A 57,671-nucleotide genomic window follows, 5' to 3' on the forward strand; every position below is an offset into this window, starting at 1 on the left:
ATTGGGCAATGAATGGTTCACGCAATTTACCCAATATCATCAGCATTATGGAACGACCAGGTGAAAGTAAGCCTTGGTATCAATACAAAACTAATTTTTTAGCTGAAGGCACCATCCAACGTGGTGTGCGTTTTAAACAACAATATGCAGATACACTAAATCGCGCAGAACAGCAGTTTGGGGTGCCTCAAGCAATCATCCTAGGCATTCTAGGGGTGGAAACAGGTTATGGCTCAAATAAGGGCTCCTTTATCACCCGTGATGCACTTGCAACCCTCGGTTTTGGTTATCCTCGCCGTGCGCAATATTTCCAAGATGAGTTGGGTGCTTTAATTGCATGGTCATATAAAGATGGCGTTCCAACCAATTCGATTGTTGGGTCTTATGCAGGTGCAGTAGGTTATCCGCAATTTATGCCAAGTAATGTGTCTAAATTTGGCGTGGATTACGACGGAAATGGTCATGTTGACTTACGTAACTCTGCGGTCGATGCGATTGGTTCGATTGCCAACTATCTGGCTCAACATGGCTGGCAACGCGATCGCCCTATTGCATTTTTAGCGCGTTATACAGGGAACAATCCTGAAGCAGTTATTGCAAAAGATTTAACTCAGCCTGTTCCCTATGGATCACTTAAAAATTTAGGGATTTCTCCATTAAATCCAATCGTCAAAATTGATGACTTAGATTTGGTTAATGTGATTCAATTACAGGACAGCAATGGCCCTATTTATTATATTACTTATCCTAATTTTCAAGTGATTACGACATATAATAGAAGCCGTATGTATGCCACCGCTTTATGGCTTTTAGGCACCGAAATTGTAAGTCGTTAAGACTTGCAATTTCCCAAATAATAAATAAGTCAAGATTTTTTTATGTTAATTTGATCACATTTAATACTTTTTCCACATCTTGTTACAATATTGATTATTTTTTAATCAAAACCTGTAAGAATTTGTCCTTTTTGTAACTGTTTCTTAAATAATGCTAGACACATTTATTCCAGCTTGAATATTATCCTTTCCGTTAAATGCAGTTGCACAAGTGAATTTACAGACCTCTATGGTTAATTTTCAGCGACTTAGAAAGTTAAAATTGAGGTTCCAAGGAGTTAAACGATGCATGCTTCACTAAAATATATGATGGCCCTGACCATGGGTCTGAGCATGACGCAGGTCAACTCAGAAATGGTTCAGTCATCATACTTAAACAATGATTCGGATAGTTCGAGTCTAGCCTCTCGTGTGATTAGCAAAGATTCAACAAATTTCAACTCTCATTTTTCAAACCTAAACAGTTTGTCAATTACTGAACGTTCTGGCGATCAAGTCCGTCGTCAAACTATTGCAGCAAAGATTCAAGTTCCTGAAGATGAGCCTTCAGTAATTGATAAACTTAATGAAGTTGCTTCAAACACAGTTCGCAAATTTAGCCAAACTGGTGTTGCATCTTGGTACGGTCGTCAGTTCCACGGCCGTAAAACCGCAAGCGGTGATACATTCGATATGAATGATTTGACTGCTGCACACCGTAGCTTGCCATTAAACTGCTTTATTCGTGTAACCAATAAAGACAATGGTAAAAGCGTAGTGGTTAAAGTCAACGATCGTGGTCCTTTCCATGGTAACCGTGTACTTGACCTCTCTTACGGCGCTGCTAAGCGTTTAGGTATTACAAATTCAGGAACAGCACGCGTTAATATTGAACGCGTAGATGGTCCAAACTCGTAAATCACTGCATGCATTTAACAAAAGCCACTTTCCAGTGGCTTTTTTATTATAAAAATACAGATGTCCGAATTGCCCCCTTAACTTTCCAGTTATACCCCTTTTCTTTCAATGCATTCCAGATAAAATAAAATGCGAGTCGATACAGGATGTATCACTAAACAGAAAACGAAAACCGAAGTTTAAATTCTAAAAGTAAAAAAGTGAGCCATGCATGGACGTGAACAGCAAAACGCCAAACTTCGCGCATACATCCCTCAGCAAAACCCAAAAAGTAATCGCACTTGGTTTTGCCACGCAAGGCTTGGGTTATGCCAGCGTCATGACCGCGCTTCCCACAATCAAAAGCCGATTCAGGCTTTCAGATGATCAACTGTCGATTATTATCCTTGGCGTCTGTATTGCCGCAGCACTGGGTTCTATTTTGGCAGATCGACTCGCTGTGAAACTAGGTTCAAGGCTGGCTATTGTTATCGGCTTGCTATTTGAAGCCATCGGTATTGCAATTGCAGCATTTAGTCCCAGTGTCATGATCATGGTCGCTAGTTTTTTACTTTATGGGCTTGGACTCGGATGTTTAGATGCGGCATTGAATATGCAAGCTGTCATGATGGAGCAAAAACTTGGAAAAAGCGCCTTGGGCGGTTTCTTTGCCTGTTATACCGTTGCTGCTTTCCTTGGCGCGTTAATCATGTCCGCAACAGTCTCAACCACACTTGGGGCAACAGCGGCATTGTGCATTGCTGTCACGATGTGTTTGATTACATCGCAAGTGTCAAAACGTTGGTTATTTCAACAAAAAGAAAATGCTGCCCTACATCCTCAACAACGATCACCAATTCCGCATAAACAATTGCTTATTTTTGGTGTGATCATTCTCATCACCTTTACTGTCGATTCAGCAATCAGCACATGGAGTTCAATTTATCTTAAAGATATTTTAGCAAGCTCTGCCACAGTCGCCCCATTGGGTTATGCCGCATACCAAATGGGTGTTTTACTCACCCGTTTAAGCCTGGATTATCTTTTAAAATTTAAAAGCGCTGCATGGGTTGCCTTCATCACAACGCTGATTGGTGCAACAGGCTGTGCCATAGCTGGCTTTGGGCATTCATTGGCGATTGTCATTGCTGGTTTTGCACTGGCTGGTGTTGCGGTAGGCGCATTAGTCCCGCTGACATTTTCAGCAGCAGGTCGTTTAGATGAAAATCGACGCGATGAAATTATCGCACGGGTGAATATTTTTAATTATGGCGGGGCTGTAGCAGGAGCTGTAATTGTTGGCTTACTTGCTGCTCCTATCGGTTATGGTCCCTCATTTATTGGTTTAGCACTGGCGCTGTTATCTGTGATTTATTTTAGAAAAAGATTTATTTAGGCTGTATATAAATAAAAAATCGTTTAGGATGAATCAAGATCATTACTCAAATGTAAAAACACTTATCATTTTTTAAACACATATCAAACCTATACGTAGATCAAAATCTTTGCTAGTTTGAATAAAATAAACAATTCAATTCATCTGTTTTGAGCAATATTTAATAAAACAAATTTGGGGATTATTCATGTTTAAAATCAGTAGCCCATCAAAACTTGTCCGTGCAATTGCACCCATCATCTGCGTAATTGGCCTTGGCTCGCTTAGCGCATGTACCACAGTATCTCCAACAGACACGAATACACCCGCTGATCTTGCAACATTAACGCAAACAAACACGCTATTTTACGGTGGCTCAATTTTAACCATGCAAGGCATGTCACCCCATTATGTCGAAGCGCTACTGGTCAAGGATGGAAGAATTGTCTTTGCAGGGGATTTAAAACAAGCGCAAAAGTTAAAACAAAAAAATACCCAAGAGGTTAACTTAAACAGTCATACCCTGCTGCCTGGTTTTATTGATGCACATAGCCATTTAAATAGTGTCGGTCTACAGCAAACTGTGGCAAATCTCTACCCTACGCCCGATGGTAACGTTTCAGATATTGCATCATTGATTCATGAACTTTCATTATGGCAACAAAACAATCCTGACTTTATCAAAGCAACCTCAGGCTGGATTATTGGAAATGGTTATGATGATGCCCAAATTAAAGAAAAACGACATCCTACAGCAGATGATTTAGACTTGGTTTCCACCAATCACCCGATTATTGTTTTACATCAGTCAGGACACTTAGCCTCTGTAAATCATAAGGCTCTTGAACTTTTAAACATCAATAAAAATACCCCAAATCCAACTGGCGGGATTATTCGTCGTAAAGCAAACTCTCAAGAACCCAATGGTGTACTTGAAGAAGCTGCTGTTTTTTCAGCAATGGCAACTGCGTTTAGCAAAGTTCCACCTGAAATCATGCAAAATATGGCAAAAACAGCACTGAATACCTATATCAAAAATGGCTATACCACTGTACAAGAAGGTCGTGCAGATCATGGTACAGCTGAATTATGGCGAAGTTTTGCGGCCATCAATCAATTGAATATTGATGTCGTGGTTTATCCAGATATCATCAATGAAAAAGATTACATGCTGAAAAATGGCAGTAGTCTCAATTATCAAAATCATTTTAGAATTGGTGGGGTTAAAATCAGCCTAGATGGCTCCCCACAAGGCAAAACCGCATGGCTAACGCAGCCTTACTTCATCCCACCAGAGGGAAAACCTAAAGACTATCGTGGTTATCCAGCCTATCCAGATACAAAAATGGTTCAAGATGCAATTAATCTGGCTTATAAGAATCATTGGCAAATTCTTGCACATGCCAATGGTGATGCTGCAATTGACCAATATCTCGCAACTATTGAAACAGCCAATTCACAATATGGCCAAGCAGATCGCCGCAATGTGATTATTCATGCGCAAACCATGCGTGAGGATCAATTAGATCAAGCCAAGAAATTAGGGCTTATTCCTTCATTCTTCTCATTACATACTTACTATTGGGGCGATTGGCATAAACATGAAACACTCGGTGCAGAACGTGCCAACCGAATTTCTCCAACAGGTTCAGCATTAAGAAAAAATATGATTTTTACTGAGCACCATGATGCTCCAGTCATCCCTCCTAAAAATATGATGGTGATTGATGCAACCGTCAATCGTACCACCCGTTCTGGAGATGTATTAGGTGAGGATCAAAAAGTCAGTCCTTATATTGCATTAAAATCAGTCACAGATTGGGCCGCATACCAATACTTTGAAGAAAAAGACAAAGGTACCTTAGAAAAAGGTAAATTGGCGGATCTTGTGGTGATAGATCAAGACCCATTAAAAGTACCCACTCAAAAGATTAAAGACATTAAAATATTGGCAACTTATAAAGAAGGTCAATTGATTTATCAAAGTCCCCAATAAGGATCAGTAAGGACTAGTCGGGATAGGACATGCTTAATTCGAAATTTTTAATCATACTATTGGGCCTGAGTGGTTTTGCTTATGGAGATATCACTATTTTCAAACCCACTTTTCCTGATCTAAAAACCAACCAAGCACCTCACCCACAACACCAACTTGAACAACTTCCCGCAGCCACACTCAGCAATAATGTAACCGTGGATACCTATATTGCTGCAATTCCCAATCCTTTTAACGATACAGGATTCTACAAAGATGATGCCGTCTGTAAGATCAACAATACCCAACAAGTGAAATGTCAGTTCAGTTATACATTATCTGCAACTCAAGCAAAAAACTTTAAAATCATTTTACTGCCCGGTATTGGTCCTGTACTTACCCCCTTATCATGGCAAGTGATTAGCACGGATATGGGACCTTCTGGCGTTGCCTATGCTGTGCTGGCAAGCCAAAAAAAAGATGAAGTCATCACCATTTATAATTCATCCGCGTGTGCTGGCTGTGCCATGCATAGCGCAAGTTTGTATTTCCCCAATGTCAAAAAGCTCAGTTTAGACAATGAATTTGGTGCCATTGAAGATAAAAATCACCTGTTAAACATCGTCAAAGCCAATAAAAATAAAGTGTATTTTAGCTATCAAATTCCCAACTATCCCAACAAGACACATGGGATCACCTATTATGCCGATGAAAGTGATGGCAACGATGTCACCAATTTTCAAGAAATCAAAGTCACACTTAAACCAGAACATCAAACATGGGCACGAGATATTTTAAACTTCTATCAGGCAACACATTGAAATCCCCCTAACCAGCACTGGGTTTTATTTAACGCCGCTATTTTGACCAAAACATTATTCTGATTTATATTGTTTTCAGCAAAAATAAATATAGCCAACCACATGCATGGAGCGCCAAATGAAAACAATCACCGAATGGTTCGATGAATATAGCGAAAGTCATCAAAACAAAACCAATAAAGCCATCCATTGGGCTTGTGTCCCCGCGATTTTATTTGCCATCATTGGGATTCTTGCACATTTTAGTGCTTTGCTTACCGCACTGCTTCTGGTTCTTACCCTCGTTTTCTATGCCCGTTTGGATATTGTTCTTGCTGTAGCAATGACCGCATTAATTGCAGTCATGGCATGGATCATTTACTTACTTCCTGTTGGTGTTGGTTTCTATATTGGGGTGTTTATTTTGGCTTGGATTGGTCAATTTTATGGTCACAAAGTCGAGGGTAAAAAGCCTTCTTTCTTTAAAGACCTTCAATTCCTCCTCATTGGCCCTGTATGGTGTATGGATGCCTATCTTGGTAAAGTACTACCCAAATGGAAAACACGCCAGAAACTGGCTTTTTAGCGCAAATAAACCAAAGGGAAAATCCAATTCGGCTTTTCCCTCCATTTTTTTCAATTTAACAGATAAAATAACCCGTAAAAGCACAATAAACTTAAAGCTAAATTGACTAGAATTTTCTTAGAAATAAGCGCTAAAACAACACAGATCATTGCTGTTAAAAAATAGGCATCCAAAGGCAATGTACGCAATTGATCTCCATTAAAAAATACAATTGGTGCACAAATTGCAGTCAGCAAACATGGCGCTGAATACTGCAACATATTTCCAATCACACGAGGTAATTTCAGGGCGATTTTAGGTTCTAAGAAAAAGTAGCGGTTAATCAATACAATGCCTGCCAAAGTTAACAATAAAGTCCATGTCATTTTGCTACGCCTATATTTTTTATTCCGACGATCTTTGCCGTACACATCGCACCAAACATCCCCAAAATCCCCGATAGCACAATGCCCCCTTCAAATTGAAAATATTTAAAAATACAGGCAGATAGCAAGGTACACATAACGCCTACCAAAGTTGCGCTATTTTTCACCATAGGCACAATAATCAAAATAAATACCGCAACAATTGAAAAATCTAAATGTAAGCTTTCTAAATTTGGAATTGATTTAGCCAGTACAATGCCCAACACACTAAATAGGCACCAAGCCAAATAAAAACACAGCCCAGCACCCAACAAATAAGCAAAGCTGCGTTGTTTATCTTTGCCAATACCGACAGCAAACAGTTCATCTGTCAGCAAGAAGCCAATTAATATACGTTGCTTAAACGGAAAACGACTGACATCTTGACGAAAATTAAGCGCATAAATTAAATGCTGACTGGTTAAGAAAAACACGGTAATCATAATCGTCAAGGCAGATGCCTGTGACATGACTAAACCTAAACTCACCAACTGTGCTGCACCTGCAAATACAACAGCGGACATTGAGAATGCTTGTGCAAAGCTTAATCCAGCATTGATTGCCATTGATCCAGCCAGAATACCCCAAGGCAGTACGGCAATAGATAAAGGTAAAATATCGACCACACCTTGGAAAAAAGCCTTTTTATTTTGTTTAGACTTCGGCTCAATCTCGGCAGTATAAGATTCAAATTGATCACTCATTTGCAAAATCCAAATCTAAGAATTTAAGCAGTATCTTATAAATGCTCAGTGATCGCTTGAATGAAATTGCTATTTGGTCAGGAGCTGTAAACGTTTAAATGGCTATTCCCAAATACATTTATTAAATATTTAATGTGCTTAAATATTGAGAGGGCGTAACCCCAACTGCTTTTTTAAAATGTCGATTAAAATGACTTTGATCTGAAAAACCACTATTTTGGGCAGTCATTGCAATACTCTGACCTTGTTTTAATAATTGGCGCGCTTTCTGTAAACGGACCTGAACCAACCAGCTATGCGGTGGTAAGCCCGTATATTTTTTAAATTCACGTAAAAAATGCCAAGGGCTTAATCCTACATAGGTCGCCAAATCAGTGAGCGAATAATCATCCTCAGGAAAACTGCTTAATAAATCTTTGACTATTTCAACTTTCCGTTGTGCTTCTGGTAATTCAGCAGGTGTTAATTTGGCACGACCATAACGACTGATTAAGCGGGCTAAAGTGGATAAATACATACTCTCTTTCAGTAAAGTATTTTCTTTTTGTTCTAATAAATCAAAAAGTAAACAGAGTTGCTGTGCCAATCCAACATCTTGCACAACTGCTTGTGGGAACCACGGTACGCTATTTTTAACACTAAAAAAATCTTGCCCTGCATCTAACAACATTTCTGGCGTTGGATAAATTGCACGATATTTCCAGCCTGACTCGACAGCAGATGAACCTGTATGAATTTCATCAGCATTGACTAAAATAATGTCGCCCTTCGGTGCTGTATGTAACTGCCCAGTCCGATAAAAACTCTGTGCACCATCTTCAATCACACCAATACAATAACCTTCATGCACATGCTTTGAAAATTGCTTATGGTGATACTGTGCTTTTAACAACTCTAATCCACCCAATTCTTTTAGGTGAAAGTAGCTTGCCCACTCCTGCATTTTTTCTATTCAGACTTTTGATAATAATTTAAAAATAGCATGTTTATAAAAAGCGTATAGAACAAAATTGCTATCTATACGATTAGACATGGAAAATACAAAGATCTTTTGTGCACCTAAGAAAATAACCAATAGATTACTGATAAGTTTTTCCATTATGTTTTAGCCAACCATCTTGATGACGACGCTTTGGATCATGGTGTGTCCAGTGCATTACGCCACCTTGATTGCTATATTCATATTCGCCAAAAAATTCGACAGTATCGCCTTTGCGTAAATTATCGATACGGGGTGCTAAATCAATATTATGTGCAACCAATACAGTCAAGCCATTATCCAGTGCAAGAATAAATTTTTGATGACGTGAACCTTCATTATCATCACGCAACACGGCTTTTACTCGACCGATGGATTGTACTTGAACATTACTGAGTTTTGCATCATAGGCTTTTCGAATAACCTCAAGACCATTTTGATTTTGACTATTGGCAGACGGCTTATCTTTAAATTGGTTATCTTTACCCTGCTCATCCACATGCTGTGTATTGTCTTGTGAATGATTGTTTTGCTGATCGATTGATTCAACTTTAGAGGGTTCAGTTGTTTGATTTTTTTGTTGATTGAGATCAACACCCAAATAAGCTGCGACGATCACTGCAATTACAGCACCAATACCAAGTTGTGTTTTATTTGCCATAAAGTTCGAGTCTAATCAATGTTCATGGTGGAATTATAAAAGAATAATCTTTTAGATATGTATGAATTAATTCTTCTAAATCTACTTCAATTAAATTACAGACAAAAAAAACCCCTCTAAAGAGGGGTTTTCAATAATTATACTCAGTGAGTAAAAATTATTTAGCAGCCGCTTGAGCAGCAGCAACTTCTTCTGCAAAGCTCATTTCAGCTTTCTTCTCAATACCTTCACCCACTTCGAAGCGAACGAATTGAGCTACAGTTGTTGCAGTCGCTTTCAATACTTCAGCAACTTTTTTGTCGTTGTCGATTACGTATTGTTGACGCTCAAGAACAACTTCGTTCAAGTATTTTTCAACTGAACCAGTCACCATTTTTTCAACGATGTTCGCTGGCTTACCAGATTCAATCGCTTTAGCTTCTGCAATTTCTTTCTCTTTCGCGATAAGATCAGCAGAAACATCTTCAGCAGTTACAGCAACTGGGTTGAACGCAGCAACGTGCATTGCAATACCTTTACCAGTTTCAGCAGAACCTGTGTAAGAAACAACAACACCGATTTTTAAACCGTGTTTGTAAACTGCAAGGTTTTCACCTTCAACAATTGCAGCACGACGAACTTGGATGTTTTCACCGATTTTTTGAACAAGCGCAATACGAGCTTCTTCAACAGTTGAACCATCTTCAAGTTTCAATTCAGCAATTTGAGCAGCATCAGTTACACCAGCAGCAAGTGCAGCAGCAGCAACTTTCGCAGAGAAACCAGCAAAGTTTTCGTCTTTAGCAACGAAGTCAGTTTGACAGTTTACTTCTAAAAGAATTGCTTTGTTACCTTCTTGAGCAATTGTGATCGCGCCATCAGCAGCAATGTTACCAGCTTTTTTAGCTGCTTTTGCTTGACCTGATTTACGAAGATTATCAATCGCTAATTCGATGTCACCGTCTGCTTCTGTTAATGCTTTTTTGCATTCCATCATTGCAAGACCAGTACGGTCACGTAATTCTTTTACCATGCTCGCAGTAACTGCAGTCATGTTGTTCTCCTAAATACGGTAGAATATGAATCTGTTCAACAAAAACGGCCCAAAGGTTCCTCTGGGCCGTTTTGCTTTCTCGACGCTCAATTTGTCATCATTTTAAATCACAAAAATGACAAGCTTGCGTCAAAACGCATTAAGCCTCAGGAGCTTCTTTCGCAGCTTCTTCGCCTTTAGCTTGAGCATTCGCTTGAGTTTGAGCGTATTCTTTACCAGCAAGAATTGCATCAGCCATTGCAGAAGCATAAAGTGTAACAGCACGGATCGCATCGTCATTACCAGGAATAACGAAATCTACGTTATCTGGGTTAGAGTTTGTATCAACGATACCGATTACTGGAATACCAAGGTTTTTAGCTTCTTTAATCGCGATTGCTTCGTGATCAACGTCGATGATGAACAATGCGTCAGGTAAACCACCCATGTTCTTAACACCGCCTAAAGAGCGTTCAAGTTTTTCCATTTCACGAGCGCGTTCTAATGCTTCACGTTTAGTAAGTTTAGCAAAAGTACCATCTTGTGATTGAGTTTGAAGATCTTTCAAACGGTTGATTGACTGACGAAGAGTTTTCCAGTTAGTCAACATACCACCCAACCAACGGTGATCAACATAAGGCTGACCAGCGCGTTGAGCTTGTTCACGAATGATGTTAGAAGCAGCACGTTTTGTACCAACGAACAATACTTTGTTCTTTTTGCTTGCTAGATTGTTAACAAAATTCAAAGCATCATTTAACGCAGGAACAGTATGTTCAAGGTTGATGATGTGAATACGGTTACGCGCACCAAAAATGTATTGACGCATTTTTGGGTTCCAGAAGCGAGTTTGGTGACCAAAGTGCGCGCCAGCTTGAAGAAGGTCGCGCATGCTTACGTTGTAATCTGCCATTTTCTTTACCTTAAAAGTTTGGGTTAGGCCTCCATATGTCCGCATTCTCCACCCTTTCAGGCACCCAGAGTAATGTGACGACATATGTGCGGATTTTTAAATTACCCTTATCAATATTTCCATAAACCATTCACAAAGAAAGTCACAGAAAGCATTTGATAAATTGGGCGGCTATTTATACCATAGTCACATACAAATTTCCAAAAGTTTTTAAAGATCATGAACAGTACTTACGAAGCACCACGTCGATTAATCAAAACCGCAGATGAAATTGAAAAGATGCGTGTTGCAGGTCGATTGGCTGCAGAAGTTTTGGATATGATCAAACCGCATATCAAACCAGGTGTCAGTACACTTGAATTGGATACGATTTGTCATGACTATATTGTCAACAAACAAGACGCTATACCTGCATGTTTAGGTTATGGCGCTGCACCTGGTCGCCCTGCATTCCAACATGTGATTTGTACCTCTGTAAATCATGTGGTATGTCACGGTATTCCATCTGCAAGTAAAATTTTAAAGAAAGGCGATATTCTCAATATTGATGTGACTGTGATTAAAGATGGTTATCACGGCGACACCAATATGATGTATGTGGTTGGTGGTGAAACATCGATTATTGCTGAACGTTTATGTAAAGTTGCTCAAGAAGCAATGTACCGTGGTATGGAAACGGTGAAACCGGGTTCAACCATTGGTGATATCGGCGCAGCGATTCAAAAATATGTTGAATCAGAACGCTTTAGTGTGGTGCGTGAATATTGTGGTCATGGTATTGGTACAGTATTCCATGATGAGCCACAAGTCCTTCACTATGGTCAACCTAATTCAGGTATGGTTTTGGAAGAAGGCATGACCTTTACCATTGAGCCAATGGTCAACGCGGGTGTTTGGCAAACACGTTTAATGGGTGATAAATGGACGGTGGTGACCAAAGACCATAGTCTTTCAGCTCAATACGAACATACCCTGCTGGTGACCAAAGACGGTGTAGAAGTTTTAACCGCACGCCCTGAAGAAGATCTATCTCGTTTTCAAAAATAACGAAAGTCATTGACTAAAATGACTTATGCTGCTTAACAAAAGGTCATATTTATATGGCCTTTTTTTATGGCTTAAGTTTTTCCTTGTCGGCCAAGTCAATGTTTTATGGTTATTTTTAACAGAGATCATGGCCTATTTTTAGCATGTAGTATCATGACAACACGATTACAGTTGTATTACATTTATAAACTTATGATAAATAAAACATTAAAAAAAGAACATTCAATTAAAAAAAGCCTTTGTAAAGACTACATTAATTAACAGCAAAAACTTCTAATAATAAAAACGCATAAAAATTAGTATCAATTACGGACATGGAGTCCAAACCTATGAAAAAATCATTACTTTGCATCATGACCTCATGCATGACTTTACCGATGATGGCCCATGCAGATTCACCCTATTTTAGTCTGAAAGATGGTGATGGATTTAAACGCTTTTCTGTTTCAGCAGGTTGGCTACATGCAATGCCGCAAGGTAATCCCAATGGTGTAAACATCAATACCAGTGTTAAGAAAGGCGATTATGCGGTTGGTGATGTGCAACTTGACACTGTGACCAATGCAATTGCCAATACCGAAGAAGGTGCCGCCAAAAAAGAAAAGTTATTGGGTGTGGCAAAACTTGGTGAAACTTTAGGCTTAATTAAAAATGGAACATTAACCTCAAACATGAGTGGTAAAGCCAATATTACCAGCTTAGAAAGTTGGAATAATGCAGATGCAGGACTGAAAGCAGATAATGTTGATACCTTAGGGATCATGGCAAATTACTTCTTTACTGATAATATTTCATTAGAATTTAAAGCAGGTATTCCCCCTAAAGTTGATATTAAAGGACAAGGCCAGATTAATGCCCCTGTACTTGGTATTGCGACACCTGAAGGTAAGCTGGATACACCGATCATTGGCGGAATTGCCAATGGCTTAATTAATGGCATTGGTGGTATTCCCTTAGATACACAAATCCCAATTACCAATTTAGAGCAATCGAAAAAAGCAGCATCTGCAACAGCATGGTTACCTGCTGCTGAAATACATTATCAATTTGGTAAATCTGGTGTAAATAAACTTAGACCTTATGTCGGCGTCGGTGTCATGTATGCGCATTTTACCAATGTAAAAATTGACTCTGGTATCAACAAAGATTTAATCGCTGCAGGCCATATGGTTCAAAATGTTCTTGATGGTCAGGCAGGTGCAGCATTAGAAGGCAAAACATCATCAGCTGATCCTCGCGTTAAAGTAAAAGCCGATGATGCCATAGCGCCTATGGCAACACTGGGTGCAACCTATGATTTTAATGATCGTTGGTTTGGAGTAGGCTCTGTCACTTATGCACCAATGAGTGGTGATGTCAAAATCACTGTCGTTGACAACAATACAGGGAAATCGCTTATCGGCGCTAAAACCAAAATTGATATTGATCCTCTGATTACTTATGTCGGTGTGGGTTATCGTTTCTAAAAGCTAAATTTATTTTCACTAAAATGTGTTGATTGATCACTAAAATTTATCGATTGATAAATTTTTATTCTATCGCTAAGTCCCATTGAATCATCTACAATTCTCATATGATGATTCAATGGATAGCTTATGTCAGTACAACAGGACGACACGCGTTTCTCTAAACCGCTCATTTATATGCTTATTGGAAGTGCTTTTATTCTGGCACTCTCTTTAGGTGTACGTCACGGTTTTGGGCTTTATCTTGTACCCATGAGCCATGAGTTTGGTTGGAGTCATCAGGTTTTTAGTTTAGCCATTGCCATACAAAATCTATTCTGGGGCGCAGTACAACCTTTTACTGGTGCGCTTGCAGACAGATATGGGAGTAAAACGATTGTTGCGATAGGCGGGGTGCTCTACACCATTGGCCTATTGTTAATGTCTATCAGTTCAAATGTGCTGTTACTGGATATCAGTGTTGGCTTAATTATCGGCTTAGCCCTCTCTGCAACATCATTCTCGGTATTACTTTCAGCCGTAGGACGAGCAGCGCATCCAAGCAAGCGTAGTATGGCAATGGGTATTGCCAGTGCAGCAGGTTCATTTGGGCAATTCATTATGTTGCCAACCACCCTGCTTCTCATTAAAAACTTCGGCTGGTCATCTGCGCTGGTCATTACAGCAATGCTGATCGTGTTGATTGTTCCATTGGCATGGATGCTTAAAGCACCTATGTATGTACCACCAAATGCAATTAAACAAGCGATAAAACCCAATTTAAGCTTTAAACAGATTCTTAAAATTGCCTTTCAGCATAAACCTTTTTTATGGTTGGCCTTTGGTTTTTCAGTGTGTGGGTTCCAAGTGGTTTTTTTAGGCATTCACCTGCCAGGTTATTTGATTGATCATGGTTTTGATGCCTCTACTGGAACGATCTTTCTCGCATTGGTTGGTCTATTTAATATTATCGGAACCTATACCGCAGGTTGGCTTGGTGGTAAGTATTCTAAACCGCATCTACTTATGGGTTTATATGGTTTACGTGGCGTTGCGATTGTTGCATTTCTGATGCTGCCATTGAGTATTTGGACTGTTTACGCCTTTGGTATCGTTATGGGGATCTTATGGCTTTCGACTGTACCTCTAACCAATGGCATTGTGGCCAATATGTTTGGTGTAAAATACTTAACCATGCTAAGCGGTCTGGTGTTTTTCACTCACCAAATCGGTTCATTTTTTGGTGGATGGCTAGGCGGTTTAAATCATGATATAACAGGTAACTACAACATCATTTGGGGATGCTCAATTGCCTTGTGTGTAGTCGGCGTTATTGTGCATTTCTTTGTCAATGAAGAGGCTGTGGTTAATGACTAACTCATTCTCGTGGTTCAAGCTCAGTATCTGGTTGGTTATTGTTGTTCTGTTCGGGCTGTCAAGTATGCTGTGGTTGAACACGCCTGAATTATTTGAATATTTTAATATGGCTTTTTGTGCGCATTAATTTGAACTGAATTTCACGCCCTAAACGTTTGAGCTGAATCTCAGTGTTATTGATTCAAAACGGTCAATAAAAGCTGCCAGACAATCGTACTTATGGCAGCTTTTTTAAAATTCACTATTCAGTCTTTATCTTTTTAAATAAAAAAGTTCACACATTAAAAAGACCATTTCACAATGGTCTTTTTAATGATCAATACTCGATGACCTTAAGCTGATTTGCGTGAGTTCACTCGTCCTTGAATCACCGCTTTGATATTATTTTTTGCATAATTAAAGAAAACCTTGAGTGGAGAAAGCTTAGGATTTGGCTTCTTCCCTTCACCAATTGCTTTAAACTGCGCGGCATACCACAGGATTTCCATGATCGCCATTTTATCAACAAAAGGAATACCCGTTTTGATCTGCTCTACCGCATATCGAACGTCCTGACCTGCAATCAAGTTGTTGCTGACTTCAGGTTCTACCGCAAGAGGACGTGCAATCCCAATAAATTCACACGCACCACTGTCTAAAGCCGCATTCATACCTTGTGCTGTACGGAAACCACCTGTCACCATAAGATGACATTTAACTTCTTTACGAATTTTTTCTGCAAAATCCAAGAAATATGCTTCACGTGCAATCGTACTTTGCTTACGTTTATCCGCTTTTGCGCCTGCCATTGCTGGTGCTTCATAGGTACCACCAGAAATTTCGATCAAATCGATCCCTGCTGTATCAATGGCTTTAAATACTTGAACCACTTCTTCTTCTGTGATTCCACCACGCTGGAAATCTGCAGAGTTCAGTTTGACTGAAATAATAAAGTTTTCTGAGGTTTTAGCACGCACTGCAGCATAAATTTCTAACAAGAAACGCATGCGGTTTTCAATCGAACCGCCCCATTGATCTTGACGTTTATTGGTCAATGGTGAAAGAAATTGACTGATTAAATAACCATGTGCGCCATGTAATTGTACACCTTCAAAACCTGCTTTTTCACAGATCCGCGCAGCTTCAGCAAATCGTTGAATGATATCTAAAATTTCTGCTTCATTGAGTGCACGTGGTGTACCAAATGTCGTTGCCAGCATTGGACTAAAAGGCACTGCTGAAGGTGCCACTGTTTCTTTATTGAGTCCTTTTGGACATTGGCGACCTGGATGTGATAACTGAATCAATTGTACCATCCCGTGCTTTTTACCCACATTTGCCCATTCAGTCAATTTGGCAAGATCACGCTCAGTTTCAACTACAACAACACCCGGCTCATTCTTCGCACGGAAATCCACCATTACATTCCCCGTAATGGCACAACCCAAGCCGCCTTTCCCCCAAGCATCATATAAACCTAAATGCAATTGGTTCGGTTGCCCTGCATGATTGGCCAATGCTTCACTCATTGCACCTTTAATGATTCGGTTTTTAAATCGCGTGTTTTTTATTTCTAATGCTTGTGCAAGATGGCTCATGGTCAAATCTCTTTAGTGATTAGAGCTTTTACTCTAATTTAAATTTATAATAGTTCAAGCGTAAATCTGACAATGCATTTTGTCAACTTTGTTAATGTGAATATTTTTTGAACCACAACCATCTATACAGCGTTAATACTGACTCGCTGCAATTAATCGCTTGGTATAGTCATTTAAAGGTTTATCAAATAAGGCTTGAGTGTCTTGAAACTCGATAACTTTAGCATCTTTTAATACCAAAACTTTCTGACAAAGTGCTTTTACAACCTGTAAATCATGACTAATAAACAAATAACTCATTTGATAATCCTGTTGCAACTGGCGCAGTAATTTTACAATCGCACGTTGTGTGGTTCGATCAAGAGCTGAGGTTGGTTCATCGAGAATCAGTAATTTAGGGCGTAATACCACTGCACGGGCTAAAGCCACACGTTGCCGTTGACCGCCAGACAATTCATGCGGATAACGCTGTTTAACTGTTATTGGGAGCTCTACTTTATCTAAAATTTCATTGATACGAATCAGCATTTCAGCTTCTTTTAGATGTTGTAGTGCCAAGCCCTCTCGAATAATCTGGTCGACAGTCATCCGTGGATTTAAACTGCTTAACGGATCTTGGAATACAATTTGAAAATTGGATCGCAGCGGGCGTAATTTACGCTGACTCAATCTGTTCAAGTCTTGATTGAGTAGAAAAACATTGCCCGAGCACTGTATAAGTCGTGCGATTGCCAGCGCCAAAGAGGTTTTACCTGAACCGCTTTCTCCGACAATGCCGATGGACTCAGCGCGATCTAAACGTAAATTGAGCGGTTGAACGGCAACAAAATAATCTTTAACTCGATTAAATATGCCCTTTCTTATTGGAAATTTCACCCCAACACGATGTAGAGATAAAACTAAATTACGTTTATGCGGTAAAGCATTGGCTTCACCAAAATCATGATCCAATAAATATTGGGTATAGCTGGCTTTAGGGTTTTGAAAAATATTTCGAACTGTGCCTTTTTCTTCAACCTGCCCCTGATTCATCACAATCACCTGATTGGCATATTTACGTACCAAATTCAAATCATGACTAACCAAAATCATGGCCATTTTATGGTTTAGAATAAGCAGTTGTAATAAGTTTAAAACTTGCGATTGTAATGTGACATCTAAGGCTGTTGTCGGCTCATCCGCGATAATAATTTCAGGCTTTTGTGCCAAAACCGATGCAATCAAAACACGTTGTCGTTGACCACCTGATAACTCATGTGGATAACGATTCAACTTATCCTCAGGTTCGTCCATTCCGACATCACACAATAAGTCATAGACACGTTTTCTGACTTTTTCCTTGGACATCCCGTCTAAAAGTAAAGTCTCACCAATAATCCGCTCAACCTTGTGTAGCGGGTTGAGTGCTGTCATCGGTTCTTGAAAAATCATGGCAATTTTTTTACCACGGATCGCCAACTGCGCATTTTGATTAAGAGACAATAGGTTTTGCTCATCATATAACGCTTGTCCAGTCACAATTAAATTTTCAGGAAGTAAACCAAGCAGCGCCAAACCACTGATTGATTTGCCTGAACCACTCTCCCCGACAATCGCAACAGTTTCTCCGACATGTAGATCAAAGTTAAGGTTATTGACCAGTACCTCTTTACACTGATTTTCAATATGCAGATGTTGGACAGACAACAACAAAGATGGATCATTTTTGACGTCTTGGATCGAATGCATCGCGTGTCGCCTCCCCAATATAAATCAATAAAGATAGCACCAAGGCCAAAGTAAAAAATCCTGACAAAGCCAGCCACGGCGCATTTAAATTATTTTTACCTTGTAGTAATAATTCACCGAGGGAGGCTGCATCTGGTGGAAGCCCATAACCTAAAAAATCCAATGCAGTAAGTGCGGTGATATTTGCAGTCAGCATAAATGGAAGTTGAGATAAACTTGAACTGATCACATTGGGCAAGATATGTCGGAACATAATCACCAAGTCACTCACCCCTAAGGCACGTGCTGCTTGAACATAATCTAAATGACGGGCACGAAGAAACTCAGCGCGCACTATACCGACCAACTCTGTCCAGCCAAAAATCAACATAATCAGAAATAGCCAATAGACACTCGGGGTAAATATACTGACCAAGATGATCACCATAAATAACGTTGGCAAACCACCCCAAACTTCAAGCAGACGTTGCCCAATTAAATCTACCCATCCGCCATAATAGCCTTGTATCGCCCCAACAATAATTCCAATAAATGCAGCAAATAGTGTCAATGCCAAACCAAACAACAGTGATATGCGTAGACCATAAAGAATACGGGTAAATACATCACGCCCTTGATCATCTGTACCTAACCAGTTTTGTGCGGTGGGTGGTGATGGAACAGGAACGGCTAAATCTAAATTGGGAGTTTGGTAGGAATAACGAACCAGTGGCCAAATCGACCAACCTTTTTCATCAATCAACTGTTGAACCACAGGATCACGATAATCAGCTTCTGTTTCAAAGACCCCACCAAAATGTGTTTCAGGATAAGCCTTTAAAACTGGCATGTAATAATGCTGATCGTATTTGACCAATAAGGGCTTATCATTGGCAATAAATTCGGCAGAAATTGAAAGAATAAATAAAACGATAAATACGATGAAACAGACAAAACCCAAGCGATTTTTCTTAAATTTCTGTATTCGAGCTTGCATGATCGGTGACATTATTTTGCACCTCTCGATTCAAAATCAATTCGAGGATCAATCACACGATAAATCACATCACAGATTAAACGTAAAATCAGCCCAAATAAGGTCAGAAAGAACAAAGCACCAAAAATCACCGGATAATCACGCTGTTGCACGGCTTCAAAACCTAGTAAGCCGAGTCCATCCAAATTAAAAATAATTTCAATCAGCAGATTTCCAACAAAGAACACCCCAACCAATACTTCAGGCAAGCCGGCAACAATCACCAACAATGCATTGCGAAATACGTGTTTATATAACACATCATTTTCAGTTAAGCCTTTTGCTCGTGCTGCCAGCACATACTGCTTATTGAGCTCTTCCATAAATGAATATTTTGTCAGATAGGTTAAACTTGCAAATCCGCCCAACACCATGGCCAGCAAAGGTAAAGCCATGTGCCAAAAATAATCTGCTATTTTTTCAAATAAATTGAGACTGTGAAAGTTGTCTGAAACAAAGCCTTGTAATGGAAACCATTGTAAATAAGAACCACCAGCAAAAAATACGATCAACAATATTGCAAATACAAAAGCGGGAACGGCATAGCCCACAGCCAAAAGTAATGAAGTTGATTTATCAAAAAATAAGCCATGCTGCTTGGCTTTTTTAATCCCTAAAGGAATTGAGATTAAATAAATTAAAAAAGTGCTCCACGCACCCAAGGAAATGGTAACTGGCATTTTTTCCCATAACAGCTCAGTCACCGGCTTATCTTTAAAAAAACTCGTGCCAAAATCTAAAGCTAAATAGTTTTTTAACATCAACCAGAATCGTTCATGTGCAGGTCGATCAAAGCCATATTGCTGTTTGATTTTATTGACCATATCTTCGCTTAAGCCCTGTGCACCACGATACTCATGGTTATTTACCGAAGATGATAGACCTCCAGCAGTCATATTGACTCCTTGGAAGTTTTCTGCTTGTTGAATCGCTTGTTCAACAGGCCCACCAGGTGCAATTTGAACCACAACAAAATTGATCAAGAGAACAAAGAACAATGTCGGGATGATCAGTAACAGCCTTTTGAGTATATATGTGCCCATTGAAACGATGTTCCTTATGACCTCATGAGGGTAGATATGTCAATTTAAACATCACTCACGTTGAGCCACTGATGTTTTAACCATGAAGATTTAAAATTATGCTTTTAAAATGCTCATTTTTTTAAATATTGCTCTACTTTTTTCGCTTGATCTGCATCTGCCCACCAATATTCTAAACCGAGGGATAATTTTGGTTTAACTTTGGGTTGCTGATACATATTCCAATAAGCATACCAGTTTTTATCATTGCCATAAGTCAGAATTTGATAATAGCCTGCACGTAATACCCGATCCAGTGCTCGGGTACGAAGCACCAATTGTTCACGGTTCGGTGCATAAATAATCTGTTGAATCAGCTGATCAACCACTGGGCTTTTGACACCCGCATAATTGTAATTGCCCACTTCATCGGCAGCTTTACTGCCCCACATCTGTGCCTGTTCAGCACCTGGTGTTAATGATTGCGGCATATCGATAGCGGTCATCTGAAAATCTAAACGGCGCATACGCTCTGTATATTGCGGTAAATCGACTTGACGAATATTTGCCTGAATCCCAAGTTTTTTTAAATTACGAATATAAGGCAACAAAGTCCGTAGTGCACCATCTTGATGAATCAGAAATTCAATTTGAATGGGGCGACCTTGTCTATCCACCAATAGTCCATTGTGAAAACGATAACCCGCCTTTAATAGCATCGAACGTGCAATCAATAAATTCTGTCGGTTAAAACCACTGGCATCTGAAACTGGGTATTTCCAATCTGCCAATACACCTTGGCGTTGTAATGCGGGCAATTGCTTTAAATAAGGCGTTAAAATTGCAAGTTCTTTCGCGCTTGGTTTTCCAGTCGCAGCAAGCTCACTGTTTTGAAAGTGGCTTTGCAAGCGAATATTTTGACCATATAACAATGCTTTGTTGATCCATTCAAAATCATAAGCATAGGTTAATGCTTGGCGAAAATTGAGATCATTGAATGGCGCCTTTCGGGTATTAAAAACCAAACTTTGCGTGAGCGCTGGTGTTTCAATCTTAGAAATATATTTTTTCACCAAACCTTGTTTTACCGCAGGAAAATTATATTCAGTGACCCAGTTACGGGCATTTTTTTCTTGATAAAAGCGATATTGTCCAGATTTAAACCCTTCAAAAGCGATTTCAGGGCTTCGATAATAAACATATTTCATGCGATCAAAGTTATAACGACCACGATTGATGGCTAAGTCCTTTGCCCAATAATTTGGATTGCGCTTATAGCTAATACTGCGCCCAGAATCAATACGCTCAATCAGATAAGGCCCCGATCCTAAAATCGGTTGCAAGGTCACTTTGCTATAGTCTTTATTTTTCCAATCTGCTTTTGAATAAATCGCAATTTTTGCCAAAATAAACGGCATGTCTGCATTGTGGTCTGATTTAAATGTCATTTTCACTTGGTATTTAGACAATACCTCAGTCTTGGCTAAATCAGACAAATACATTTGAAAGCCTAGATTGGCTTTGCTTTGAATGGTATCAAAACTAAATTTGACATCCTCAGCCGTGACGGGTGAACCATCACTAAAACGAGCTTGGGGATTTAAATGGAAAATAACAAATTTGGTTTTAACAGGATCATAAGTGACTTTTTCAGCGAGAAGCGGATATAACACACCCGGCTCATCCAGTGAGCTATCCATTAAGCTATCAAATAGATAATTAATCCCTTCAGTTGAACTACCTTTGCCATTCATACTGTTGAGATTATCAAAGGTGCCTATACTCGCTGTACTGATATAGCCGCCTTTGGGTGCATTGCTATTGGCATAAGGCATCGCCTGAGCTTTGTCATACTGTGGAGCATTATGTACAGCAATATATGCTGTTGTCTGTAGAGCAGCATCAACATTTAAGCTTGCAACACATAATTCCAATGCCAGCCCGATCGGGCTGACACATGCAAAACTTAGGCGCATTCCCCTATTTTCCTTTATTCAAAAAAGTTTTTGAAATGTTAAGCTTTAAACGTCACTCCAATAAAATGGCGCTTAAAGATTCGGAACTTTAATAATGCTGCCAATGCGTAATGATGCGTTTGGTTTTAATTCATTCATCTCAGCAAGTGCACTGGTATCAATCCCAAATTTACTGGCTAAACGAATCAATGAATCACCGCTTTTCACTTTGTATTCAGTCACTGTTTTAGGAATACGAATAGATTGTCCACGTTGTAAACCCGCACGTGGGCTCAAATCATTCAATTCAGCCAGTTCTTGAACTGACATGCCAACACGATTTGCAATCGCATTTAATGACTCACCAGACTTCACCGCATAGCTTTCAGTATTCTTACTCGAAGCTTTAGCTGTTGCTTTCGCAGTCGCCTTTAGGTCTTCTTTTTCTTTAGATAGCGTGGATTTACTGGGTAATTCCCCATCAAGCTTTAAGCGTTGTCCAATATCCAAAGCCTGATTACGCGACAAACCATTTAATTCACTTAAATAAGACAGTTGCAGTTTATATTTTTTTGCAACGCTTGCCAGTGTTTCACCTGATTTGACCACATGGATATCTTTGCTAGCGCCTTCTGATTTCGCCTCATTTCTCGCTTGTGCTTTCTCTTTACTGCTGGTTTCAGGCGTGCCAGTCAACTTCAATTTCTGCCCAACAAACAAACCAGATGTGCTCTTTAAACCATTTAAATCGGCTATTTGGTTAACTTGCAAATTATATTTATTTGCCAGCGCAATCAGGCTATCCCCAGATTGCACAGTATAGGTTTCTGGTGTTGTTGTTCCAGCAGGGATCTTAATGATTTGCCCCACTAGCAAGTTTTTAGATGTCGAAATTTTGTTTAACTCGGCTAATTCTGCCAAGCTTAATTTAGACTGAACTGCAATACTAGATAAACTGTCGCCACTTTGAACTTTATAGTTCTCAGTTTTATAGTTTGTTTCAGCTTTTACATTCTTAAACTTACTTTGATCAATCACTTTAGAGTCAAGTTTAGCTTCAGGCTCATTGACTTCATTGAGTGGTACATTGATCTTTTGCCCTACAAATAAGCTACCTGAAGTATCTAGCCCTGGAGTCAAATCAGCGAGTTCATGTACAGATAAAGCATAACGATCGGCAATCACTTTAAGATATTCGCCACGCTTGACGGCATAAGCCTTTGTCTTGATTTTTGCAACAGGCTTAGAGGTATCTGCACGAACCACTGCTTTATTGATTTCAGATAATTTATCATCTGAAGCATCTTTGAGTTTTAATTTCTGACCGACAAATAAATTACTGTTGGTATTCAGATTATTATAATTTGCCAATTGTGAAACAGATAAATCAAACTGATTTGCCACACTGGTTAAACTATCATTTGGTTTAACCACATAGTTGGCTGGAGCTGAATCCGTGCTTTTGCGAGAAACCACAGGGGTATCAATTTGTGGTTTGGCATCATATAAATATAAAGTCGCCCCAACAAATAAAGTTCCGTTTGGATCAACTTGGTTCCATTTGGCAATATCGCGCCAATTTACGCCATTCTTTAAAGCAATCGTTGCTAAAGTATCCCCTGCCAAAACGGTATAAGTACTGCGTTTACCTCTTGGTGGTTCAACCACAACTTCAGTTTCGGTTTTCTTAAAGTTCTTATCTTGATTCAGTTTGGCTTCTTCCGAGTTTGCAGGTGTGGTATCTGCTAAACCTTTAGGATATGAGAATCCAACCGTATTTTCTTTACCTTGAACCTCAGCAACCGATTGACTGGTTTGAATTGCAGTCAGCTTAATTTTACCATCATACGGGTCAAGCACTTCTGTCCCTTGTGGTGCAATCGCCTTAATCTCTTTAACCACTTCTTCTTTTTCAGCTTGGGTGGCTTGAGGTTCTAAAACTTGTTTAACCGTTTCCTTTTCACCTTCAGCTTTTACTGCGGCAAGAATTTGTGCTTTTTCACGTGCAGAAATTGGCGGCTCTGCGGCAACAGGTTTCACATTGGCTGCATTGGTCACAGCAACAGGAATACGTGGCGCACTTGGAATATCAGCATTGGCAGCAAATTGCGCTAATGCATCCGATCCTTGTGGTGTATTTTTGAGCGTACTCAATGAACCTGTGGTTGTCGTGGTGGTTTTTGCTGTTGTTAAAGCAGGTGGTGTCGCTTTACTTGGTGTAATCGATTGAGTCACTGTCGAGGTGACCGCTGTAGGCGTTAAAGTCCGTGTAGCTGTGGTTGGCGCAGTATTGCTTGCCCATAAACCGCTATCAGAACCTGGTTTTAACGCTCTTAGTTTTGCATCGATGGTTGGACTAAGATCCGCAGGAATCAAAATACGTAAGGTACTCGATGGATCAACAAATTCACCACGATGACCTGGGTTTAAAGCATATAATTCAGCACGACTTAAATTGGTAATTGAAGCAATTTGATTGAGTTGTACGCCCGGTGGAACTGCAACTTCTCTAAAGTGCGGACGATTGGCAATCGGCGGTAAACTCACCCCATATTTCGATGGACTTTTAATAATCTGTGCCACGGCTAAAAAGCGTGGTACATAGTTCATGGTTTCTTGCGGTAAACGCAATGACCAATAGTCTGTTGGTAAGCCCGCAGCTTGGTTACGGTTAATCGCTTGCTGAATACGCCCTGGACCTGCGTTATAGGCAGCCAAAGCCAACTCCCAAGAACCGAATTGATTGTATAAACTGCCTAAAAACTCATAAGCGGCACGTGTTGATTCAACCACATCACGACGCCCGTCGTATAAACTGGTTTGTCTTAAACCATAGATTTTCCCTGTACTTGGGATAAATTGCCACATCCCTGCTGCAGCGGCACTACTGGTTGCTGCTGGGTCATAAGAACTTTCAATAATCGGCAACAGTGCTAATTCAGTAGGTAAACCACGGCGTTCAGCTTCTTTCACGGTATGGTAAAGATAACGTGATGCACGGGCACTTAGACGGTCAATATAAGGTTGGCGTGAAACAAACCAGCTCCGTTGCGCATCGATACGAGGATCCCAATGGTTTTCATCCATTTTAAAACCGACTGACATCCGCTTCCATACGTCACCATGTTTTAAAATCAGTAGGCGATCGCCCTCTACCGCGCGTATATCAGTTGCAGAAAGTAGATCTTCTAGAGAATCCAGACTGCTGGCATCCAACATGCCTGCTGACTTTGATGTTTGAACTTTTGATGTTGTCGACGTCGAAGAACACCCTGCAGTCAACCCTAATGCTGCGAATGCAGATGTTAATAAGGATAATTTAAAGAAAACAGTCGCAGTAGGTTGCCACACCATTGTGGTAGGTTTAAACATAAGAGTTCCGAACAACATTTAGTAAATTATTTTATCATTGCCATTTTAGTAGAGCTAAACGCGCTTACAAGGCAAATTTTGAATGCGAATTGCATACAAATGTTACAAGAAATTAAAAAAATCTCAGTTCATGCGTAGAAAACGCCGATTTGCGTATACAATAAATTCTTAAACCACGATGTTCAACTCTTAATTCACTTTCATTGGTTATTACTATGTCACAAACAATCACACTTTATGTCGACGGTGCTTGTAAAGGCAACCCAGGTCCTGGTGGCTGGGGTGCTTATATCATCACTGAAACAGAAGAACATAAGTTGTGTGGTGGTGAACTGGATACAACCAATAATCGCATGGAACTTACCGCAGCCATTGAAGGGATCTCATTTTGCCCAACCGAAGCAAAATTAGTGCTTTGGACCGATTCCAACTATGTAAAACGTGGTATTACCGAATGGATTGAGGGTTGGAAAAAGAAAAACTGGAAAGATGTAAAAAACCCAGATCTTTGGAAAAAACTCGATCAAACCTGCCAAGGTCGCGAAATTGAATGGAACTGGATTAAAGGCCATGCTGGACATGCAGGCAATGAAATGGCAGATCAATTGGCGAATTTAGGTACACAGCAAATACTCGACGCAAAAAAAAACACCACTGCGTCAACCAAACTGACTGAATCCTCGGCAGTGGCCGATGATAAAAAAAAACATGAAAAAGACTGGCTACTCGACGATCCGTTTGGATTTGACCTGATTGAATCAGACGAAATGATAGAATCAGAAATTAGCCCTCAGCAGGATGTTATGCCAGCTCATGAAATTGTGATGGAAGAACCATCTAACCAAGATACCAATGAAAATGATGAGCCAGCAATGAGCCAACCCGCAATGCGAGATATTCATCCACAAATTGTGATTACACCTGCGACGGTCCAGCTACATGGCCCTAAACAGTTTATTCTGGATACCGAGACCACCGGTTTCTATTATCAGGACAGTGACCGAATTGTTGAAGTTGGCGCAATTGAAATGGTCAATCGTAAACTGACTGGCAGTTCGATTCATATCTATATAAATCCAGAAAAACCAGTTGGCGATTCAGAAGCCATCCATGGTATTACCGATGAGTTTTTAAAAGATAAGCCAAAATATAGCGAAATTGCGCAAGTTTTATTTGACTACTTAAAAGGCAGTGAAATTATTGCGCATAATGCAAGCTTCGATATGAACTTCTTAGATATGGAGTTCAAGCGCAGTGGTCTACAGGCACTCTCAGAAGTATGTGAAGTGACTGATACCTTGGCGATGGCGAAAAGCAAACATCCCGGACAAAAGAACTCTTTGGATGCCTTAGTTCGCCGTTATGAAATTCCGCAACGAGATCGTACATTCCATGGTGCCTTACTCGATGCTGAAATTTTATCTGACGTTTATCTTGCCATGACAGGCGGCCAAGTATCCTTTGACATGGATGCTCTTTCTGCACATACTGATCAGGCGCAAAGAAATACAACTCGGAAAAAAATTGAAATCAATGCCCCAATCATTTTGCCTTCAGATGAAGAATTAGAAGCACATGAGAACTGGGTCAAACAATTTCAAGAAAAACATGGGGAAGCCTGCATTTTTGCAAAATAAAATTTGAAATTGATGGCTATTTTTTCTGTAAAGATGGTCTTCTTCGGCTATATTAAAACTTAGAAAATTAGCCTCATTTTGAGGCTATGAAATAAAACATTCAGATACCCAGGATAGGTGCAGATCAATGTCTTACCAAACCTCTATACATTTTGATCCGACAGCATTACTTATTATTAAAAAAGAAGTCGATAATTCAATTTTACAGGTAGAATCTGCTGTCAGTAGTTTAGTTGAAGACCAAACTTTACCCTTCGGTATTGATGATGCTTTGCTTCAATTTGAACAATGTGTAAATGTGCTGATGCTCATCGATATGCCGCATGTTGCTAAAATTGCGCAACTCTCAGCAGCGGTGATGCGTAAAGTGATGCAAAACCCACATGAGATCAATACTCAAGAAGTCATCGCTTTGAGTGAAGGCACCACCATGCTCAAACGCTATATTGAGTTTATTTGCCTTCGTGAAGTCAGAGCGCCACAATTTTTGCATGACACCTTAAATCGCTTAGAACTTTCTTTAGGTCTAGATCTAACACCTGAAGGTCAAGCAATTATTCCACTGCTCGATTGTGTAACACCGAATTTTAACTTGCCGCAATCACCTGAGTTAGAGCATTCAGTATATGTACATAAGCTGTATAAATTATGCTTACACAAGCTGCTCAAACAGCAAGAAACAGATTTAGATTTACAGGGCATCAAGCTGGTTGGGACTTATTTGGCAAATGCAGCCAAAGGCCAAGCAAGTGCACAATACTGGGCTTTGGTTTCAGTTGCTTTAAATCACATCGAAAACATCATTCTCAATGACACACGCCTCAGAACGCTAATCAGTATTGAAACCAATATGTCTTTATTCTTTAAAGATCTAAGCGGATTCAATCCATCTTTATTAGATACAGCCAATATTTTGAGTATTTGTATCAGCCAAGAAGATGAAATATCACAACACATCCGCGAACAGATTAATGTTGGCGAAGATATTCTGACTGACACTCAACTACAAATATTTAGTCGCCATTTATATGGCCCTGACTTTGAAACCATTCATAGTGTGAGCCAACTGATTACGGACGAAATGTCGCAAATCCGTAATGATATTGAGTTTAACTACAAAAATATGAGTGATGAAAAAACCCAAGAATTGAAAAGCAAACTGACCGATCTTGCGCATGTATTTAAAGTCTTGAATCTTAATGAAGCCTATAGCGGACTGAAACAACAGGCTGACCTACTGTCTCAAGACAACATGCTCAAAGATGAAAATTATGCGCAACAGTTGATGAACAGTATTTTATCAGCGATGAATTCGATTGGTATATTAGAGCGTAATTACACATCGAGTCGTTTACAGTTAAAAGTGAATAACTTGCAGATTTCATTAGATCGTCTAGATGAAGCACATGCAGCATTATTGACTGAGACCAAAGCGCTGGTTGATTTAAGCTCACAAACATTGGTGCAATATTTACAAGATCCTCAAAGCACAAGTTTAGACCAACTGCCATCACAATTAAGTGAAATTGGTGGTGCGCTGTTGTTCCTTGCAGCAAAAGATGGTCAAAAAGCATTGCTGCTCTCTGCGGAGTTTATTCAAACGGGTCTTAACAAAGAACACGTGTTTAACCTTGCACAAGTCAATAAACTGCTGGATGTTTTAGCCAGTGCAGACATGATGATTGAAAATCTACAAAATAAACAACCTGTTTTACAAGCCATGTTTGATGTAGCATTAACAAGTAGTCAAAATTTAAAATCGGTAGCCTAATGTCAGAATTATCACTTGCATATATCTTTCACCATCAACAACTTTTAGTGGATGAAAATTTACAACTGCCTAAAGTTGAAAAGTTAGCAAGTGATATCAGCTTTAACTCGGGTGATCAGATTATTGCCCGAGATCTATTTATCGAAGATCAAATTCCAGCGGGATATCAACTGATCCCGATTCGTCAATTGATTTCACAATGGACCAAATCTGAGTTTGAACAAGCCAGTCGTGCAGTACAGTTGCTAGAGTGGCGAAGAAACCATAAGTTTTGTAGCCACTGTGGTCACGAAACCGAGGTTCATCCCACTGAATATGCCATGGTCTGCCCTAGCTGTCGTTATCATCAATACCCGCGTGTACAACCGTGTATTATCACCGTGATTACTCGTGGCGATAACGAAATTCTATTGGCAAAAAATGCTAAGAATAAAAGCAAGATGTATGGTCTTATTGCGGGTTTTGTTGAGGTCGGTGAAACACTGGAAGAAGCGGTTAAAAGAGAAACGTTGGAAGAAGTTGGCCTACATGTCAAAAATGTCCAATATTTATCCAGCCAACCTTGGCCTTTTCCAAGTAATCTTATGCTGGCCTTTAAGGCTGAATATGAATCTGGTGAAATCGTCTTGCAAGAAGAAGAAATTAGTGAGGCTCAGTTCTTTAAGTTTGATCAGCTACCCGAAACGCCTTTTAGTGGCAGTATCGCCCATGCCATGATTGAACATGTAATTCACAATAGACCAATGCATAAAGACTGATCTTGATTGAGACATGTTCAAATCAAAAATGCCTAGCAAATGCTAGGCATTTTTCATTGCTTCATTTAAAACCTTAATAATTTCAGGTCGGGTTTTATAGAATCGACTAAACAGACTTGAAACACTGCCCATAATTGAAATATGACCAGTTTTAGGAATCGTGTAAATTTCACAATGATTGCCTTGTTCAAGTAATTGCTGTTTAAAATCTAAAGAGTTTTTAGCTTTAACGATCTGATCATTTTCCGCCAAGAACAAATAATGCTTTACCTCATTTTTTTCAACAAAATAATACGGCATTACTTGTTGATAAGGGATACTTTGATCAAACGCATTCTCGGCTAAAGCATCGCCTTTATAATCAAAATGATAAGGTCCAGCGATTCCAATCAAAGCTTTAATATTTTGTTTGATGGCCAGTTGGTAGTGCTTAGGATGATAAAGCAAAGACGCAATATTAAATGCGCCTGCTGAATGCCCCATCAAGGCAATTTTATCCATTGAAATACCAAAACGTGCTTGTTGTTGCTCCAAATAATTCAATGCAACAGCAAGATCATCAATATAACTTGGAAATTTATGCTCAGGTGCCAAATGATAGTTCAGCACTGCCACGTTATAACCAAAACGGCTAAACGCCTCGCCTACAAATTTATAAGCACTTTTATCGCCATGACTCCATGCCCCACCATGAACAAAAAGAATCAGCGCATTTTGTTGCTTTTTATTAGAAATATATAAATCTAAACGTTGTCTCGCCTTTAAGCCATAGGCAATATTATGCTGAATGGAATAGCCCTTTTTAGGGGTCAAGCCATTAATGGTAATACTGCCTAAATCGTATAAACGAAAATCTTGATAGTGCGATTTAAATTGAGATTTTAGGTGTTCAAACTGCTTTCCAAATCTAACTTTTAAAACTTTTAACCTATTGTTGAATAACATTATTATTTGGCTCTGTAGCATTAGGATCAATCGCAACAGGTGTCTGTACATCAGGTTGTTGCTGTACATTATTTACCACAGGTGCTGTGAAAGATGAAGTTTGGACTGAATTATTCGCTTGTTCGATGTTATCAATCAAGGTCACAATTTTAGTCACATTTCCAACTTTTTGTAAAACATCATTTAAATCTGCAATTTCAGCATTGTTTAAACGACCTAAAACATACAACACGCCGTCTTCTGTATGGATCAAGACTTTATTGTCTGAAACCACAGGCGCTTTCATCACTAAACCACGAGTATTCACAGTAACTGATGCATCTTGCATGATGGTGCTATAACCGATTTGATTGCCTACAGTCAGGTAATTATGGACTGCTTTTACATCGCTCATTGCTCGTAGATTATCTTCTGCCAACTGTTTTAAATGTGCATCTGGCACTTGCCCTGTCAGTAACACATTGCTGTGAAAACTATTAATATTGACACGAGATTGCTTAAATCGAGCATCCAACTTATACAAGTTGATTTTCGCAGTTCGCTCAATAGAAGAATCAATAAACACTTGTCCTAAAGATCGAACACCACTATCTGTTCCCACTGGTGAAGAACCAGTACCACCTGAGATAAAACTCGCGCAACCAGACAAACTTGCTACACACATCATGGTGATGACAATACGTTTTAACACTCAGCAAGACTCCTATTAATTTCAGCCTGCTAAACAACCCATTTAAACGTCGTTAACATGCTGGAAAATATATTTATTTTTGAAATAACCGTACATAAATTTCAGTCACAGATTAATCAAGTCTGCATCTAAAGTAAATGCATTTTCAATCCAAGATTGATCATAAGAGATTTTACTGAGGTCTTGCTGTACGTTTTTTGCAATTTTATGATGTAAATCAAAACCAATCACATCGAAACGGCAATAATATTGTTCATATTGTGGATGTTCTTGTAAAAACTTAAACGCCGTTTTAATCATTTTTTGTTGTTTTGATTGATTTACCGTTTCAAAAGCATGCCCCATCTGTGTTGGAGTTCTTGCTTTCACTTCAACAAAAATTAACTCTTGTTTAGACTGCGCAATAATATCTATTTCACCAAAGCGCGAGAAATAATTCAATTTTACGATCTCGTAGCCATGTTGAAGCAGTAATTTCACTGCTTCTTGCTCCGCCCATTGTCCTAAATTATTTTTTGCCATGAGAAACCTGTCATCACAAAGGCACTAAATTATTTTTTGAGCGTTCAAAACATTGCGGAATACGTTCAACACGATTGCCATCAATTTTAATTTTTCCAGTGCGCCCATTAAAGGTTAAGCTTTTTACATTCGGATCCAAAACAAATTGCTCAGCAATATGCCAAGCATCTCCACCAAAGGCATATAAACGATGATACGGTAACGAGGTCGGTTTATCTTTATAAGCTTTGACCACATCATCCCATTCGGCGATGTATAAGGCTGGAACATCACAGAATTTCATCCCTTTAGGCAAGGCCTTTTTTTCATCAACGGCAATGGCTTGGGTATAAATTTTTTTCTTCTGTAATTTAGGAAAACTGGTCAACCATTGGTTTGAACCTAACAGTAAAATACCCTCTCGATCCGAAATCGACTTCGGCATATGCTCTACAGGATCAACTTCACCCATATAATTGGCAAATAATGCATTTAAAAAGTTAATAGATTCTGCTTCTGTGCCTTTTTCACGCACCACATAGAGTTTGCTGACTTTATCATGCTGGATATAATCAAGCAGCGCCAATGCATCGTCATTTTTAGAAAGACTATATTGCCAAACACTTTTATCGCTTGGATAAACTTCATTAAGTGCCAATACAGGTACTTTAGGCTTTAAATTAATTAAAGCCTCAACATCAGGCCGAGCCAAAGGCCCAATAATCATTTTAGTCTTTTTATTGACATGCTGCTTTAACAGCGCTTTGATGGTCTTTTGATCTGAATCGACAAATTTTAAGGGTATTTCATTCTTTGAGGCCTGCGCGGCACTTAATATTCCTTGTTTAATACTCAAACCCGCTCGCGACATAGGGCCTGTTTCAGGTAATATAACCAGAATTTCTGCGTGAACTTGGATTGTAAATCCAACCATTCCCAACACAACCACTCTTTTAATACTGTTCAACACTAACTTATTCTTCATGGAGACCTTTATGAGTGCTCAATTATTCGTCGTAGCGACCCCAATTGGGCACTTAGATGATATGACTTTTCGTTCTATTGAAGTTTTAAAGTCTGTTTCTGTTATTGCGGCAGAAGATACACGTCAATCTGCTCAATTATTAAAGCACTATAATATCTCAACTCCGCTCACAGCGTGTCATGATCACAATGAAAGTAACAAAATTGATATACTTATCGAAAAATTAAAAAGCGGTCAGAATATTGCGCTGGTCAGTGATGCTGGTACACCATTGATTAGTGACCCGGGTTTTAAATTGGTCCGTGCTGCTCAGGAGAATGGTATTCGCGTCATTCCTGTGCCGGGTGCATGTGCTGCTATTGCTGCGCTAAGTGCTGTGGGTTTACCCAGTGATCGTTTTAGCTTTGAAGGCTTCTTATCGTCAAAACAATCACAACGATTGATTCAATTAGAAAAATTAAAACATGAATCACAAACCATGATTATCTATGAAGCGCCTCATCGTATTTTAGACAGTGTCAAAGATATGGCTGATGTTTTTGGTGCAGATCGCCCTGTGGGTTTTGCACGTGAAATTACCAAAACATTTGAAACGATTAAAAAGATGACTTTGGGCGAGTTGGTGACATTTATTGAAAATGATCGCAACCAGCAAAAAGGTGAAATTGTTTTAGTTATTGGTGGTGCACCAGATGCCAAAGATCAAGATGTGGAACAAGAGAAGTTAGATCAACTTTTAAATCGCTTATTACAAGATTTATCGGTCAAGGCGGCATCACAACTTGCTGCAGATCTAACCGGCATCAAAAAGAAAATCGCCTATCAACGTGCTTTAGAACTGACTAATCAACAATAATTTTATTTCTTGAGTTGAGAAATGCATATATAAGCATTTCTCAATCTGCTTTTCTACAAGCAACTGATTGCTCTGATTACTTTTTCCCCTGCCTTAATCTATTAAAACACAATAAGTTTTAATCCCACACTGATCAATCTGGCACGTATAAAAGCTGATGCAAAAAAATCATCAAAAGTACAACATTCCTAATGATTTAATCAGTCATACACTTAAAGCAAGCAGCAAGGATCCATAAAAATAAAATAGTTCATTAAAAGTTCAAGTAAAAAGTCACAAACACTAAAACTTTTTAAGATTGAGATTTAAACATCTAAAAATAGACAGCATTCCAACCAAATTTAAAAAAGCACCTTTCGGTGCTTTTAAAATCAATCTTTAGCAGATTCATCTGGTGGAACTTCGGTAATTCTCCCACCACGCGCTAAAAATGCAGCGACTTCATCTTCCAACGCTTCACGCTGTCTTTTTTTCGCTGTCACAGTGAGTGTTTCAGCTTCAGCCAAATCTGTATCTGAAACTGTAGAGTCACTTGCCGCAGCGCCTTTTTCAGCCGCTTTAGCTTCATCATCGTCTACTGCATGATCTTCTGAATTATCATCATAATCATTTGTATCTGTCATCTTTAACTCCCCATCAATGACGTCAATGTACCATCCGAAAAATGGTGATGTTTTACAGAGAAATGTATCAAGCTCTTCGCCATTCGACTAGTATCTAGATACACAAAATCGTGTTTTTTTTCATCAAATTCGTAATGTTGTTTAAATGATTGGTTAAAAAATATCAGAAATCCAATTAAATGGCATATTGCGTGCTTTTTAAAGTTGCCAGCCCATTGGCTTGTGCCATAAATTGATCTTTTAAAAATGGCTTATTTTCAACTTGTTTTAAGCCAAAGTTACGCGCCCAAACCAATGGAAATATTTCCGCAGTTTCTACAAAACCAATCATCGACATGCTATGCATCATGGCATCATTTTGCCCTTTACGTTGGTGTTCATAACGCTTTAAGGTTTGTTCATGTGCCCATACGCCACGCTGTTTATCTTTAAGTAATACATCACACAGAATAGCAGCATCTAAACACCCGATATTTACGCCTTGCCCAGCTAAAGGATGAATTACATGCGCTGCATCGCCAATCAAGGCCAGCCCATCTTTTACATAACGTTGTGCCGCACGCGCCTTAAGTGGAAATTGAGCCCGTGGTGTCGCTTCAACGATCTTGCCCAACATATGATGACTTTCACGTGTCAATAATTCACAAAAATCAGCATCATCTAAGCGCGCATATTCTTCTGCATAATCATCAGGTAAGGTCCAAACGATTGAAATCCAGTGTTCAGCTTGTTCTGGCTTTAAACTCGCCATCGGTAAAAATGCCAATGGGCCTGTCGGATGGAAAATCTGACGAGCCACATATTGGTGTGGTTGTGTGGTACGAATCGCACAGGTCAAACCTGCCTGTTGATAATCTAAAACATCAAGATCGATAAATGCTTGATCACGAACAAATGAATTTGCACCATCTGCACCAATCACTAACTTGGTCTTTAGCTCAGTCCCATCTGCAAGTTTAATGATCCAACAACCTACCCCCTGCTCTACTCGCACAACTTTAACTTGAGTACGATAATCTTGCAGTTGCTCCAACATTTCCTGTTGGATGGCAAGGTTTAATAAACTTGGTTCAACCATTGAACCTAAGCTTTGCTCAGCTGTAGGAAAGTTTTCTGAGGCTTGCCCAAAGTTAATTTCACCATAACCATTTTTATTCCAGACTTGCATGCCTGTATAGGGCATTTGGCGAGCGATTTTTTCCCATACATTCACCGTTTTTAACAAGTGAATCGTGGCTTGGCTCAAGGCTAAAACCCGCGGATTAGCAACAGCTAAAGTCTTTTCAGCATCTAAAATAGGGGCTGCATCTAAAACAGTGGCTTGCACACCACCTTTTGCTAGAAGTAATGCGGTTAAGCCACCCACCAGACCACCACCAACAATCACCACATCTAACATATCTTGCTGTGTCATGCTTTTAATCCCATCGCATAATTGGCAACCAAAGGTTTAATCCCCGGAATCACATCAAAAGCCACCAAGCCAGTATTACGCAATAATTTTAACACTGGATTTTGATTACTAAATCCACGCACTACAGAATCACAAAATTTAATCACACGTTGCTGATCAGTTAAGCGAGATTGTTCATAGGCCTTTAACATCTCAGGTTGTCCAATATCATCAGATTGCGCAATTTGCGTTGTGATATAACGCATCAGCACATCTGCATCACGCATACACAAGTTAAAACCTTGTCCAGCAACAGGATGAATGGTATGTGCAGCATTACCCATCAAAATTACCCGACCCACCGCTTGTTTTTCAGCAAGCACTTGTGCCAATGGGAAGCTAAAACGTTTACCTGTCTTCTGGAATTTACCCGCACGATCACCATAAGTTTGCTGTAAAGCATCGAGGAAATGTTGGTCATTTTCATCACCTAACCATTCATCTTCTGTGCCTTTTTTCACCGGCCAAACCACTGAACGACGACATTCCCCCGGCAATGGGAGCAATGCCAATGGCCCTAAATGGCTAAAGCGTTCAAAGCCCACTTGATGATGTGGTTTAGAGGTTTGTACTGTTGTGACAATTGCCACCTGATCATAATCATGCACATCCACACCAACACCTAAAGCTTGGCGACAGAAAGAATCACGACCATCCGCAGCAATCAACAATTTGGCTTTAAGTGAATGGGTATATTCTTCACCACGATTGGCTTCAACATATACATAGTCACCCTCTTGTTTTAGTGAGGTGACTTGTACACCGTCAATCAATTCAATTAAAGCTTGCTGGCGAACTTGAGTCAGTAGTACACGGCCTAGCCATGCATTTTCAATCACTTGTCCAAAACTTTCTACTTTTTCTTGATCTGCGACTAAGCGTGCTTTACCAAAACTGCCTTGTTCAGTGATATGTACTTCGAGAATAGGAGTCGCATGTTCTTGCAAAGCATCCCAAAGACCGAGTTTTTGATAAATTTGCACGGTACGACGTGATAGCGCGGTATTTCGTGCATCAAAACTGGAATGATAGGGTGCAAGATTGGCATCATCATAATTTGGATATTTCACAGCCTCTAAAAGCTTTACCGCAATATTGGCTTTTGCCAACATTAGAGCCAAGCTCAGCCCAACCATTCCACCGCCGACGATGATGACTTCTTGTTGCATGCTTTTATCCTTTCTATATGTGATTCAGCGTACTGAATACTTATAATCTTGATTGATTTCATATTACATCAAGCAAAGTTATTTTTATATTGAAATAGGAAATTGTTGGCTGTATTTGTACTGAATCAATACGCTATTTTTAACATAAGTATGAAAATTAAAAATTCTAGCCAAGAATTAAGCATGTTATTTAGCTCGGCCGATATGTCATCTTAAAGATATTGTTTAAATATCAAACACGAAGAATAGAAAAATGTCGTTGATAATTTTGCGATATACCCATAATCAATTTAAAAAAAATGTAACATTCCATAAACAGTGATTAAAACTGTCTCGCATCATTTCTCTTTTTCTTATCCACTCACCATACTCTCTACACATGAGTATAAATCGATCGAGATACTGACCTTCTTCTGTCAGTGAGTATTCAACTCTTACAGGTTTTCCCTCATAGACATTCCTTTCTATAAACCCTTTATTTTCAAGAAAATTTAATTCTAAAATAAGCATTCGTTGCGAGATATTCGGAATATTATTTTTAATCTCACTAAATCGTCGAGGTTTCTCTAGTAAAAAGGACAAAATCATCATTTTCCAACGACCACCTAATTGCACAAATACCTCTTCAACGGGGCAACCTGAGCGATTCTGTTTCATAAAAAACCTGTATTCGGTACCAAAAATTATACTTAGCATCAAAAATGTAAGTGATATACAAGAAAAAATAATGACGTAAATTTCAAACATCATTTTATTTTATAGATCATACGTATGCTTGATACTAAAAGTAACCCCAATATTTTAATCGTCTATTTTATTGCATTAGGTGCCTTTTCTTTGGGAATGGCATCGTATATCACGGCTGGATTAATACCACTGATCCAAAATGAGTTTGATATATCCATAGCATTGACAGCACAGTTAGTGACTGTATTTACCTTAGCTTATGGAGTTGGCTCCCCAGTTGTTGTTGCTTTATCTCCAGAGAATAAGCAGCGATTAATATTATTATTGGCTTTATTTATTTTTTCTATTTCCAATCTGATCAGTGGCTTAGCTCCTAATTTTTCGATACTACTGATTTCAAGAATATTCGCAGGTATCGGAGCAGGCGTTTATTTAGCTATAGGGATTTCAATATCTACAGCATTGGTGAAACCAGATCAAAGAGGTCAAGCGATTTCAATTATTATGAGTGGAATGGCAGCAGGTACAGTGCTTGGTGTACCGCTTGGATTGATCATTTCAAATCAATTTGGATGGCAAACTTCAATGTATCTCATTGCTATATTAGGTGTAGTATCTTTCTATGGTCTTTATATAAAGCTCCCAATTATTCCAAATTTGATCACTCAGAGTTTGAGTGAAAAATTAAGACTCCTAAAGGATATAAATGTCTTAAAAATACTCGTCATTTCCCTGCTTGCTGCGATTTCAAGCCTTGGACTTTATACTTACTTATTCCCACTTTTAAGCTCTGATGAGTTTGGTTCTATTGAAAATATCACACCCTTTCTCTGGATCTGGGGAATAGGCGGAATTATCGGTAGTTTTGTTGTGGGGCATATTTCTAAAAAGATAAGCAATGAAAAATTAACAGCCATCATCATGTTTATTCTTAGCATTGCGCTGTTACTTATCCCATTTTTTGCAACCATCACGCCTTGGCTTACCCTTATACCCATTGCAATATGGGGAGCTGTCGGTTGGGCATTGCAAGTTCCACAAAATGAACAACTGATTTTAGTCAGAGAAAAAAAGGGCGGCGGAAATTTAGCTGTTGCACTTAATGAGTCAGCCTTATATTTAGGTGGTGCTTTAGGTGCTGGTATTGGTGGAATATTCTTTTATTTCCATATTTCATTATGGCTACTCCCGATCTTTGCCAGTGCTGTTGTTTTTATTGGTTTTATTTATCAGGTTACACATATCAACCAATCAAAATGATTTTTCATTTTTGAATTATTCTACAGTATGAATTTACAGTAAATATAACGAGCCTTTATCACTTAATCACATTTTAAATGTTTAAAAAGTCGATCACTCTATCGACTTTTTATAATAAGGTTTTGATGATAAAAATAAAGAGCAAGTTATTCACCCAATACAAAAGCCTAATAATACAATTTGGTTTAACAATAAAATTAATTAGTAATTTCAAAAAGACAGATAATTAAACTTAGAATATCATTAACATAAACCATCCAATAGATTAAACATTTAATTATAAATATTTTGTATCAATTAAATATTTCTTCATAATTGCATCATAAATCCAACTTTGATAAAAAATTAAATACAAAAAAATTGAGTATACATTCATGAAAAAAACTAAAATATTAAGTGTTATTTTATTTCTATTAAGTTCAACAGCATATGCAGATAGTCTAAATATTAAGTCATATGACACCTTTAAAACAATTGAGAATATATCATCAGATACGATAATACAGTCTCAATTACGAATAGTTCTGGGTCGAGATTATTCAAAATTTTCTCAAAATATTGAGACTTATGCTGCTCCATACAAACTAAAAACGGCTAACGCACTTTATTATGAAGGAAGAAATAAAGAGTCTACAGCCTATTCAGCAGCCACTATTTATGAGGATGGAAGAATGTTTGCTGCGACATTTGATAAGAAAAATAATATTCTGAAATATTTTACAAATGATGCTAGCTGTACAACAGATTTACACCCAACAATCAAAGCCTTTTCAAAACAATTTATCACCCCTAAAATTGTTTATGTTAACTCAAAAAAAAGTCCAATCATTAAATTTAATATTCATCAAAAATCTAACTGTAGTCACTATATTATGCTATTTACTAAGCCACAAAGGAGACTTCAAACAAGAGATGCCTTCAGTAATCAAGAAGCCGCAAAAAAAATTGCAAGCGATATATGGGGGGCTTCTATTGCAAACTCTTGGGATTATGAGGCACGAGTTGGAGTGGTTTTATCACAAGCAATCAATGATATTCAAAATTCTTCTGCTAATTTCAATTTAGTACCAAAGCCACCCGGTTATGGATCAAATCCAGGACTTGTGTATATCGGAAAACATTTCACTAGCATCTTAGCTTATATTACTGCTGTTAAAGAACAACCGACATATAAAATACATATTGATACAGTAGCAGTGAATTATAGATCTGCTATGCAAATAGCTTCCTTAGAGATATAACTAAATTGAGCTTATCAATTTGGATAATGCTGTTCGTTATTAACTCATTATTTTGGAAATGGGTTATCTCTTGGGGGTGCAGATTTGATTAAAGGCTGGAAAGCTAGTCTAGTTTTTGATTGGCTTGTTGTAGATTTAAATGCTGAACACATTAGAGCCTATGCTTTATTTGTTTGGATAATTTCAGGAATTTGGTTCCTTTTAGGAATTTTTATTCCTGAACTTAGATTCTATAGTTCGAGCCAATAAAAAACTGATTGCCCAATCAAGTGATAAAAAATTCATTCCAACAGGTTGGCGATCTATAGGAGTATGGCTATATTGAATAAAATCTTTTAGGCCTTGCTCACCAAAATGTAGATCGATAACTTCTAATTGCTGACTCGCTAATTGAATATTCTTATTTGTGATGTTACTTGGCTGACATGCCAATAAAGAACAGGACATTACCGTCAAAAAAGTTGAAATAAAACTGAATCTCATTTGTATCACTATGATTTACCCTTATTTCTATTTAAATATTTTTATTTATTTCCATCATAAAACCCACACAATCTCTCTTATTATCTCCCAAAGCTGGAAATATAGCCCAATGCTTTAACAAGGTTGTTTCAGTAAATCCTGTTTCAATCAGAACGTTTCGTGATTTCACATTTTCTGCATCACAAAAAGTCTCAATTCGTTTAAGCCTACTGTTATTTTTTAAATAGACAATGACAGCAGTGATTGCCTCTCTCATAAAGCCTTGCCCTTGAAATTTACTTCCAAGCCCAAAATGAATTTCACCGTGATCTCCTTTGTGAATAAACATCACAAGCCCCATGGCTAAATTAGTTTTGCGCTCGCCAATAATCCAAGCAAAATCTTTATCATTATTTTCCCATTTTGTACCACTCCAATTTTCAAACATACACTTGGTTTGCTCGATATTGACATGTGGTCGCCTTTGTAAGTATTTCGAAGACTCCCTGTCTCCGCAATACTCATGAAAAAGTGAGATTTCATCACCTTCAACAAACTTGCGTAGAATCAAACGACTTGTTTCTACTGGCTTAGCTAAAACGGTGTAAGTATCCATACATACTTACCTTTCAAATTAAAAACTTATACTGACTCTGCCATCAATGCTTCAATATCTTCAATCGATTTCACAACATTTTTGGTCAAGACTACAGGACCCTGTTCAGTTGCAACCACATCATCTTCAATCCGAATACCGATACCACGCCATTTTGCATCCACTGTTTCATCATCAGGTGCGATATATAAACCGGGTTCTACAGTAACAACCATACCCTGCTCATAGCTACGCCATTGACCATTTTCATCTTTATATGCGCCAACATCATGCACATCCATACCAAGCCAATGCCCAGTACCATGCATATAAAACTGACGGTAGCGTTCAGATTCAATAATTTGATCAACATCACCTTGCATAATACCAAGCTTGACCAAACCTTCTACCATGATCCGTACTGCAACATTATGCGGTTCTTTATAAGAATGACCGATTTGAATTGCATCAATCGCAGCAATTTGTGCATCTAATATAATTTGATATAGCGCTTTTTGTTCAGGGCTAAACTTACCATTTACAGGAAAAGTACGGGTGATGTCTGAGGCATAGCATTCATACTCAGCAGCCGCATCAATCAACACCAAATCACCATCTTTTAAGGGTTGGTTGTTCTCAACATAATGTAAAATACAGCCATTTTTCCCGCCACCCACAATGCTGTTATAAGCAGGAACACAACCACTCTGACCAAAGATATAATTCAACTCAGCTTCTAAAGCATATTCCATCATCTCAGGATGAACTTTTTGCATAGCACGCGTATGCGCATCTGCACTGATATTTGAGGCGATTTGCATCAATGCAATTTCTTGATCGGACTTATGCAAACGCATTTCATCTAAAATTTGATCAAGTTGAATCAACTGCGTTGGAACGCCAAAACCACGTCCAGATTCATTGGCTTTGGTGATCCAAGTACTGACCTTGGCATCAAAATCTGCACGTTGACCAATACGATAGAATAATTTTTCTTTATTTAAAATTTTAGCAATAATTTCTTCGTCAAGTAGATCAATCGCATAAGCTTCATCTGCTTCATAATCATCAACCGCACCATCAATTCCAGCGCGGTAACCATTCCAAATTTCCATTTCACGATTACGTTCACGACAGAACAAGCTATAGATATATTCCTCACCAGTTTCATCTGTCTCTATGACTGCAACTGCTTGTGGCTCTGCAAAACCGGTTAAATAGAAAAAGCTACTGTCTGCACGAAACTTATAATCAGCATCTCGGTTACGCATGACTTCAGGACTGGTTGAGATAATTGCAATGCTATTGGGACCCATTTGTTCAGCGAGGCGGTCACGACGTTCCTGAAAATCTGCTTGAGTTAATTTCATTCTCTATTCAGCTTGTATTTCAGATGATTAATTTGGAAGAAGCTTTAACTTACAATTACGCTTAGATGAATGCAAATACTGATGACTCAATATTTGCATATTTTAAAATAATTTTATTATTTCTCCTGTTCTCCGCTCAATCGCGACAATAGAACCAGCAAATCATTCCAAATTAAAAAAATTTAACCCTTTACATCACTACTTTATTCAACTTCGATGTTTTTAAAGTGAATAAAAAAGCACTGTAAAGGGCGCTGTAAAACTGGCTGCTCATCAAACATGAATGTTCTCAAAGTTTAAGTTTCTTAGCTTTTTTCTTAGTTTTAGCTTGGGCGATGTGGAGTAAACATCTCTACAACATTGTTACTTTCAGAAGCATCAATTGCTTGTTTCATTTTGCTATGAAAATTTTGCAATAAAGGGCTTTCAGATACTGGAACTTTTTTTCGTCCCATTGATAATGACACAGGGATCAAGCGTACAAATTCATACAACTCAAGATAGCTTGCTTCGCCCTCATCATCATCATCTGATTCATCAAACTCAACAGACGCGACATCTTGTAAACTTTCAATGAGTTCTTGTTCATCTGCGCGAATATGCCCAGAAGCTAAACCAAAGCCAAGCACAACCCCTGCACACCAATCTGCCAGTGATTGCACACGCTCAGCCAATGTATGCTCATCATCTGGAAGCATTGGAAGATAGTCTAAATCATCGTCTGAAAGTGCATGTGATACGTCCTCAGCTTCATCAGACAATAGCGCAAGCGCTTCATCGTCTAATTTTGGCACATCAAGCGTAGATAAAATTTGTAACCATTCATCTCGAGTCGGAACTTCAGTAACACAAACTATACCAGTCAGTAAGCCATGTAACTCACTCGGGCTTGAAATTTCCTCAATCCCCTCAAAATTTTGATTCCAATCTGACCAACCTGAAATATCGTCTTGCATTCGTTTATCCAATCTCTATACTTCTGTATATATTACCTTTGATTGCAAATCTGTGCGACCCGTTATGTTAGAACAATTACAGCGTCTACAGACGCATATTGGTGTTTTAAAAACACGAATTGAAACTGTTGAGAAAGAAAATGCATCGCTGTTAAAAGAAAAGGATAACAGCGAAGAGCAATCTCATGCTCAAATTAGCCATAAAAATAGCATTATCACCCAAAAACAAGATGAAATTGATACGCTCACTGAGCAACTCTCTCAGTTACAAAATCAGTTTCAACAGCTCAATACAGATGCCACATCTTTAGCTGAGCGTTATGGGCGTTTGGAAAAAAGCTGTACCGATTTAAAAAATCGTTTTCAGGAAATTTTGGCTGAACGTAATGAATTGCGTGTGGTTAAAGAAAAAATGGCAAATGAACAGCGCCATCACTTACAAGACATCAAAGGTCTTCAAGATGAGCGTGAACGTTTAATTCAAAAAAATGAACATGCCAAAACAAAAGTGGAAGCCATTATTCAACGCCTTTCGATTTTAGGGACTGAACAAGATCATCATGCGCAAGAAATCCAACAGCTTGCTCATCCATCAGAGTCTAATGAGGAAGTATGAGTATGACTGAACATGTGACTGTAGAATTACGCTTAATCGAGCAAAGTTTCCGTTTAGGCACCACAACAGATAAGCAACCAGAACTCGAACGTGCTGGTCGACTTTTAAATGAAAAGTTTCAAGAATTTCGCCGTAAAGCCCCTAATGTTGAACACAATAAATTGGTGATCATGGTGGCTTTAGAACTGATGCAAGAAGTTTTAGGCATGAATAAATCGTTACAAGAATATGCACAATGCGAACGTTTATTAGCGACCATGTTAGAAGATGTTGAAAAAGCGGGATAAACCGCTTTTTTTTCGTGCAATTGATTGGTTTTTTTATGCTGTATTTATAAATTATGAGCGTTGGTGATTTGCCACAATCTCCAAATTATGTATACTTAATACAACTCTAGGGTGTTCGCCAGTACGTCTATTCCCCTGCCGATACTTAAACTTATGGATGTGTTCTGTATATTTTGAGTGTATGCCCACCTTGAGTGGGAAACCCATTAAGTGTACGTCGCGTCCACCTTGAACTCATCGGGTTCAGGGTAACGACCATGCAGCGGCATCTCTGGAGTGTTTTATTTTAAATAATAACAACAACTTATCTAGAAATTAAAAACATGATTCACCTTTCAACCCTCATAAGCATTTAAAAAATAGGCATATGGTAGGCACCAAAAATATTGTGCTATATTATGCTGTATCGTTTCGTATGTTTAAAAACAAATGGCTCAAAGATATAAATTAACAAAAACTTTTATAGATAGCCTCCCCCTTGAGGATTCGGGCAAAAAAGTATTCTATCGTGATTCTGTAACTATTGGTTTCGGACTAATTGTTTCACAAGCTAAAACCTATTTTATTGAAACAAGAATGCCCACAGGGCAAAACAAAAGGAAAACTATAGGAAAGCATGGTGTTTATACATTGGAGCAAGCTCGATCAGAAGCAAAGCGACTATTACTATTGATCGATCAAGGGATAGATCCTGTCTCTCAAAAAAAACAATTAAAGCAAAACTTCAAATCAGAAACAGAAATCATTAAATTAATACCGACATTAAAAGACGCCTATTCAAACTACAAGTCAAAGAAAATACTAAGCAATGCTACTATTGAGGCTTATGATCGTTGTGTGAATGATTATTTTAAGGATTGGAATAATATTAAAATTACCGATTTTACCCAAAAAATGATTATAGATAGACACATTGAACTATCACAACGTAGCCTAGCTCAAGCAAATTTATCAATGAAATTTTTGTCTGCCGTATATAATTTTACAGCATCTATTTTATTTGATGATAATGATCAAAAAGTTATTACTGAAAAAAGCCCTGTTGGTATTATTTATAAAGAAAAAAAATGGAATAAAATTAAAAGACGTAAAGGCTATATTCGATCTGACCAGCTTCATGATTGGTCTGAAGGAGTATGTAAAACTTACTGGAAAGGTAACCAAAGCACCGACGCACGAGCATACACTAATCAGGACTATTTGTTTTTACTTATATTAACTGGCTTTCGTCGTGAAGAAGGTGAAACACTTGAATGGTCTAATATTGATTTAAAGTATGGAACAATCAAAATTACAGATACTAAAAATCATGAAGATCTGCTTTTACCAATGGGTGACATGCTATGGCACATTATGAGGGAGAGAAAAAAATTTGCTGATAACAACAAATATGTCTTTCCTGGTATCTCCCCTAATTCACATATTATTGATAAGCGTAATGCAAGAGAAGAAGTAACCAAAAATACAGGAATTAATTTCACTTTTCATGACCTAAGGCGCACATTTGGGACAATTGCAAATAGTCTGGCCATTGGTAGCTATACAATTAAAAAGCTTATAAATCACTCTCTAGATGATGATGACTTAGATGTTACTGATGGTTATATTCAAGTAACATTTGAAGATCTAAGAAATGCAATGAATTTGATAGAAAATAAGGTCTTATCGGATTTAACAAAAAAACTAATCAAAAATCGTCTATACATACAGCCCAAATCAACAAGAAACGCCTTTGAAGATTGGCACTGCCACTCTGACAAAATAGTAAATGAATTGCTTTGATCTAAATAATTAATTTTTTAATTGGATGCAAAGATTTTAAAAACGTAGTGATTTTATACATGAAATTTGATGCTGTTACTCAGATTGTGAGTTTCAGGGTGTAATGATTTTCCCATACCTCTCGATAGTAGCCTTCTAAACAACTCAAAGAATTTTAAGTGATTGAATTTGATCTATAAGGCTTCTTATCCTGCTCCAATGTTGATATTGTAATTAGTAAGTGACGTCAATAATTTTTTAAAAGATACAGGCAATTGCAATGAATGATAAGATTTTTTTATTTTTATTCTTTTTTTTGACATTTATTTTAGCAGTTTATTTTATATATGTAGATCCGATTTATTATATTAATTTAAAGGGCTTTTTACGTATAACACCCGAATATTTTTTGCCTACTTTGTTAATATCCATTCTAGCATTGTATGTAACCTCAAGAAATTACTTAAGAAAATCAGGTATTGATATTTCAGCAACCTTTTTTTCTCAATCGGATTTTAGCTCTACTGAAAGGTATATTTCATCAATACTACTAGTTAATAAAAAAGATAAACCTGTAATTATTAACAAGATCTACCTTAAGCTTGGTTATAATATATTTGTACAATTGACTGGTGATTATGATGAAACATTCGTATTAAAGCCATATGAGAGTTTAAATCATAAACTTGAACCTCATATTGTATATATGGCTGGGATGAAAATTATAGATAATTTTAATTATGCATTAACAAATAAAAAAATTAAGAAAAAAATTGTTCTTGATACCCCTGATGGGGTGGTTGTGTGCAAAGACTTAAGGCAAAAACATATAATACATAAAATATTAACTCACTATTACACAGGATATATAATAAGACATAAAGGAAAGTTTATAAACAATACTCCTGTAGGCAATAATGTACTTTATTTTATCGAAATAGAAGATAAGAATAGTGAAAAAACATTCCTAACAATTAGTAAAGACCCTAAAGAATCACTTTTGGATGGTAAACTTCGGTTTAATATTGAAACATTAATGACGGATGAAGGAGTGATACACGTTCAAGATGTTGTGAATAAAGCTATTTCAGGGGGTATTTTAGACTGGAAGAACTTCAAAGTTCATTCACAATTAGAGGTATTGAAACGTTACCAAAATTATGAGAAATACGGAAAATTTGATTTAAATGATCAAAAATATTATGCGGGTTGGTTTAAATACCATGTGATACAAAGAATTATTATATTTTTTAAAAATCGCAAAATGAAAAAAGCCAATAATAAGAAAAATCCAAAATTTTAAATTATAAGCCCTCATTTAGAGGGCCACGCCTCCCTCAATCTTTCTGCATCAGCTGCGTGTCCATCAGCTTTTTCTGCCACTGTTCGATATTCAGTAATGCAGTTTTCGAGTATGTCACTGTTGGCAACGGTGTACTTAATGATGGTTTCTTTGGAAGCGCTGGACAAGCGACTGCTTGCAACTTTGAGCTGCTTTGACAAGCTGTTAGCATTGGACTGAGCAAGATCAGCATCAGACTTAATTTGCTTAATTTTGGCATTATAGTTTTGCTCCGCTTTTAACTGTTGTTCTGACCATTGTTTTTCTTTAAGTGCTGCTGAGGCTTTGGCTTGTTCTGCCAATGCTTTAGCTTCTGCAACTTCTGTTTTGTATTTTGCATTCAATAATGTGTATTCATTTTTAAAATGATTTACTCGCCATGATTGAATGCCTAAAGCTGTTATGGCCAACAATAAAAAAACCGCCATTGCGATAATGACGGTTTCATAGAATTTCGCTAAAAATGCTTGCATCATTGCACCCCTATACACTTGTTATATCGATCTAATTGCCGAGTCCAAACACCATAGCAGCCATTTGAACGCACTGAGCAATCACGCTTTGCAACGTACTTGTATTTTAAAAGTGATGTACAAGCTTGCTTATACTGCCCCGCTTTCAAATTACGGAGCATTGATGAGCCATTCCAATTTGCTTGGCCATAGTTGTAAACGAAGTCGAGATAAACGTCATACTCAGTCTGAGTAAGCTTCACGCCTTGTAAAGACTTACGAAATGCTACTTCATCTTTAGCGATATGAGCTTTGGCAATTTGAACCGCGCGCTCTTTAGAAATTGGTTTGTCAGTCATTTTGACTTTTGTACCATTTTCATAAGATGTGGACCCGATTCCAATCGTTGCCACTTTTGCACTATCTAAATATGGTTTTGGCTCATAGCCCTCATACTTTATTAATGACGTAAAAAAAGCAGCCGAAGCTGCTAAACCTATTACTAGGTATTTAGTCTTGTTCATAATCTTTCCCATGCATGCGTTTATTGTGTAATTGCTGATCCCGCTGGTCTTTGCGATATGCTGACCAAAGCTGAATAATTAAACCCACTACAGCACAAATCCCTCCTACAACAGCCATCCATTCGGTAGTAGATAATCCCCCATATATAACCATTGATCCCCCTGCTAAATTTGTTGCTAAACCGAATGATGCTGTGCTTGATGTTGCTGGTTCTGCCATGACCTATTTCTCCAGAAAATAAAAAAGCACCTATGTAGGTGCTTTCAATTCAAATAATATTGGTTTTCAACCAGCTGCTGATTTTTGACAAGATAACGCTGTTGCTCTATCTGGTCCTCTATTTGTAAAACATCTTGACCTGGATCAAGATGTATTCTTTGCTTTAAAAATTCAGGGCATTCAACAACATTTAGAACGACACCTGTTTCAATACAATAAACTGCAAAATATGCCATTATTTCCTCATCGTCATTGCATGGATGTAGCGTTGTGACACGTTCACATTACCGCCTGAATCTGAGCGCAATTGAAGCTCAAACGTTCCCGCAATCAATGTTGAATCATGTCTTGAAATATTTAAGGTTCCTGCACTTCGAGCACTTCCTCTAATCTCAACATTGTGATTATGAATCCCGTCTAGACCCATTGATGCACTTCCAGACAAACTTAAATTATGGCTATGTGAACCAGTTGTGTTGGTCGATCCGTTGTAACTATGGTTATGTGATGAACCCGAAATCGTTCCAGCTGTTGAGTTTTGAGTATTGCCATTGAATGAATGCGAATGGCTTCCTGAATCGGTCATTGAGCCACTAACATTGACTGTTATTCCATGGTTGTGTTGTCCGCTGTTTTGAGTCGTTGTACCCACAGAAGCATAATCAATAAAATGCACCTCCAAATCTTCAAAGACAACAGATCCATTCTTCAGTACACGACACAGTAAGCGCTGGCTAGAGGTATAACCTACAAAGCTAAATACAGACCCAAAAGTTAAAATCGTATGCCCCATATCTGCTGGTACAGCCAAAGTTTGAACAGTGGTATAAGTCGTACCAATGGTCAGAATCGCTTCAGCAAATGCAGAAACAGGTACTGTCACAGCATTGTCTTTGATTTTTAGCGTATCTACAGCCAAATTATCAATCTGACCATTGCCTACAGCTAAATTATCAATTTTACCTCTCGTAACAGCTAAATCATCAATTTGGCCAGTCTTTACAGCAAGCTTATCAATATGTGATGTTTTTACTGATTGATAATCCATAAACACTGATTTCAAGTATGCAGCAACAGGAAATACAGTACCTGTGACCGGATCAGTAAATGGTGTGGTTCGGAAAATAAACGGATAAGAAACTGTCCCATTACTTCCACTTCCAATAGCAAATGAATCAAAATTTAAAATAAATTGAGATTCAACACCATTATTTGCACCACCCCACCCTGCAATTTTTCCATTTACATCCAACTTGATAAATTTCTGCGCGTAAAGGCCATTAACAGATTGAGTGACTTCTTGAACGGCTGCTTTATTACCATTCAATTCAGTCTGTACAGTATCTATTCGACTGGCTTGCGCCATATCAGCTTCGATTCTTGCTGATTGTTCAGACCATACGCCAGCATACCCACCAGAATTACCAATAAAATCAGACTCTGAACCAATCAATGGCGGATTGATCTGTGCATACACGCCATTCAGCATGGTTGTATTTGCAACGACGCGATTATCAACAGCAGATAAATCCGACTTGACCTGATTTAAAGCACCTGTACTTGCTTTGTCTTTAATTTCTAAATTTAAAGCATCAATTAACACCGCATTTGAATTTGATTTCTCAACTGCAATTTGTGCTGAATTTCGCACAGTTGCTAAAGCTTGATCATTCTCAACAATGTAAGTATCAATCTTTTGAACTGTGGCCTTATCTCCCTCTATACGCGCTTGAACTTCTTGCTGTGCAAAGGCTTGAACATCATTAACTTGGGCAACAGTTGTATCAATGCGCTTACTTAAAACTAGATCACCTTCAATCATTGCGGATTGAAGCGACCAGGTTCCCGCGAAACCTTGATCATTACCGATCAGATCAGATGATGAACCAATCAAAGGAGGATTCAATTGCGCATAAACACCATCCGTTTTTTCAGCAGTTAATTTCAGATTATCAGCAACAATCTTAATATCAGATTGCGCAGCTGCTATTCCATCCTCACTTGATTTCTTAACCGTATCAACAACCCGAAGTACTGCATCATCACCATCAATAATTTGCTGAGATAAACCATCTTTCGCTTGTTGAATCGCATACTGACGATCAATAATTTCTTGGCTGATCTGATCCTTTGTATTCTGAATGTCCTGCTTAATTGGTCCTATTTCAGCGTCAATGGCCTCAATATGATCAATCTTGGTTTGCAGATCCTGATGCAGTTGGGACTCGGTAATCTTACTTTCCAAGATTTCCAAGATATCCGATGCATCCGCTGAAGTTGTTGCATTAGTCCAGCTTGACCAAGGACCAATATTTCCAATTCGATCAATCAAACGGGCACGATAATATTGTTTTAGATTAGGCTGTAATCCTTGCAATGTATGCGTACTAGTCGGATAAGCAAATAATCCCAATTGAGCAATATTACTTACACCATCGGGTGAAACTTGAATCTCTGTATAAGCTGTATCCAGTGCACCAACCGCAGGAAAGCCCCATTCAAGTTTGATACCAAATAAGATTCCCATTGCATTAATAAAAGCCAAGGCAGGCGGTGTACCTTGTTTACCTTTTAACTCAGTTAAAATTGAATAAGTAGATAAAGAAGCCACTTCAAACGCATTAATCGCTGTGACTTTTGCCTGGTAATTTCCTGAATAAATCCCTTGAACTTCAACAGAGTTGTTACCCGTTGTCGGCATCTTGATCCAAGAGCCATCATCTTTGCGCCACTCTACCAAGTACTTCACAGCACTGGTTGCTTGTGGCCAAGAGATTAACATCGTGGCAACCGTTAATCCTTGTTGCACCATGTCATCTGTAGAAACTGATACAGATTCTACAGGTGACTGAATATTTGGATTAATGATTGTAATTGGACGATCATCAATAAATGTGCCTTGATCAATCGCATCAAACTTTGCTGGATTGTATTGCAAGCCAGTAATTGTGAATTGATGTGTATCATCACGGCTGATTGATACCACTCTAAACTTCATTGTCGCCAAGTCTTGAGCATCCACAACCCATACGTTCTGCGCTGCAACAGAATCGAATGCAGCGACAACGGTAATTACTCTGCCATTTTTTGACTGAACAATTCGCGCCTGTGCTTTGCCATCCTCTCCATTCACCACTAAGCGATCACCAGCGCGACATACAACATCATCACGATCAACAGTAATGCTTTTTAAATCAGCACTCACTGAAGAAATACGTCCACCATTGGCACGACCAGCAAAGATTGGATCGGCAATTTCAATCACTTTGCCTGGTCGGGGAATAAAACCATCTAGACCGACTTTAAAAGTCACAGTTCGAGTTTCAAACTGTTCGGTTTTTAATGCCCAATTCCCAGCACGTTGTGCCTGACCCACTGAAGTACAACCATAGGCAGAAATATCTAAGATGCGAATGCCATACTTTGCAATGGCTGCCTCATCACGCACAATTTCATATTCAGTTTTATAACGATTTTCTGGATTGTCATAAGCCACTTTGGCAATGGTGTGTCGGTCACGTGCACGTGTGCCTGAATATTCAAACCGCCCATCAATCACGTTCGCACTGGTGAAAGTGTATAGCGTGTCTTGTGGAATATCGGCATCACAGACAATCGCTTGACCATCCCAGTAAATATAGGCTCTGAAAGCCCCTGCCATTTTGGACAATACAGACCAAGCATCATCCTGAGATTGCTCATAAACATTTAGAGTAAATCGTGGTTCTTGCCCCCCTTTACCATCTGGCACAAGCTGATCACAATACTGGCCTAAACGATAAATGGACCATTTATCAATCATGGATGAATTGATGCGATTACCCAAAGCATAGCGCTTTGCAATACAAGCATCATAAAAATGCCATGCTGGATTGTTGCTATATGCTCGTTTAAAGCTACCATCCCACAGCCCAGTGTAGATACGCGTTTCAGGGTTATAGTTGCTTGGTAAACGAATTTCCACACCTTCGCATTCAACTGCCATTTTTGCGACATTTGAAAATGTTTGAGCATCATAACGAAGCCCAAGCAATGCTGTATTTGGATAGCGTAGTTTTGCGTCAATAACCTCTGTGACTGCCTGCACATACATTTTATCGCTGATAAATTCTGAACTGGTATTCGGTGTCAAACGACGAATTCGTACTTGCCAACCTGAATCAGCCTTTGGTAAATCAATGCGATGAGAACGTTCATAGTTCGCTGAGGTTTTATCGGAAATTTGAGTATTTAAGACTTCAGACCAAGTCCCCCCATCGGTTTGCACATCAACTGCATAACGGATGGTATATCCATTCAAATCACCGTTACTCTCATTCTGTTGACGTAATGGTCCCCAACGTAAGCGCAAACGAACCGCATCAAGTTCTGTATTATTAAATGCTTTGACCCATGGTGTTTCAGACTTTAATTCAACCCCAATCGCTGTTTCAGATGAAATGTCTGGAAATCCCTCAATATAGGTTTGATCGTTTGTACCCTCACGAATATCTACACTGACATTTTCAAAATTCCAGTTGCCTTTAAAATCTTGCAAAGGGGTATCATCTAAAAATATGGATTTATACCCATTGGCTAAACCTTTAATTGGACCCTCAGACAAACCATAAAGAATTTTTATAAAAGTTTTAGATTGTGCTGAGTCAAGATCAATCACTGGCTGACGTGGCTGTTGTGCCCCAGCTTTTGCGCCCTTAATTGGTGTATTCATAAATTCCTCAAGCATAAAAAAAGGCGCTTTATGCGCCAGGACTCAACCTTATCTACGTCATATCTTCAGGATATTGGCCTGCTGATACGATGAATCCGCCAATCTCTCGTTTACCACGTAATACAGGAACAGGATTACCCTGGGCAATGGTGGTTACAGCTCCACCAAAACCAAAATTGGCACGATTGCCGTCTTGGTTTTGATTAGTATTCGGATCAACTTTAGGTACGAGCATTTGTGCGATACCACCCATCACCATGCCTGCACCAGCACCGATCAAAGCAACCCCCATGTTTGAAGTTGCCCCACCTGTCCAGAAGCCAGCAACAATCAATACAACACCAAGAACCAGCTGCAATACTCCGTTATCACCACCTGCGCCCAGAACCCGTGGCACAATCTTGATTTCCGTTGTATCTGTGAGCATATCTATTTCAGACACACAAATATTGTTGCCTGTAATAGTTCTGCCCGTTAAAGTATCAAAACATGCTGCTTTTTTCTTGCCGCGCTGTTTAGATTTACTATCTGTAAAAATGGCAAAAGCCAAACCACGTTCATGTGCACTCAGCAAGTAATTTTCAAATCCATCCATCTGAGCGGATAAAGCACGAATCGCTTCACGTGGACTCGCAACATCAAGCTTAAATTGATGACCAAACTTTTGACCAAGTACACCGTATAATTTAATTGTTTTTAACATCTCGATGCCTCACAGTGATGGCAACCCGTTCTTGCCATTGTTGGCCAAACACTTCACGTACTGATTTACGGTTATACGGATGATGTAAAATCAGCGAAGATCCCACACAAGGCTCCGTTTGTTCTGATTTCAATGCACCATTATCACCAAGCCAAATCACCGCATGATTAACATGCTCAGTGCGTCCAACTCGACATAACATGACATCGCCATATTGCAGATCTTTCACTTCACTAAAACCTGCTTTACTGAAGTTATCTAAATACAAAGAAGCATTTTCAGCAGATTCCCACCAACGATCCATCCGTTCAAAATCAGGCAATACAGTGTTGTATTCACGCTGATAGAAATCACGAACCAAGGAATAACAATCTTGCCAACCATGCTGATAATTACGTCCTATCAATGGAGCCTGATAGCCGCACGGCTCATAGACCTGAAACTCAATATCAGGATAAGCACATATGACCCAAGGTTTTTTATGCAATTCGATTTGAATTAAATCCAGTTCAGATGCTTTTGCTGAAGCATTTGGATGAGAATGAACATAAGCCTGGATTTCACCTACATCTTCAGCGTGTGCTAGATCTACAGGATCAATTTCAAACTGGTCCTGAAAATTAGAGATATTCTGACATCGAATATATTCCTTATTCACAATCACACCACAACATTCACCTGGGAACATTTCGGCAGCATGTAAATGAATTGCTTTTTTGAGCTTTGCTGATAGCTTCATAAATCACCCAATCATGTTGGCTGCTGGTTGACCGCCAAAACTGCCTTCATTTTTTCGGACTTTGCAGGAACTTAAACGCCCACCACATTTATCCAGGGCTGGATTATCTGTAGGTTCGTTTTTCTCAGTGAACATGGCTGCACCTGTATAACCACATTCTTCACCACGATAATCACCCATCATGCACCAATGGCATTGGCTACTGACTTGCCGTATTGGAATACGCTGACCTTCAAAGTCAATTGGATTCGACAATTCAAAAGTCACTTGCTCCATGTTTTCTGAGGTTTTTTGTTCGATAAACCAAAGCTGATTTTCAGCTTCATTCGAGGCAGTTGGATTGCCTTGGCTGAAATTTTCAGCATCAATATATTTAGCCAATGTGGAAATTACGGTAAGTCTTGCACCTGCAAAATCATTGAACTGTAAACAATAAGCCGATACCGCATTTTGTAATCCATCAATATTATTGGCCATTGATAATGTTGGACTTGATGCGCGACCTGTGGAATTCATTTCCATGCCATCAGCTTGAATTGCCATTGCTGAAAATGTCTTGCCTTGCCAAATGATATTGCGCTGCCAAACTTTATCAGTACCTACATCAAAAACTTTACCAATCAAATCACTATCAGATCCAATCAGACCATCTGATCCAATTGATGAGTAAATCTTTTCCCAATCTTGAAAAGCGATATGCCCATGAAATCGCAAAATGCCAGCTCCTAAAGCGCTGGCATCTAATTCAAATAATGTAATTAACCCATCAACATAGAGTTTCTGATAATCACTGTTGAGGCTCATAAGTCACCTCGTCATAGCTTTGGTTCCCATCCTCATTGAGCACAGGTACATTATCAAAGATCGGCTGACCTTCACTGTCTACAGCTTGCACCCATTCGAATACTGGCTCGCCTTTATCATTGATAACAGGTTGATTGCTCAAGATTGGAGTACCATTTTTATCAGTTTGAATATGGGTAACAGACTTTTGATATTTCTGGCCTTCCACGATGACGGTGTTACCATCATCATCAAATAAGTCTTCATACTTGGTAATGTAAGTCAGTTGCGGTGCATACTTTACTTGTTGAACCATTCGAGGCTGTTTTTCAGTCCTTTGTACTTTTATGACAACAGGCTTAGCATTTGAATGAAGTCGAACATCAATCCAGCGTGGTTCACCATTGGCATTATTTGGAATATCCATTGGTGCATCCAAATTCGCTACAATATCTCCTTCTTCATTGAGCTTTTTCTTAAAGGATTTAATTTCAAGATCACCATTTTCTAATGTCTGATATTCAACTGCACAAATACGATTGCCATTGGTATCAGTTGGTACTTCAATCCACCAACCTTCTTTAGCAAAGCCTAGTGTATTTTTAATCAGGTAATGACCAATATCCACTTTTTCAAAAATAGGATTTTGCTCTATTGCTTCATCATTCGCTGAAATCTTATCAGCAAATAATTGAACAATTGGAGATGCAGCTTTAACAAAACCGTTTGAATCTATTGTTGTATTATTTCCTGATAAAATTTTGCCATACCGCACTCCACGGACCGAAGGATCTACCTGAACAGAAGTAGAAACTCCGTGATATAAATCTCCATTATTAGTACCAATCAAATAATTATTTGTATAAGCACTTAAAGTTGGTAACGATATTGCAGATCCTGAACCCGAAGACACATCAGGCACATCCTTAAAACTAATAAATCTTGTTTTACGTAACTCAGCAGTTGGTAAATTTTTAAATGGATTTGAAATCTCAGATTGAAAAGCACCTAAGCCAAATGCCCCAGTTTGAAGTAAATTTCCACTTTCTTCACCTACATAGCGACTTGCAGCATGGGTACTATTGGTGAAGTTTTCATTTAGTTTGGTGCCTGTCGAACGAAACGTATCACCACCAGCACCACTTGGCGCGGTTCCTAAATTAATGTATTGATAAGTCATATTTTTCTCGCAATAAAAAACCGCCTTTCGGCGGCTAATTTTTGTTGAATTTAAGGGTAAAAGACTTGGGTGAAAGTGGTGGAGATTTGCCACATGCCAGCGCCTAATGATACCAATTGATATTCACCAGCTTTGACACGTACTTCACCATCTAAAGGCGAATCCCAAAGGAACGAATCTGCACCCTTATGATCATCAAAAAAGGCCTTAATCTCTCGAATTAAAGCCTCTTTACCATTTTTAGAGAATTGCCAGACACCTGATTTATTGTTAATCCCTACTGAGACATTTTGCTCATAACCATCACCAAATTTACTGGTTAAGACTTTAAATGTATTGGATTGAGAATTGCCTTCAAAGTTTTGGCAATGGGTGAATTTACGGTTGCTCATTTAGATAATAATCCCCCTTGACGCTTCTCTCGAATAATCACAGCTCGTACAGCATTACCAATCGCATCACCAAGTTGCTTTTGGTTTTGAGTATTACCGCCTGAAGTATTTATGCCTGAGTCGGTGACGTTTACTTCAATCTTAATATCTCCACCGCCTTCACCCTGAGATGAATTCTTCGGAATAGAATTGAATCGTCTACTATCAACATCAGTATAATTAAGTTGAGGTACCCCGATCACACCACCATCTTTAAATTTTTGGATACTTAAATCTGACTTAGTAGGTGGGGACTTCATAGACATATATTTACTATGATCTGGAATCTCACCAGTAAGATTC

At 38.6% G+C, this 57,671-nt stretch carries 54 protein-coding genes and 1 other RNA gene (2 of these 55 cut by a window edge); 20 read left to right on the forward strand and 35 right to left on the reverse strand.

Features of this window, described 5'->3' with window-relative positions; all coding sequences use genetic code 11:
• The 6 genes from mltB to PYV58_RS15215 form a co-directional block, all read left to right on the forward strand.
• A protein-coding gene (gene mltB, locus PYV58_RS15190) for a lytic murein transglycosylase B (protein WP_004820018.1) crosses the window boundary here: on the forward strand, window positions 1-836 show its 3' portion. 166 nt of this gene lie to the left of the window's left edge; only the last 836 of its 1,002 coding nucleotides appear in the window; the start codon falls outside the window, past its left edge; it ends in the stop codon at window positions 834-836.
• Window positions 837-1,121: 285 nt separating this feature from the next.
• Window positions 1,122-1,733, forward strand: a complete 612-nt coding sequence (locus tag PYV58_RS15195; protein ID WP_004722011.1) for a septal ring lytic transglycosylase RlpA family protein — start codon at window positions 1,122-1,124, stop codon at window positions 1,731-1,733.
• A 211-nt stretch (window positions 1,734-1,944) separates the two neighbouring features.
• Window positions 1,945-3,108 (forward strand): MFS transporter, encoded by a 1,164-nt coding sequence (locus PYV58_RS15200; protein ID WP_034614310.1) that lies wholly within the window; start codon window positions 1,945-1,947, stop codon window positions 3,106-3,108.
• 187 nt (window positions 3,109-3,295) lie between these two features.
• Window positions 3,296-5,083: an amidohydrolase gene (locus PYV58_RS15205; RefSeq protein ID WP_034614308.1), complete on the forward strand. Its 1,788-nt coding sequence runs from the start codon at window positions 3,296-3,298 to the stop codon at window positions 5,081-5,083.
• 29 nt (window positions 5,084-5,112) lie between these two features.
• Entirely contained in the window at window positions 5,113-5,883 is a 771-nt protein-coding gene (locus PYV58_RS15210) for a DUF4850 domain-containing protein (protein ID WP_034614305.1), read from the forward strand.
• A 118-nt stretch (window positions 5,884-6,001) separates the two neighbouring features.
• A complete protein-coding gene (locus PYV58_RS15215; RefSeq protein WP_004722016.1) occupies window positions 6,002-6,448 on the forward strand; it encodes an Mpo1-like protein in 447 nt (148 codons plus the stop codon).
• A 50-nt stretch (window positions 6,449-6,498) separates the two neighbouring features.
• Here the strand turns inward: PYV58_RS15215 and PYV58_RS15220 are convergent, their stop codons facing one another.
• From PYV58_RS15220 to rpsB, 6 genes are all read right to left on the reverse strand, one after another.
• The gene (locus PYV58_RS15220; protein WP_034614302.1) at window positions 6,499-6,813 is read right to left on the reverse strand and encodes an AzlD domain-containing protein; all 315 of its coding nucleotides are present in this window, start codon (window positions 6,811-6,813) and stop codon (window positions 6,499-6,501) included.
• The gene (locus PYV58_RS15225) at window positions 6,810-7,556 is read right to left on the reverse strand and encodes an AzlC family ABC transporter permease (protein WP_034614299.1); all 747 of its coding nucleotides are present in this window, start codon (window positions 7,554-7,556) and stop codon (window positions 6,810-6,812) included. The genes PYV58_RS15220 and PYV58_RS15225 overlap by 4 nt, the downstream gene beginning before the upstream one ends.
• Before the next feature lie 121 nt (window positions 7,557-7,677).
• Window positions 7,678-8,499 (reverse strand): AraC family transcriptional regulator, encoded by an 822-nt coding sequence (locus PYV58_RS15230; RefSeq protein WP_034614295.1) that lies wholly within the window; start codon window positions 8,497-8,499, stop codon window positions 7,678-7,680.
• 136 nt (window positions 8,500-8,635) lie between these two features.
• A complete protein-coding gene (locus PYV58_RS15235) occupies window positions 8,636-9,196 on the reverse strand; it encodes a DUF3465 domain-containing protein (protein WP_034614292.1) in 561 nt (186 codons plus the stop codon).
• Between the two features lie 157 nt (window positions 9,197-9,353).
• The gene (tsf, locus tag PYV58_RS15240) at window positions 9,354-10,229 is read right to left on the reverse strand and encodes a translation elongation factor Ts (RefSeq protein ID WP_004722025.1); all 876 of its coding nucleotides are present in this window, start codon (window positions 10,227-10,229) and stop codon (window positions 9,354-9,356) included.
• A 139-nt stretch (window positions 10,230-10,368) separates the two neighbouring features.
• Window positions 10,369-11,121: a 30S ribosomal protein S2 gene (gene rpsB, locus PYV58_RS15245; RefSeq protein WP_004722027.1), complete on the reverse strand. Its 753-nt coding sequence runs from the start codon at window positions 11,119-11,121 to the stop codon at window positions 10,369-10,371.
• A gap of 219 nt (window positions 11,122-11,340) precedes the next feature.
• Between rpsB and map the strand changes: the two genes are divergently transcribed.
• The 3 genes from map to PYV58_RS15260 all read left to right on the forward strand — a co-directional run bounded on the left by map (window position 11,341) and on the right by PYV58_RS15260 (window position 14,990).
• Window positions 11,341-12,168 carry a type I methionyl aminopeptidase gene (gene map, locus PYV58_RS15250; protein ID WP_004722029.1) on the forward strand — a complete coding sequence of 276 codons (828 nt, stop codon included), beginning with the start codon at window positions 11,341-11,343 and terminating at the stop codon, window positions 12,166-12,168.
• A gap of 329 nt (window positions 12,169-12,497) precedes the next feature.
• Window positions 12,498-13,634 carry an OmpW family outer membrane protein gene (locus PYV58_RS15255; RefSeq protein ID WP_004820002.1) on the forward strand — a complete coding sequence of 379 codons (1,137 nt, stop codon included), beginning with the start codon at window positions 12,498-12,500 and terminating at the stop codon, window positions 13,632-13,634.
• 129 nt (window positions 13,635-13,763) lie between these two features.
• Window positions 13,764-14,990, forward strand: coding sequence for an MFS transporter (locus PYV58_RS15260; protein WP_034614286.1), 1,227 nt, complete (start codon window positions 13,764-13,766; stop codon window positions 14,988-14,990).
• Between the two features lie 332 nt (window positions 14,991-15,322).
• On the opposite strand, the gene PYV58_RS15265 is transcribed toward PYV58_RS15260, so the two are convergent.
• From PYV58_RS15265 to PYV58_RS15290, 6 genes are all read right to left on the reverse strand, one after another.
• Complete coding sequence (locus tag PYV58_RS15265) at window positions 15,323-16,567, reverse strand: NADH:flavin oxidoreductase/NADH oxidase family protein (RefSeq protein WP_034614284.1); 1,245 nt, start codon at window positions 16,565-16,567, stop codon at window positions 15,323-15,325.
• 132 nt (window positions 16,568-16,699) lie between these two features.
• Window positions 16,700-18,295 (reverse strand): dipeptide ABC transporter ATP-binding protein, encoded by a 1,596-nt coding sequence (locus PYV58_RS15270; protein WP_034614282.1) that lies wholly within the window; start codon window positions 18,293-18,295, stop codon window positions 16,700-16,702.
• On the reverse strand, window positions 18,267-19,283 hold the full coding sequence (locus tag PYV58_RS15275; protein WP_034614280.1) for an ABC transporter permease: 1,017 nt from the start codon (window positions 19,281-19,283) through the stop codon (window positions 18,267-18,269). Before PYV58_RS15275 ends, PYV58_RS15270 begins: the two co-directional genes overlap by 29 nt.
• Entirely contained in the window at window positions 19,283-20,353 is a 1,071-nt protein-coding gene (yejB, locus tag PYV58_RS15280) for a microcin C ABC transporter permease YejB (RefSeq protein WP_034614278.1), read from the reverse strand. Before yejB ends, PYV58_RS15275 begins: the two co-directional genes overlap by 1 nt.
• A 113-nt stretch (window positions 20,354-20,466) precedes the next feature.
• Window positions 20,467-22,308, reverse strand: a complete 1,842-nt coding sequence (locus PYV58_RS15285) for an extracellular solute-binding protein (protein WP_034614273.1) — start codon at window positions 22,306-22,308, stop codon at window positions 20,467-20,469.
• A 72-nt stretch (window positions 22,309-22,380) separates the two neighbouring features.
• On the reverse strand, window positions 22,381-25,659 hold the full coding sequence (locus tag PYV58_RS15290) for a LysM peptidoglycan-binding domain-containing protein (RefSeq protein WP_034614269.1): 3,279 nt from the start codon (window positions 25,657-25,659) through the stop codon (window positions 22,381-22,383).
• A 215-nt stretch (window positions 25,660-25,874) separates the two neighbouring features.
• On the opposite strand from PYV58_RS15290, the gene dnaQ reads away from it, so the two are divergent.
• The 3 genes from dnaQ to nudC all read left to right on the forward strand — a co-directional run bounded on the left by dnaQ (window position 25,875) and on the right by nudC (window position 29,825).
• Window positions 25,875-27,296, forward strand: coding sequence for a DNA polymerase III subunit epsilon (dnaQ, locus tag PYV58_RS15295; protein WP_034614266.1), 1,422 nt, complete (start codon window positions 25,875-25,877; stop codon window positions 27,294-27,296).
• 127 nt (window positions 27,297-27,423) lie between these two features.
• A complete protein-coding gene (locus tag PYV58_RS15300) occupies window positions 27,424-29,067 on the forward strand; it encodes a hypothetical protein (RefSeq protein ID WP_034614264.1) in 1,644 nt (547 codons plus the stop codon).
• Window positions 29,067-29,825 carry an NAD(+) diphosphatase gene (gene nudC, locus PYV58_RS15305; protein ID WP_034614261.1) on the forward strand — a complete coding sequence of 253 codons (759 nt, stop codon included), beginning with the start codon at window positions 29,067-29,069 and terminating at the stop codon, window positions 29,823-29,825. The genes PYV58_RS15300 and nudC overlap by 1 nt, the downstream gene beginning before the upstream one ends.
• Before the next feature lie 42 nt (window positions 29,826-29,867).
• Here the strand turns inward: nudC and PYV58_RS15310 are convergent, their stop codons facing one another.
• From PYV58_RS15310 to PYV58_RS15325, 4 genes are all read right to left on the reverse strand, one after another.
• Window positions 29,868-30,770, reverse strand: coding sequence for an alpha/beta hydrolase (locus PYV58_RS15310; protein ID WP_034614258.1), 903 nt, complete (start codon window positions 30,768-30,770; stop codon window positions 29,868-29,870).
• Window positions 30,754-31,461 (reverse strand): BON domain-containing protein, encoded by a 708-nt coding sequence (locus PYV58_RS15315; protein ID WP_004819975.1) that lies wholly within the window; start codon window positions 31,459-31,461, stop codon window positions 30,754-30,756. Before PYV58_RS15315 ends, PYV58_RS15310 begins: the two co-directional genes overlap by 17 nt.
• A gap of 105 nt (window positions 31,462-31,566) precedes the next feature.
• A complete protein-coding gene (locus PYV58_RS15320) occupies window positions 31,567-31,983 on the reverse strand; it encodes a YraN family protein (protein ID WP_034614252.1) in 417 nt (138 codons plus the stop codon).
• A gap of 13 nt (window positions 31,984-31,996) precedes the next feature.
• Window positions 31,997-32,947 carry a penicillin-binding protein activator gene (locus PYV58_RS15325; RefSeq protein ID WP_034614250.1) on the reverse strand — a complete coding sequence of 317 codons (951 nt, stop codon included), beginning with the start codon at window positions 32,945-32,947 and terminating at the stop codon, window positions 31,997-31,999.
• Between the two features lie 10 nt (window positions 32,948-32,957).
• On the opposite strand from PYV58_RS15325, the gene rsmI reads away from it, so the two are divergent.
• Entirely contained in the window at window positions 32,958-33,803 is an 846-nt protein-coding gene (rsmI, locus tag PYV58_RS15330) for a 16S rRNA (cytidine(1402)-2'-O)-methyltransferase (RefSeq protein ID WP_004819970.1), read from the forward strand.
• Window positions 33,804-34,174: 371 nt separating this feature from the next.
• Here the strand turns inward: rsmI and PYV58_RS15335 are convergent, their stop codons facing one another.
• The 4 genes from PYV58_RS15335 to PYV58_RS15350 all read right to left on the reverse strand — a co-directional run bounded on the left by PYV58_RS15335 (window position 34,175) and on the right by PYV58_RS15350 (window position 37,705).
• A complete protein-coding gene (locus PYV58_RS15335; protein ID WP_004722066.1) occupies window positions 34,175-34,426 on the reverse strand; it encodes a hypothetical protein in 252 nt (83 codons plus the stop codon).
• 175 nt (window positions 34,427-34,601) lie between these two features.
• Window positions 34,602-35,840 carry an FAD-dependent monooxygenase gene (locus tag PYV58_RS15340; protein WP_034614247.1) on the reverse strand — a complete coding sequence of 413 codons (1,239 nt, stop codon included), beginning with the start codon at window positions 35,838-35,840 and terminating at the stop codon, window positions 34,602-34,604.
• On the reverse strand, window positions 35,837-37,048 hold the full coding sequence (ubiH, locus tag PYV58_RS15345) for a 2-octaprenyl-6-methoxyphenyl hydroxylase (RefSeq protein ID WP_034614245.1): 1,212 nt from the start codon (window positions 37,046-37,048) through the stop codon (window positions 35,837-35,839). Before ubiH ends, PYV58_RS15340 begins: the two co-directional genes overlap by 4 nt.
• Window positions 37,049-37,333: 285 nt before the next feature.
• A complete protein-coding gene (locus PYV58_RS15350) occupies window positions 37,334-37,705 on the reverse strand; it encodes a helix-turn-helix domain-containing protein (RefSeq protein WP_034614241.1) in 372 nt (123 codons plus the stop codon).
• A 114-nt stretch (window positions 37,706-37,819) separates the two neighbouring features.
• On the opposite strand from PYV58_RS15350, the gene PYV58_RS15355 reads away from it, so the two are divergent.
• Both PYV58_RS15355 and PYV58_RS15360 read left to right on the forward strand, forming a co-directional pair.
• A complete protein-coding gene (locus PYV58_RS15355) occupies window positions 37,820-38,995 on the forward strand; it encodes an MFS transporter (RefSeq protein WP_275059563.1) in 1,176 nt (391 codons plus the stop codon).
• A 374-nt stretch (window positions 38,996-39,369) separates the two neighbouring features.
• A complete protein-coding gene (locus PYV58_RS15360; RefSeq protein WP_034614234.1) occupies window positions 39,370-40,236 on the forward strand; it encodes a hypothetical protein in 867 nt (288 codons plus the stop codon).
• Between the two features lie 201 nt (window positions 40,237-40,437).
• Here PYV58_RS15360 and PYV58_RS15365 read toward each other — a convergent pair whose 3' ends face one another.
• From PYV58_RS15365 to PYV58_RS15380, 4 genes are all read right to left on the reverse strand, one after another.
• Entirely contained in the window at window positions 40,438-40,719 is a 282-nt protein-coding gene (locus tag PYV58_RS15365) for a hypothetical protein (protein ID WP_205622316.1), read from the reverse strand.
• Window positions 40,720-40,750: 31 nt separating this feature from the next.
• Window positions 40,751-41,314 (reverse strand): GNAT family N-acetyltransferase, encoded by a 564-nt coding sequence (locus PYV58_RS15370; protein WP_034614231.1) that lies wholly within the window; start codon window positions 41,312-41,314, stop codon window positions 40,751-40,753.
• Between the two features lie 26 nt (window positions 41,315-41,340).
• Window positions 41,341-42,663, reverse strand: coding sequence for a Xaa-Pro aminopeptidase (pepP, locus tag PYV58_RS15375; protein ID WP_034614228.1), 1,323 nt, complete (start codon window positions 42,661-42,663; stop codon window positions 41,341-41,343).
• A gap of 323 nt (window positions 42,664-42,986) precedes the next feature.
• Window positions 42,987-43,619: a UPF0149 family protein gene (locus PYV58_RS15380; protein WP_004819950.1), complete on the reverse strand. Its 633-nt coding sequence runs from the start codon at window positions 43,617-43,619 to the stop codon at window positions 42,987-42,989.
• Between the two features lie 64 nt (window positions 43,620-43,683).
• Between PYV58_RS15380 and PYV58_RS15385 the strand changes: the two genes are divergently transcribed.
• The 5 genes from PYV58_RS15385 to PYV58_RS15405 all read left to right on the forward strand — a co-directional run bounded on the left by PYV58_RS15385 (window position 43,684) and on the right by PYV58_RS15405 (window position 47,586).
• Window positions 43,684-44,235: a hypothetical protein gene (locus tag PYV58_RS15385; RefSeq protein ID WP_004722081.1), complete on the forward strand. Its 552-nt coding sequence runs from the start codon at window positions 43,684-43,686 to the stop codon at window positions 44,233-44,235.
• 2 nt (window positions 44,236-44,237) lie between these two features.
• Window positions 44,238-44,522, forward strand: a complete 285-nt coding sequence (locus PYV58_RS15390) for a cell division protein ZapA (RefSeq protein WP_004819948.1) — start codon at window positions 44,238-44,240, stop codon at window positions 44,520-44,522.
• 100 nt (window positions 44,523-44,622) lie between these two features.
• A non-coding RNA gene (gene ssrS, locus PYV58_RS15395) (6S RNA) lies at window positions 44,623-44,804 on the forward strand.
• Window positions 44,805-44,951: 147 nt separating this feature from the next.
• Complete coding sequence (locus PYV58_RS15400) at window positions 44,952-46,304, forward strand: integrase family protein (protein WP_034618353.1); 1,353 nt, start codon at window positions 44,952-44,954, stop codon at window positions 46,302-46,304.
• Window positions 46,305-46,563: 259 nt separating this feature from the next.
• Window positions 46,564-47,586, forward strand: coding sequence for a hypothetical protein (locus tag PYV58_RS15405; RefSeq protein WP_034618352.1), 1,023 nt, complete (start codon window positions 46,564-46,566; stop codon window positions 47,584-47,586).
• Window positions 47,587-47,597: 11 nt separating this feature from the next.
• Here the strand turns inward: PYV58_RS15405 and PYV58_RS15410 are convergent, their stop codons facing one another.
• The 11 genes in view from PYV58_RS15410 to PYV58_RS15460 are tightly spaced (at most 52 nt apart) and all read right to left on the reverse strand, a layout consistent with a single transcriptional unit that may run on beyond the window.
• The gene (locus PYV58_RS15410; protein ID WP_034618351.1) at window positions 47,598-48,101 is read right to left on the reverse strand and encodes a hypothetical protein; all 504 of its coding nucleotides are present in this window, start codon (window positions 48,099-48,101) and stop codon (window positions 47,598-47,600) included.
• A complete protein-coding gene (locus PYV58_RS15415; RefSeq protein ID WP_034618355.1) occupies window positions 48,098-48,604 on the reverse strand; it encodes a lysozyme in 507 nt (168 codons plus the stop codon). The genes PYV58_RS15410 and PYV58_RS15415 overlap by 4 nt, the downstream gene beginning before the upstream one ends.
• Window positions 48,588-48,821, reverse strand: coding sequence for a hypothetical protein (locus tag PYV58_RS15420; RefSeq protein ID WP_034618350.1), 234 nt, complete (start codon window positions 48,819-48,821; stop codon window positions 48,588-48,590). The genes PYV58_RS15415 and PYV58_RS15420 overlap by 17 nt, the downstream gene beginning before the upstream one ends.
• Before the next feature lie 44 nt (window positions 48,822-48,865).
• Window positions 48,866-49,057 (reverse strand): hypothetical protein, encoded by a 192-nt coding sequence (locus PYV58_RS15425; RefSeq protein ID WP_034618354.1) that lies wholly within the window; start codon window positions 49,055-49,057, stop codon window positions 48,866-48,868.
• Entirely contained in the window at window positions 49,057-53,532 is a 4,476-nt protein-coding gene (locus PYV58_RS15430; protein ID WP_275059564.1) for a phage tail protein, read from the reverse strand. Before PYV58_RS15430 ends, PYV58_RS15425 begins: the two co-directional genes overlap by 1 nt.
• A 52-nt stretch (window positions 53,533-53,584) precedes the next feature.
• Window positions 53,585-54,235 carry a tail assembly protein gene (locus tag PYV58_RS15435; protein WP_275059565.1) on the reverse strand — a complete coding sequence of 217 codons (651 nt, stop codon included), beginning with the start codon at window positions 54,233-54,235 and terminating at the stop codon, window positions 53,585-53,587.
• Window positions 54,219-54,974: a Mov34/MPN/PAD-1 family protein gene (locus PYV58_RS15440; protein WP_275059566.1), complete on the reverse strand. Its 756-nt coding sequence runs from the start codon at window positions 54,972-54,974 to the stop codon at window positions 54,219-54,221. Before PYV58_RS15440 ends, PYV58_RS15435 begins: the two co-directional genes overlap by 17 nt.
• 3 nt (window positions 54,975-54,977) lie before the next feature.
• Window positions 54,978-55,778 (reverse strand): phage minor tail protein L, encoded by an 801-nt coding sequence (locus PYV58_RS15445; protein ID WP_275059567.1) that lies wholly within the window; start codon window positions 55,776-55,778, stop codon window positions 54,978-54,980.
• Entirely contained in the window at window positions 55,762-56,937 is a 1,176-nt protein-coding gene (locus PYV58_RS15450) for a hypothetical protein (RefSeq protein WP_275059568.1), read from the reverse strand. The genes PYV58_RS15445 and PYV58_RS15450 overlap by 17 nt, the downstream gene beginning before the upstream one ends.
• 50 nt (window positions 56,938-56,987) lie before the next feature.
• A complete protein-coding gene (locus PYV58_RS15455; RefSeq protein WP_275059569.1) occupies window positions 56,988-57,329 on the reverse strand; it encodes a phage tail protein in 342 nt (113 codons plus the stop codon).
• Window positions 57,326-57,671, reverse strand: partial view of a tape measure protein gene (locus PYV58_RS15460; protein ID WP_275059570.1) — the 3' end only. Its footprint extends 3,800 nt past the window's final position; the window shows 346 of its 4,146 coding nt (coding positions 3,801-4,146); the start codon falls outside the window, past its right edge; it ends in the stop codon at window positions 57,326-57,328. Before PYV58_RS15460 ends, PYV58_RS15455 begins: the two co-directional genes overlap by 4 nt.

The sequence above is a fragment of the Acinetobacter sp. TAC-1 genome (genome assembly GCF_029025845.1).
GTDB classification, from domain to species: domain Bacteria; phylum Pseudomonadota; class Gammaproteobacteria; order Pseudomonadales; family Moraxellaceae; genus Acinetobacter; species Acinetobacter guillouiae.

Coding starts and splice junctions, on each gene's coding strand:
- PYV58_RS15195 (WP_004722011.1), top strand. CDS start 1,122: ATGCATGCTTCACTAAAATATATGATGGCCCTGACCATGGGTCTGAGC.
- PYV58_RS15200 (WP_034614310.1), top strand. CDS start 1,945: ATGGACGTGAACAGCAAAACGCCAAACTTCGCGCATACATCCCTCAGC.
- PYV58_RS15205 (WP_034614308.1), top strand. CDS start 3,296: ATGTTTAAAATCAGTAGCCCATCAAAACTTGTCCGTGCAATTGCACCC.
- PYV58_RS15210 (WP_034614305.1), top strand. CDS start 5,113: ATGCTTAATTCGAAATTTTTAATCATACTATTGGGCCTGAGTGGTTTT.
- PYV58_RS15215 (WP_004722016.1), top strand. CDS start 6,002: ATGAAAACAATCACCGAATGGTTCGATGAATATAGCGAAAGTCATCAA.
- PYV58_RS15220 (WP_034614302.1), bottom strand. CDS start 6,813: ATGACATGGACTTTATTGTTAACTTTGGCAGGCATTGTATTGATTAAC.
- PYV58_RS15225 (WP_034614299.1), bottom strand. CDS start 7,556: ATGAGTGATCAATTTGAATCTTATACTGCCGAGATTGAGCCGAAGTCT.
- PYV58_RS15230 (WP_034614295.1), bottom strand. CDS start 8,499: ATGCAGGAGTGGGCAAGCTACTTTCACCTAAAAGAATTGGGTGGATTA.
- PYV58_RS15235 (WP_034614292.1), bottom strand. CDS start 9,196: ATGGCAAATAAAACACAACTTGGTATTGGTGCTGTAATTGCAGTGATC.
- tsf (WP_004722025.1), bottom strand. CDS start 10,229: ATGACTGCAGTTACTGCGAGCATGGTAAAAGAATTACGTGACCGTACT.
- rpsB (WP_004722027.1), bottom strand. CDS start 11,121: ATGGCAGATTACAACGTAAGCATGCGCGACCTTCTTCAAGCTGGCGCG.
- map (WP_004722029.1), top strand. CDS start 11,341: ATGAACAGTACTTACGAAGCACCACGTCGATTAATCAAAACCGCAGAT.
- PYV58_RS15255 (WP_004820002.1), top strand. CDS start 12,498: ATGAAAAAATCATTACTTTGCATCATGACCTCATGCATGACTTTACCG.
- PYV58_RS15260 (WP_034614286.1), top strand. CDS start 13,764: ATGTCAGTACAACAGGACGACACGCGTTTCTCTAAACCGCTCATTTAT.
- PYV58_RS15265 (WP_034614284.1), bottom strand. CDS start 16,567: ATGAGCCATCTTGCACAAGCATTAGAAATAAAAAACACGCGATTTAAA.
- PYV58_RS15270 (WP_034614282.1), bottom strand. CDS start 18,295: ATGCATTCGATCCAAGACGTCAAAAATGATCCATCTTTGTTGTTGTCT.
- PYV58_RS15275 (WP_034614280.1), bottom strand. CDS start 19,283: ATGTCACCGATCATGCAAGCTCGAATACAGAAATTTAAGAAAAATCGC.
- yejB (WP_034614278.1), bottom strand. CDS start 20,353: ATGGGCACATATATACTCAAAAGGCTGTTACTGATCATCCCGACATTG.
- PYV58_RS15285 (WP_034614273.1), bottom strand. CDS start 22,308: ATGCGCCTAAGTTTTGCATGTGTCAGCCCGATCGGGCTGGCATTGGAA.
- PYV58_RS15290 (WP_034614269.1), bottom strand. CDS start 25,659: ATGTTTAAACCTACCACAATGGTGTGGCAACCTACTGCGACTGTTTTC.
- dnaQ (WP_034614266.1), top strand. CDS start 25,875: ATGTCACAAACAATCACACTTTATGTCGACGGTGCTTGTAAAGGCAAC.
- PYV58_RS15300 (WP_034614264.1), top strand. CDS start 27,424: ATGTCTTACCAAACCTCTATACATTTTGATCCGACAGCATTACTTATT.
- nudC (WP_034614261.1), top strand. CDS start 29,067: ATGTCAGAATTATCACTTGCATATATCTTTCACCATCAACAACTTTTA.
- PYV58_RS15310 (WP_034614258.1), bottom strand. CDS start 30,770: ATGTTATTCAACAATAGGTTAAAAGTTTTAAAAGTTAGATTTGGAAAG.
- PYV58_RS15320 (WP_034614252.1), bottom strand. CDS start 31,983: ATGGCAAAAAATAATTTAGGACAATGGGCGGAGCAAGAAGCAGTGAAA.
- PYV58_RS15325 (WP_034614250.1), bottom strand. CDS start 32,947: ATGAAGAATAAGTTAGTGTTGAACAGTATTAAAAGAGTGGTTGTGTTG.
- rsmI (WP_004819970.1), top strand. CDS start 32,958: ATGAGTGCTCAATTATTCGTCGTAGCGACCCCAATTGGGCACTTAGAT.
- PYV58_RS15335 (WP_004722066.1), bottom strand. CDS start 34,426: ATGACAGATACAAATGATTATGATGATAATTCAGAAGATCATGCAGTA.
- PYV58_RS15340 (WP_034614247.1), bottom strand. CDS start 35,840: ATGACACAGCAAGATATGTTAGATGTGGTGATTGTTGGTGGTGGTCTG.
- ubiH (WP_034614245.1), bottom strand. CDS start 37,048: ATGCAACAAGAAGTCATCATCGTCGGCGGTGGAATGGTTGGGCTGAGC.
- PYV58_RS15350 (WP_034614241.1), bottom strand. CDS start 37,705: ATGAAACAGAATCGCTCAGGTTGCCCCGTTGAAGAGGTATTTGTGCAA.
- PYV58_RS15355 (WP_275059563.1), top strand. CDS start 37,820: ATGCTTGATACTAAAAGTAACCCCAATATTTTAATCGTCTATTTTATT.
- PYV58_RS15360 (WP_034614234.1), top strand. CDS start 39,370: ATGAAAAAAACTAAAATATTAAGTGTTATTTTATTTCTATTAAGTTCA.
- PYV58_RS15365 (WP_205622316.1), bottom strand. CDS start 40,719: ATGAGATTCAGTTTTATTTCAACTTTTTTGACGGTAATGTCCTGTTCT.
- PYV58_RS15370 (WP_034614231.1), bottom strand. CDS start 41,314: ATGGATACTTACACCGTTTTAGCTAAGCCAGTAGAAACAAGTCGTTTG.
- pepP (WP_034614228.1), bottom strand. CDS start 42,663: ATGAAATTAACTCAAGCAGATTTTCAGGAACGTCGTGACCGCCTCGCT.
- PYV58_RS15380 (WP_004819950.1), bottom strand. CDS start 43,619: ATGCAAGACGATATTTCAGGTTGGTCAGATTGGAATCAAAATTTTGAG.
- PYV58_RS15385 (WP_004722081.1), top strand. CDS start 43,684: ATGTTAGAACAATTACAGCGTCTACAGACGCATATTGGTGTTTTAAAA.
- PYV58_RS15390 (WP_004819948.1), top strand. CDS start 44,238: ATGACTGAACATGTGACTGTAGAATTACGCTTAATCGAGCAAAGTTTC.
- PYV58_RS15400 (WP_034618353.1), top strand. CDS start 44,952: ATGGCTCAAAGATATAAATTAACAAAAACTTTTATAGATAGCCTCCCC.
- PYV58_RS15405 (WP_034618352.1), top strand. CDS start 46,564: ATGAATGATAAGATTTTTTTATTTTTATTCTTTTTTTTGACATTTATT.
- PYV58_RS15410 (WP_034618351.1), bottom strand. CDS start 48,101: ATGATGCAAGCATTTTTAGCGAAATTCTATGAAACCGTCATTATCGCA.
- PYV58_RS15420 (WP_034618350.1), bottom strand. CDS start 48,821: ATGGCAGAACCAGCAACATCAAGCACAGCATCATTCGGTTTAGCAACA.
- PYV58_RS15425 (WP_034618354.1), bottom strand. CDS start 49,057: ATGGCATATTTTGCAGTTTATTGTATTGAAACAGGTGTCGTTCTAAAT.
- PYV58_RS15430 (WP_275059564.1), bottom strand. CDS start 53,532: ATGAATACACCAATTAAGGGCGCAAAAGCTGGGGCACAACAGCCACGT.
- PYV58_RS15435 (WP_275059565.1), bottom strand. CDS start 54,235: ATGTTAAAAACAATTAAATTATACGGTGTACTTGGTCAAAAGTTTGGT.
- PYV58_RS15440 (WP_275059566.1), bottom strand. CDS start 54,974: ATGAAGCTATCAGCAAAGCTCAAAAAAGCAATTCATTTACATGCTGCC.
- PYV58_RS15445 (WP_275059567.1), bottom strand. CDS start 55,778: ATGAGCCTCAACAGTGATTATCAGAAACTCTATGTTGATGGGTTAATT.
- PYV58_RS15450 (WP_275059568.1), bottom strand. CDS start 56,937: ATGACTTATCAATACATTAATTTAGGAACCGCGCCAAGTGGTGCTGGT.
- PYV58_RS15455 (WP_275059569.1), bottom strand. CDS start 57,329: ATGAGCAACCGTAAATTCACCCATTGCCAAAACTTTGAAGGCAATTCT.